General features: G+C 27.6%; 37 protein-coding genes, 5 tRNA genes and 1 pseudogene (2 of these 43 running past the window's edge). 10 read left to right on the top strand and 33 right to left on the bottom strand.

Features of this window, described 5'->3' with window-relative positions:
* The 3 genes from MBIO_RS01930 to MBIO_RS01920 form a co-directional block, all read right to left on the bottom strand.
* Positions 1–1,381, bottom strand: partial view of an ATP-binding cassette domain-containing protein gene (locus MBIO_RS01930; protein ID WP_013354555.1) — the 5' portion only. Its footprint begins 716 nt before the window's first position; 1,381 of the gene's 2,097 nt are visible here — the first part of the coding sequence; its start codon is at positions 1,379–1,381; the stop codon falls past the left edge of the window.
* Between the two features lie 43 nt (positions 1,382–1,424).
* Positions 1,425–2,603, bottom strand: coding sequence for a thermonuclease family protein (locus tag MBIO_RS01925; RefSeq protein ID WP_013354554.1), 1,179 nt, complete (start codon positions 2,601–2,603; stop codon positions 1,425–1,427).
* Between the two features lie 88 nt (positions 2,604–2,691).
* The gene (locus MBIO_RS01920) at positions 2,692–4,887 is read right to left on the bottom strand and encodes a P68 family surface lipoprotein (protein WP_041594208.1); all 2,196 of its coding nucleotides are present in this window, start codon (positions 4,885–4,887) and stop codon (positions 2,692–2,694) included.
* Positions 4,888–5,195: 308 nt separating this feature from the next.
* Here MBIO_RS01920 and MBIO_RS01915 point away from each other — a divergent pair, with 308 nt between their 5' ends.
* Positions 5,196–5,618, top strand: coding sequence for a hypothetical protein (locus MBIO_RS01915; protein ID WP_013354552.1), 423 nt, complete (start codon positions 5,196–5,198; stop codon positions 5,616–5,618).
* Between the two features lie 3 nt (positions 5,619–5,621).
* Here MBIO_RS01915 and MBIO_RS01910 read toward each other — a convergent pair whose 3' ends face one another.
* Positions 5,622–6,362 (bottom strand): hypothetical protein, encoded by a 741-nt coding sequence (locus MBIO_RS01910; protein ID WP_013354551.1) that lies wholly within the window; start codon positions 6,360–6,362, stop codon positions 5,622–5,624.
* 96 nt (positions 6,363–6,458) lie between these two features.
* Here MBIO_RS01910 and MBIO_RS01905 point away from each other — a divergent pair, with 96 nt between their 5' ends.
* Positions 6,459–6,674 (top strand): hypothetical protein, encoded by a 216-nt coding sequence (locus tag MBIO_RS01905; protein ID WP_013354550.1) that lies wholly within the window; start codon positions 6,459–6,461, stop codon positions 6,672–6,674.
* Positions 6,675–6,910: 236 nt separating this feature from the next.
* Here MBIO_RS01905 and MBIO_RS01900 read toward each other — a convergent pair whose 3' ends face one another.
* The 8 genes and pseudogenes from MBIO_RS01900 to ruvA all read right to left on the bottom strand — a co-directional run bounded on the left by MBIO_RS01900 (position 6,911) and on the right by ruvA (position 17,528).
* Positions 6,911–9,454, bottom strand: a complete 2,544-nt coding sequence (locus MBIO_RS01900; RefSeq protein WP_013526787.1) for an ATP-binding cassette domain-containing protein — start codon at positions 9,452–9,454, stop codon at positions 6,911–6,913.
* Between the two features lie 85 nt (positions 9,455–9,539).
* Positions 9,540–10,518, bottom strand: a pseudogene (locus MBIO_RS01895) (nucleotidyltransferase).
* 109 nt (positions 10,519–10,627) lie between these two features.
* On the bottom strand, positions 10,628–11,500 hold the full coding sequence (locus tag MBIO_RS01890) for an FAD synthase (protein WP_013354548.1): 873 nt from the start codon (positions 11,498–11,500) through the stop codon (positions 10,628–10,630).
* A 19-nt stretch (positions 11,501–11,519) separates the two neighbouring features.
* Positions 11,520–12,362 carry a YcsE-related riboflavin metabolism phosphatase gene (locus MBIO_RS01885; protein ID WP_013354547.1) on the bottom strand — a complete coding sequence of 281 codons (843 nt, stop codon included), beginning with the start codon at positions 12,360–12,362 and terminating at the stop codon, positions 11,520–11,522.
* A 2-nt stretch (positions 12,363–12,364) separates the two neighbouring features.
* Positions 12,365–13,216, bottom strand: a complete 852-nt coding sequence (gene truB / locus MBIO_RS01880) for a tRNA pseudouridine(55) synthase TruB (RefSeq protein ID WP_013526785.1) — start codon at positions 13,214–13,216, stop codon at positions 12,365–12,367.
* 104 nt (positions 13,217–13,320) lie between these two features.
* On the bottom strand, positions 13,321–15,924 hold the full coding sequence (gene secDF / locus MBIO_RS01875; RefSeq protein ID WP_013354545.1) for a protein translocase subunit SecDF: 2,604 nt from the start codon (positions 15,922–15,924) through the stop codon (positions 13,321–13,323).
* A 58-nt stretch (positions 15,925–15,982) separates the two neighbouring features.
* Complete coding sequence (gene ruvB / locus MBIO_RS01870) at positions 15,983–16,945, bottom strand: Holliday junction branch migration DNA helicase RuvB (protein WP_013526784.1); 963 nt, start codon at positions 16,943–16,945, stop codon at positions 15,983–15,985.
* The gene (ruvA, locus tag MBIO_RS01865; protein ID WP_013354521.1) at positions 16,926–17,528 is read right to left on the bottom strand and encodes a Holliday junction branch migration protein RuvA; all 603 of its coding nucleotides are present in this window, start codon (positions 17,526–17,528) and stop codon (positions 16,926–16,928) included. The genes ruvB and ruvA overlap by 20 nt, the downstream gene beginning before the upstream one ends.
* 148 nt (positions 17,529–17,676) lie before the next feature.
* Between ruvA and MBIO_RS04655 the strand changes: the two genes are divergently transcribed.
* Entirely contained in the window at positions 17,677–18,012 is a 336-nt protein-coding gene (locus MBIO_RS04655; RefSeq protein ID WP_081439129.1) for a hypothetical protein, read from the top strand.
* On the opposite strand, the gene MBIO_RS01860 is transcribed toward MBIO_RS04655, so the two are convergent.
* The 5 genes from MBIO_RS01860 to MBIO_RS01840 form a co-directional block, all read right to left on the bottom strand.
* Positions 17,976–18,060: transfer RNA gene (locus tag MBIO_RS01860), tRNA-Leu, on the bottom strand. The two genes, MBIO_RS04655 and MBIO_RS01860, sit on opposite strands and share 37 nt — an antisense overlap.
* 91 nt (positions 18,061–18,151) lie before the next feature.
* Positions 18,152–18,227, bottom strand: a tRNA-Thr gene (locus MBIO_RS01855).
* Between the two features lies 1 nt (position 18,228).
* A tRNA-Val gene (locus MBIO_RS01850) sits at positions 18,229–18,304 on the bottom strand.
* A 4-nt stretch (positions 18,305–18,308) separates the two neighbouring features.
* Positions 18,309–18,384: transfer RNA gene (locus MBIO_RS01845), tRNA-Glu, on the bottom strand.
* Positions 18,385–18,387: 3 nt separating this feature from the next.
* Positions 18,388–18,462 (bottom strand) — tRNA-Asn (locus tag MBIO_RS01840).
* A gap of 297 nt (positions 18,463–18,759) precedes the next feature.
* Here MBIO_RS01840 and MBIO_RS01835 point away from each other — a divergent pair.
* The 3 genes from MBIO_RS01835 to MBIO_RS01825 all read left to right on the top strand — a co-directional run bounded on the left by MBIO_RS01835 (position 18,760) and on the right by MBIO_RS01825 (position 22,936).
* A complete protein-coding gene (locus tag MBIO_RS01835; protein WP_013526783.1) occupies positions 18,760–19,992 on the top strand; it encodes a trigger factor-related chaperone in 1,233 nt (410 codons plus the stop codon).
* Between the two features lie 82 nt (positions 19,993–20,074).
* Positions 20,075–21,688 carry an ABC-F family ATP-binding cassette domain-containing protein gene (locus tag MBIO_RS01830; RefSeq protein WP_013526782.1) on the top strand — a complete coding sequence of 538 codons (1,614 nt, stop codon included), beginning with the start codon at positions 20,075–20,077 and terminating at the stop codon, positions 21,686–21,688.
* A 27-nt stretch (positions 21,689–21,715) separates the two neighbouring features.
* Positions 21,716–22,936 carry a trigger factor-related chaperone gene (locus MBIO_RS01825; RefSeq protein ID WP_041594207.1) on the top strand — a complete coding sequence of 407 codons (1,221 nt, stop codon included), beginning with the start codon at positions 21,716–21,718 and terminating at the stop codon, positions 22,934–22,936.
* Positions 22,937–22,960: 24 nt separating this feature from the next.
* Here the strand turns inward: MBIO_RS01825 and MBIO_RS01820 are convergent, their stop codons facing one another.
* From MBIO_RS01820 to rpsF, 4 genes are all read right to left on the bottom strand, one after another.
* Positions 22,961–23,416: a Sua5/YciO/YrdC/YwlC family protein gene (locus MBIO_RS01820; protein WP_013354517.1), complete on the bottom strand. Its 456-nt coding sequence runs from the start codon at positions 23,414–23,416 to the stop codon at positions 22,961–22,963.
* Between the two features lie 92 nt (positions 23,417–23,508).
* Positions 23,509–23,766, bottom strand: a complete 258-nt coding sequence (gene rpsR / locus MBIO_RS01815; protein ID WP_408634331.1) for a 30S ribosomal protein S18 — start codon at positions 23,764–23,766, stop codon at positions 23,509–23,511.
* A gap of 8 nt (positions 23,767–23,774) precedes the next feature.
* Positions 23,775–24,314: a single-stranded DNA-binding protein gene (locus MBIO_RS01810; protein ID WP_013354515.1), complete on the bottom strand. Its 540-nt coding sequence runs from the start codon at positions 24,312–24,314 to the stop codon at positions 23,775–23,777.
* A gap of 27 nt (positions 24,315–24,341) precedes the next feature.
* Positions 24,342–24,815 carry a 30S ribosomal protein S6 gene (rpsF, locus tag MBIO_RS01805; protein ID WP_013354514.1) on the bottom strand — a complete coding sequence of 158 codons (474 nt, stop codon included), beginning with the start codon at positions 24,813–24,815 and terminating at the stop codon, positions 24,342–24,344.
* 363 nt (positions 24,816–25,178) lie between these two features.
* On the opposite strand from rpsF, the gene topA reads away from it, so the two are divergent.
* Positions 25,179–27,059 (top strand): type I DNA topoisomerase, encoded by a 1,881-nt coding sequence (gene topA, locus MBIO_RS01800; RefSeq protein ID WP_041594206.1) that lies wholly within the window; start codon positions 25,179–25,181, stop codon positions 27,057–27,059.
* Positions 27,060–27,117: 58 nt separating this feature from the next.
* Here the strand turns inward: topA and MBIO_RS01795 are convergent, their stop codons facing one another.
* From MBIO_RS01795 to MBIO_RS01755, 9 genes are all read right to left on the bottom strand, one after another.
* Entirely contained in the window at positions 27,118–27,354 is a 237-nt protein-coding gene (locus tag MBIO_RS01795) for a YneF family protein (protein WP_013354512.1), read from the bottom strand.
* Between the two features lie 66 nt (positions 27,355–27,420).
* Positions 27,421–28,506, bottom strand: coding sequence for a zinc-binding metallopeptidase family protein (locus MBIO_RS01790; RefSeq protein ID WP_013354511.1), 1,086 nt, complete (start codon positions 28,504–28,506; stop codon positions 27,421–27,423).
* Between the two features lie 18 nt (positions 28,507–28,524).
* Positions 28,525–33,891: an SGNH/GDSL hydrolase family protein gene (locus MBIO_RS01785; protein ID WP_015510876.1), complete on the bottom strand. Its 5,367-nt coding sequence runs from the start codon at positions 33,889–33,891 to the stop codon at positions 28,525–28,527.
* A gap of 666 nt (positions 33,892–34,557) precedes the next feature.
* Positions 34,558–39,033, bottom strand: a complete 4,476-nt coding sequence (gene rpoC / locus MBIO_RS01780; protein WP_041594205.1) for a DNA-directed RNA polymerase subunit beta' — start codon at positions 39,031–39,033, stop codon at positions 34,558–34,560.
* Entirely contained in the window at positions 39,026–42,643 is a 3,618-nt protein-coding gene (rpoB, locus tag MBIO_RS01775) for a DNA-directed RNA polymerase subunit beta (RefSeq protein WP_041594204.1), read from the bottom strand. Before rpoB ends, rpoC begins: the two co-directional genes overlap by 8 nt.
* Positions 42,644–42,949: 306 nt before the next feature.
* Complete coding sequence (gene uvrA / locus MBIO_RS01770; RefSeq protein WP_013354507.1) at positions 42,950–45,772, bottom strand: excinuclease ABC subunit UvrA; 2,823 nt, start codon at positions 45,770–45,772, stop codon at positions 42,950–42,952.
* 15 nt (positions 45,773–45,787) lie between these two features.
* Positions 45,788–46,294: a hypothetical protein gene (locus tag MBIO_RS01765; RefSeq protein WP_013354506.1), complete on the bottom strand. Its 507-nt coding sequence runs from the start codon at positions 46,292–46,294 to the stop codon at positions 45,788–45,790.
* A 2-nt stretch (positions 46,295–46,296) separates the two neighbouring features.
* Positions 46,297–48,306, bottom strand: coding sequence for an excinuclease ABC subunit UvrB (gene uvrB, locus MBIO_RS01760; protein ID WP_013354505.1), 2,010 nt, complete (start codon positions 48,304–48,306; stop codon positions 46,297–46,299).
* Positions 48,307–48,461: 155 nt separating this feature from the next.
* The gene (locus tag MBIO_RS01755; protein ID WP_013526777.1) at positions 48,462–49,958 is read right to left on the bottom strand and encodes an endonuclease; all 1,497 of its coding nucleotides are present in this window, start codon (positions 49,956–49,958) and stop codon (positions 48,462–48,464) included.
* 284 nt (positions 49,959–50,242) lie between these two features.
* On the opposite strand from MBIO_RS01755, the gene MBIO_RS05025 reads away from it, so the two are divergent.
* The 3 genes from MBIO_RS05025 to MBIO_RS01745 all read left to right on the top strand — a co-directional run bounded on the left by MBIO_RS05025 (position 50,243) and on the right by MBIO_RS01745 (position 53,303).
* On the top strand, positions 50,243–51,931 hold the full coding sequence (locus MBIO_RS05025) for a lipoprotein 17-related variable surface protein (RefSeq protein ID WP_258408921.1): 1,689 nt from the start codon (positions 50,243–50,245) through the stop codon (positions 51,929–51,931).
* Between the two features lie 108 nt (positions 51,932–52,039).
* Entirely contained in the window at positions 52,040–52,918 is an 879-nt protein-coding gene (locus tag MBIO_RS05020; RefSeq protein WP_258408920.1) for a hypothetical protein, read from the top strand.
* 157 nt (positions 52,919–53,075) lie between these two features.
* A complete protein-coding gene (locus MBIO_RS01745; protein WP_013354501.1) occupies positions 53,076–53,303 on the top strand; it encodes a DUF2188 domain-containing protein in 228 nt (75 codons plus the stop codon).
* Between the two features lie 35 nt (positions 53,304–53,338).
* Here MBIO_RS01745 and MBIO_RS01740 read toward each other — a convergent pair whose 3' ends face one another.
* From MBIO_RS01740 to secA, 3 genes are all read right to left on the bottom strand, one after another.
* Entirely contained in the window at positions 53,339–54,574 is a 1,236-nt protein-coding gene (locus MBIO_RS01740) for a DUF2179 domain-containing protein (protein WP_013354500.1), read from the bottom strand.
* A 61-nt stretch (positions 54,575–54,635) separates the two neighbouring features.
* Positions 54,636–55,838 carry a YitT family protein gene (locus MBIO_RS01735; RefSeq protein ID WP_041594203.1) on the bottom strand — a complete coding sequence of 401 codons (1,203 nt, stop codon included), beginning with the start codon at positions 55,836–55,838 and terminating at the stop codon, positions 54,636–54,638.
* Positions 55,839–56,004: 166 nt separating this feature from the next.
* Positions 56,005–57,671, bottom strand: the 3' portion of a protein-coding gene (gene secA / locus MBIO_RS01730) for a preprotein translocase subunit SecA (protein WP_041594202.1). Its footprint extends 856 nt past the window's final position; only the last 1,667 of its 2,523 coding nucleotides appear in the window; its start codon lies beyond the right edge, outside the window; it ends in the stop codon at positions 56,005–56,007.

The raw sequence follows: 57,671 nt of genomic DNA, 5'->3' as shown, positions 1-57,671 counted from the left end.
CAACACGTTCAGCAACTTCAAGCACTTCTCTATGAATTGCTTTTTTAAGGCTAATTATATCTTTAGAATATTCAACAATTTGGTTTCTGTCTTCATCTGTTAAGTTCGCATTTTTTAATTTGTGATCTTCATCAATAATTTGCTTTAAGTTGTATTTTTGATAAATTTCATTTTGAATTTTTTCAAAATTAACTAATGCGTACATTTTCATAATTTTTTCATTGCGTACTAATCTTTTTAATTTTGAATTATTACGGACAGAATTTTTATATTCTTTTTTAACTTCTTTGTAAGTTTTTTTGTATTTATCAATTAATGGTTCATATTTAACAATAGCCTTTTTAAGGTTCATGTAATATTTGTAATAAATATTATTTTTCATTAATTGATTTTCAGTTTTAACAAGTTGTCTTTGAGTTTCATGAGAAAATTCACTACGGTTTTCTAAAACAACTTGTTCAATAAGTTTTTGAGTTTTGTCAAGTTCTTCTTGTACTTCTTCTATACTTTTTGGTTTGCTTCTTTTTAATAAGTTTTTATCAAAATCAGTTAAGAATTTTGATTGTTTATATTCTTCTTCAGCTTTTAGTCTATTGTTATTTTTAAGAAGATTGTATTCTTCGTTAATAGCATTAAGTTGATCATGTTTTGACTTTTTCAAGCTTTCAAAGCTTTTTAAAGCCAATTTAGAAGCTAAGCTTAAATCAGCTGTATAGTGAACTTTTGACATTTTATAATCAGTAAACGCTTTATCAAATTTTTCACGTAATTCAACACGATAATTAGCTAATTCTGATTGTGTTTCTCTATAAATTGATTTGTAAATTTTTCAAGCTTCATTAATTTGCTTAATTTCTAAATCACTAGCACCTAATGATTTAAGATAAATATTTCTAATATTAATGATAGCTTCTGTTTTTCTATCTAAAACTTTGTTTTGTCAATCTGCATCATTTTTAAGAGGGAATGCGATGTTGTCATAAACACTCATATGAGGATATAAGGCATAGTTTTGAAAAACGAAACCCAATTTCCTTTGTTGAGGTGTTAATCTTGTAACGTCTCTTCCTCTAAAAAACACCTTCCCACTTGTTATTGTTAATAACCCTGAGATAGCATTAAGAGTTGTTGTTTTACCTGATCCTGAAGGTCCTAAAAGAGTTACTAATGAACCTTCTGGAATTTTAAAACTAACATCATCTACAGCTAAAGTTTCACCAAAGTCGATAAAAACATTTTTTAATTCTATAGCAGAGTTACGATCAATATTTTTCTTTGATTCTATTTCTTGCTTTAGACGTAAAAATTCTGTTTCATCTTCTTTATTAAACTTGGTTGTTTTTTTCTTAAAAAGATTAATTAATCTATTAATAAATATCATATTTTTTCCTTTAATTTAATAATATTAATTTAATCTTAAAGCCCTAGTTTATAGGGTTTTTGTAAGCTTTATCTTTAAATTTAAATACATTTGAATTTGATTTCTTTTGAAAAATGGTGTATTTACCATTTCTTTTTGATAAATAAACATATCTTGATATGTCATCAGGATCACTTAAACATTTAAAGAATCCTGTCTTTTCAGCCATAGCAGCTTCAAAAGCTTCACCTATTTGTAAGAATGTATAATGTTGAGTTTTACCAGCATTAGTCATATTTATTAATTCTGTACCATCAGCATAAGGCAATGTAAATCCAAATCTAGTAATAGCAGCAGAATATTCATACACATACTTGTGTCCATTTTTTTCGCCTCAAAATAAATGAGCTACGATTCTTTTAAAAGCATCTTTATTAGAATAAATAAATCTAACTTTTGTACCAGCTGGTAAATTTACATTAGCAAATTCAGATGATTTTTCCGCGAATCTCTTTTCAAAAATTGGAGCAATTTCTTTGCCAACAGCTTTTTCAGGAGTATCAACTCCTTGAATTCTAATGGTTTCAACTACCATCTCTTTTTTCTTTGGATCATAATATTTGACTTTAGGAGTATCTCCATCATTTCAACTTACGATTTCGCCATCATAGTAATTTAAACCTTCTTTTGCCATTTGATCTCAATCATAAGCTGTAGCTTGTAATTTTGAATAATCAATTCTAGTATCCATTTTGTCAAAATTGTCAACTAAATTTAACTTAACGTCAAATTTCTTTGTCATTTTTGAAATGTCATACTTATCATATTCTTTTCATTTACCTTTAGGATTTTTTTTGAAAATTTTGTAAGTATATTCCCTTTGATTATTAATAAAGTTTGGATCTTTCAAGTTTTCACTAAAAGTTTTGTTTTTATCAAATGTTCTTGCAAGAGAAATTGTATCTATTTCAAGTTTATATTCTTCACCATCATAAGTAAATTCTCTTGAAATATTTGATAAATTATTCAAACTAGTTGTCAATTGATTTTCAATATTTTTGTCAACAATATCATATTTTCCAGTAGCTGGATTATAAGCTACATAATCGAACTTGATGTCTTCTTTAAAAGCTTCATTATAAATTTTGTCATCTTTACTTTGACATGAAGAACAAACTACAATAGCCATTGAAGGAACAATTGTATTCAAACAAAAATTTAAAGTATTATTTTTAAACTTCATAATAAGTCCTTTTTTAAAAATAAATTTTTAAGTTTATACAAATAAACTAGATATTTCTATCTAATTTATTGTGTTTTTTTAATTAAAATTAATTAAATAATTTGTTGTTTGAAGCAACTACAGCGTCAATTATTTGATCTTTATATTGTCCTGGGCTTTTGTTACCATAAACATTTCTTCATGCTGTTCCTAATGCACCTCTAAATGCATCACCATTTGGATCACCATATTCCTCATAGATAGCATTGTGTTCTGGATCTTCAATTGTTTTTTTAAACATTTCAAAACATTCACGTAAGTAAGGATTGGTTGTTGTCATTGGTGTTTTTTCAAAATCTTTAACAGCAAAAATATATGATGCTTGTTCTGAAAACATTAAAGAAGGTTTTATTACTTTTTTAATTACATTTCCAGTTTCTTGATCTTTATATTCTAATTCAGTTGCGCCTGATGTTACAAATCATTTAACAAACATTCTTGTTGCTTGATTCATTGCATTATCACTAGATCTAATTCCAAATAATGAAGGACCTTGTGCATAATAAACATTTTTAGCATCAGTGTCTTTTGTTTTTGAAGGAGTTGCAAATTTAAAGAATTCGTCTTTTTCAAGAAGAGAATCTAAACCTTTTTCAACAATTTTAAGTCCTGAAATACCAGCACCTTTACCAAAAGCAAGGTATAAAATAGCTTCTTTATTTTGATTATTAACAAATTCACCAACTTTTACAAGTTTTCCATCTGCTAAAGCTGCATCTAAAGTTTTAATATCATCTTTATTTTTGGTTTCAATCATGAAAGCATAAACATTTGTTCCACTTGGTGAACTAATTTTTTTAGTTCCAGTAGGAATTTGACTATAACCTGCTAATTTGTTGTAAATATCTGCGGTTTTTGCTTTTCATTCATAATTTTCAAGTTTTTCAGTGTCTTTTTTAATTTTATTTAAGTGACCACCAATACGATATGTTCCATCATCATGTTTTACAATTTGGGCAAATTTATTATTGTTTTCATTTCATCCAGAAGAGAATTTACCTTCACTATTTTTAATTTCAATAGATGTTTCGCTTTTTTTAGCAAAGTTATGAGTATATCCAGCTGTTGAACCAATATCAAACATAAAGTTATGTCTTATTTGTTCACTAGATGTATAAGCACCACTTTGTTGGAAAACAACAGATTGAGATTTCAATTTAGGAACAAACATATCATAAAGTTCTTTAAATTTACTATTAGCTTGTGATGTAGCTTCCACAAATGATTTGTAACTTATTTTTCTTTCGCCATCTTCTTCAACAACTGTTGTAATTCATGATTCAGGATCGGCTCCAACTGAAGCATATCCTAAAGTTTGAATAAATCCTGTAATATCATCAATACCTAAGGCATGTGGTCCTTCTAAAGTAGTCACTGCTGATGATTTTTCAAACATTTTTTGTGCTTTGTCACAAAATTCTAATAATGAGTAAATATTTGAGAATGTTGATTCTTTAATTGTTAACTCATTTAATTTTAATGCACTAACATCTGATTTAACAGCACCTCAGTTTTCAATAACGGCTGCTCTATCTTTTAAACCTGATTTTTTGATTTTATCTCATTTATCTTTTCAACTTGGATCAATTTTAGCCCCTTTTGCAAGCATACTTTCAATTACGTATGAAAGAACAGGACCATTAGCGCCTAAGTTAATTGAGCTTTTAGCAATAGGAATTAATCATGAACCACCATTATTAATTTTTGATGTTGTTCTATTTGCTCTTGAAAATGATTCTGCAAAATCACTATTAGAAATTGATTCTTTGCCCCCATTTTCTTTAGTTGTAAAGTTCAACAATACTCCACTTTCGGCAAGAGATGATGCTAAAGATGAATAGTTAAGAAGTAAGTTAGGCATTTGAGCTTCTTTGGCTGTTATTTTTTTTCTAACCACGTCAGCTTGACCGTCATAACCTGAACCTAAACTAACTTGTTCAACTTCTTTAAAACCAGGTTGATCTTTCATTAATCTGTTGTAATTTTTGATTATATCATTTAAAGCTTCATATTGAGCTCTACCTTTAGAGAAAGTTGTAGCAATTTGAACTTTGTCATTGGCTTTAATATTGTAACCTTTTTTATCGTTTGCATAAGCTGAGTTTTCATTTGATGGAGTACTTTCACCATTAATTGAATCTAGGTTGGAAGAACCTCCACCTCCACATCCAACACTTAATACAACTGGAGACAATGCTGCAAATGCTGTACCAAGAGAAATAATAAGCTTATTAGCTTTTTTCATTTTGACTTCCTTTCAAATAAAATGTATTTTAATGATAAAAAATATTGCTAAATAACAAATAAAACAAAAATAAATATAAGTAAAATAAATTTTAGAATGTATAGTTATGGATAACTATGGTATATTGAGCTATATTATTTATCACGAGAAAATTATATTTTATTAATATACAAATTTAAATGTTTAAGATAATTTTTGAAAAATTCTCATAAGTTTTTCACAACTCTTTTCATTATGTTGAAATTTGTTATAATATTATCTTAATAAATAATAAAAACACTTAATTTCGTAACAAAAAAAGGTTAGAAATGCAAAGAAAAAAAATCAAAAATATTTTAATTGTTTCTTCTTTTGCTATTCCAATTTCAATGACTATTTCAGCAAGTGGCTGCAATTTAAAAGCTATTGAAAATAAATTCAATAATGAGATAGTGAAATCAAAAGAATGTGTCAAAGAATTTGAAAATAAAAAAGATATTCAAGAAGAAAAATATGAAGAATTAAGAGAAAGTTTAGTGAATTTTTCTAAATATATTGTTCAAGTAGATACTTTAAAACCTGGTCCAGTATCACTAAGAAATAGAAAAATATATCAATATGCAACAAGATTACTTCAAAGTTTTCAACAATTGCATAAAAATTGATATGAATATATTTTAAAAAATGGTAATGATGAAAATTGTGATGACAAAATGACACAAGAATTGTGAGATTTTTATTTAAAAAAGTAAGGGCTAATTTAAATTTAAGAAAGCTCTTACTTTTTTAAATTTCTCTATAAAATCTTGCAATAGGGCAAAATATTGTATATTTTTGACCTTGGTTTTTTTAATAAAACAATGATCAGTATTAATCAATGAATAAAGGTAACATTCATTTTCTAAAAGTTGAATATGAAGTGTTTTTTTGTATATTTTTTGTAACTTTTTAAAGCTAATAAAATGTTTAACTTTTAAAGCCGGCAATAAATTATTTGATTCGACAACCATATATTTTGCACTATTTAAATCAAAATCAAAAAAATCGATTTGATATTCATATGCTTTATTATAAAAAGTAAATTCTTCTTCATATCCTTTATTTGATTCAATTCATTCTTGTAATCGAACTGTAGCATAAGAAAAAGCGTAATAAACAAAAGCAAAAATAGTTGAACAACTTAAAAAAACAATTATTAAAGGCAAATAAATATAATTATTTAAACTAACAAAAATTGGTAAAAAAACCAATAAAAAGGTAATTAACATTGAAACGATTGTTAATGAAACAAAGATTTTTCTATTTTTGTTGTTTTTAAAATAAAAAGATTCTAAAATGTCTTGCTTTATATTAACTTTTTTATTTAAAAAATTCTTAGCAAATGTGGAAATTATAGTGCTTAATGGCAAAAAGAATTTATATGTTAAAACAACAAAAATTGTTGATAAAAATATTGATGAAAAAAGTACTAATAATATTTGACCTCAAATTGGCATAATTCTCCTTATTGTGATTTATTAATTATAACAAGTATTTTTTGCATTTGATAATATCAAATTTCCCTTTATTATTATATTTGCTATGATAGAAGTATGAAGAGAATAAGAAAATTGATTTTAGATACAATTAGTTCACTTGCTTTATTAACTCCAGTTTTGGCTGCTAGTTGTAAGCCAATTTTAGTTGTTAAAGAAGAATATAACAAGGAAAAAAGTTATCTTAAAACATTTCTAAAAACTATTAATAGCAAAAGCGATCTAGAAAAAAATGAATTCAAAAAATTTAGAATTAATTTTCATACTTTTTAAAAATGAGCTAATTATTAATTTTTAGAAAATATAAACAAAATTGATATTATTAATCAAAAAAATGCAATGGTCATATTTTTATTTCATCAATATATCGTAAAGAATTTGAAAAATGGTATGAAGATATTCATAACAAAGTTCAAGATGTTGATAGTAAATACAAAGAATTTGCTAACGAGCAAAATTAAAAAAATTTGAAAGAAAATAATGCTGACTTGTAAAAAAAAGCTTAAGCATTATTTTTCCTTACTTTTTTTGTTTAAATCGAAAGTTGTTTTTGAAACTTTAATTTCAGAAGTGAACATACTAATATCCATAACTTGAGTGTAATCAACACCTTCAGGTATTTCATTAAGTCCATCAAAAGGTGAATCTTTTGTGTTTTTAGCTATCTTTTGATATTCTAATTCTTGAGCTAAAACCGGATTAACTAAATTATATTTTTCAATTCACTTGAGCACTTGATTTCTAGTTCCATATAAATAGTGATTTGGCTCAATTAGGTATAAATCAGTTGTATTAGAAAATTTTTGTTCTTCGAGATATTTAGCTTCAAAGTCTTGGTTGATAAATTTTTTATTAGCATTTTCAACTCTAGGAATTGAGGCAAATAAGTTTTGAGTATAAGGGTGCATTGGTTTTTTGTAGATAATATTGGTTTTACCGCCTTCAACAAATTTACCATGATGCATAATTTGCACTTCATCAGCTAAATATTCAATCATCGAAAGATCATGAGCTATAAAGATAACTCCAATGTTTCTTTTTTCGCATAGTTCTTTAAGCAAGTTAACTACTTGTGCTTGAATTGAAATGTCTAGTGAAGCAATAGGTTCATCAGCAATAATTATTTTAGGTTCAACAATTAAGGCTCTAGCTATTGCAACTCTTTGTAATTGACCACCTGAGAATTCATGTGGATAACGGTAAGCAAATTGTTTAAGTAATCCGACATCTTCTAAAGCTTTATAAATTATGTTTTTGCATAATAATTCTTTAACATTTCTTTTTATTTTTTGATTAGTAAAAAAGTCTTTGAAAACTCCAAAAAAACTTTTTGAGTTTTTATGACTTAATCCCATAAATTCTTTAACAGTTTTTAAGTCTTCTTGTAATTGGCTAATTTCTATATTTAATGCTTTTAAGGTTAAAATTTTATCTTTTAATTTATTTTGTAAATTATTTGCATAATTTGTATTTTCAACTTTTTCATTCTTATTACTTTTTGCAAGTCAATTAGCTAAAAAAGTATTGAAAAGTTTAAGTAATTTGATGTCTGAATAATTTTGATAAAAATTAGATTGCCTGATTTTTAAAACATTATTAATTTTTTCTTTTTCATCTAATTCAGTTTCAACTTGTTTCACTTTTTTAAGTGTTTCTTCTTTATGATTTACAAGTTTATCTTCAAATTCAAGATCAATTTTTTCTATTTTTGTTTTCAACTCATTTAAATATTCAATTGAATTTTTAACATCACCGGCATTTTTAGATAGAATCATTTGCTTAGAAATTAATTTTTTAATGTGGTCAATTTTTTCTTCATATTGAGTTAAATTCAAATTACTTCTGATTATGTATTTATTGAAATCAAATTCGTAATATGTTTCATAAGTTGATTGCATATTTTCTTTGATTTTTTTGTTAAATTCAAGTGGTTGGAAATACTTATTAAAAAAATCTAAATTATAGTTTTTTAAATCATAAATAAGTTCTTTAATATCTTTAACTAATAAGTTGTTAATTAGCTTCTTATTTTTATTTAATAAATCAATTTGCATTTTTGCTAAAAAAGCTTTTTTATAGTCAAATTTGTATAATTCTTCATCTAAAGTATTATTCATTTCAAATTCATAATTTTTGATTTCAGATTTGAATTCTTCTTGATAATTTTTAAGTAAAATTTCATTTTCTTTTTGATGATCTCAAAACTCTTTTTTAATGTTTTTCATTTCATTATTTAAGTTATCAATTAATTGCATTGATTCATAATTTTCTTTTGACATTTTAGTTAAAATTAAAGCTTTTTTTCTTTCGTTTTCTAATTCAATAAAGTCAAATATGCCAAAAGGAAAATTACCATTAGTATAGTCAATTTGTTTTTGTTCATAGAATTCTAACAATTGATTAATATCTTTATGTAAGTTATCAATTATTTGAATTTGTAAATCTTGTTTTTCTTCAAAATATGAATAAATATTTTTAAATAAATCAACAGGTAATAGCGAATCACTTGTTTCAAATCTTTTTTGATTTGTTTCTCATTCATTAATAAAATCTTGAGCTAAACAGTTTATAGAGTTAAGCCCTTCTTTTTGCAAAGTACGATATTTTAATAAAAAATCTGCATCAAATATTTCTTTGATGTTTTTTCAATTTTTAAAGATTTCTTTTGTTTTGATTTTTAAAATATTATTAGCTATCAACGATTCTTTTAAAATTGAATAAATACTTTTTTGTTCATCCAATGAGTTTTTAGGATTTTGAAAAATCATTTGAATATTTTTTCTTAAAAATTTACGATCACTTTCACTCATTTTTTTATTGTTAATTAATTTACCATCAACTAATAAAAGGCCTTGAAAATCATCATATAGTTTTGCTATTGATCTTCCAACAGTGGTTTTACCACTTCCACTTTCACCAATTAAACCTAAAATTTGGCCTTCATATAAATTGAAGCTAACATTATCAACTGCTTTATTGATTTTGTTGTTGTTAAAAAAATATTTTTTTAATCCTTGGACTTCAAGGATTTTTTTCTTATTTGTTGAGTCCATAAAACTCCTTCTACTTGAATATACTTTAATTTTATTAGAATTTCCTAATTAAAAAAATAAATGCAATAAAAAAGAAAAATTAATTTTATCTACTCTTTGATTCAATATTTTGTGTTTCTTCTTTTTTATGAATTTTAATAATTTTTTTAACTTTTCGATTTGAAGTTTTCTTTCACTTTCTATTTAAAATTCAAGCTATTATTCTTTGGATTCTTGAGCTGTATATCTTTTTGAAGTACATGCTTCACAAATGATTCATAAGTTGGATAAGTAATATTTTTCTTAAGTAAGTTTTCAATACCTTCTGAAATTAAAGGTATTCTTTTGATTTTCTTAAGTGAAGTATGATTCATTATTTTTTGAAATTTTCAATATAGTGAAGCTGTAGTTCTTGGTACTTTTTTAAAAGTCATTGGACTATAAGCTCTAATATCTTGACCTTGATAAATAAGTTTTCTTAAATATGAAGCTGAGGCAAATTCATCTACAACTTTATCCGAATGATAACCAACTTCTCTTCTTAATGTATAAATCTTAATTGGCAAATTATTATATACTATAACTTTTATGTATTCAAAACCTAAGATATCATTTGGCATTTCAAAACTTTCGCCAACTAATTCTTTCATAACTTCACTAACTGCTTTAGGATAACTTAAACCTGATTTTTTCATTTTTTGCAATAAAGCAAAAGAAAATTCATTATGTTTTTCTTTCATAACTTTAGCGCAATAAAGCATTGAATCTGGATTGTTACTTTCACTACCAAAAACAATTTTGTCAACTTTAGCTTTGTAAAGTTTCATTACAGCATTGTATGCAAAAATATGAGCTGCTTGCACAGTTTCTTCAAATTTCAATTTAATTACTTTATTGACACCATATTTTTTTGCATATTTTTTTCTAATACTAAAAGGAACAACTGTTAATTCTCCACGTTGGCTAAATTTATCACTCATAACAACAACAATTTTTTCACCTGGAAAATGTTCTTTAACTCAGTTTATTTGTTTAATATGTCCATTGTGAAATGGATTATATTCAGCAATAATTCCAACAGCCATAGTTCTCCTCTTAAATAAATATTTATTATTATAATAAATAAAAATAAAAAACCAAATATTTATTTTAGATGCAAAAAGTAATGCAAAATAAAAGTAATTTGTTTTTTTACTAATTATTATTAAGATCTAAAAGTATGCTTTTGGCATTTAATTTGTTTTGTTCATTAATTGATTCTAGTTCTTTATTTCTAAAGAATCTAATCGCTTTTAAAACTTTAATTCGAGCATCAATGTTTTGGTTTTCTTTGATTTTAAAATCTAAGAATTCAATGAAATATTTAGTGTCAAAATTAACTTGCATTAATGCATAATAATTGTAATTATTTAATTCAACTAAAACTGCATAAATACCTTGTCTTAGCGGAATTAAAAGTTCATGTTTTTTTAATTCAATTTTATTTTCAATAGTTGAAAATTTAGCACTAAAACTATAAGGAAACATGTTGATAGTGTTAAGTAAATCAATGTCTCCAAATTCAATTAATTCTTTTAAATATGAAGTTGAAATCTTTTGTTTGTTTTTTAATCTCACAACTTCTTGAGCAAAAACTTTATCTTTATTGTAATGATTTTCTAAGAATTGAACATTGCCTGAACGTTTAAAGCCAAATTTAAATTCTTCACCAATTACAAAAGAATAATCATCTTGATTTGCTATTAATTTATCAATAAAATCTTGGGCACTTAAATGACTAATTTGACTATAAAACAGGCTTATAGCAAAATTTATTTTTAAATTTGCAAACTCTTGAACGCGGTTTTTTGCATCTGAAAAAATTAAGTTTTTTGTTTTAGATAAATTCTCAATATCTTCAAAATAAACTAAAACAATGTCTCTTTCTTTTTCACTTTCTTTTGCTAATTCACGAGCTTTTTCTAAAAGTTTATAATGACCTAAATGGAATGATTCAAAAGAGCCTATTATGAAAATAGGTTTTTGAAATTTAGGAATATTATCAAATGTATAAACTTTTAAAGACATATTTCAATTATAAATTAAATTATTTAATTAAGTCTAATTCTTTTAGTTTAAAGTAAGCTCCATCAGATGTTGGATCAAGAGCTACATCATTAGCCACAGCTTTTAAGTATTCACTTGCTTTTTCCATAGTAACACCATAAGCTGCATCTCGAATCATTTCATAGTCATTTGAACTGTCGCCAAAAGCAATTAAATTCTTTTTAGAATCTAGTTTTAAATATTTAGCTAATCAATCTAAAGTGTGTGATTTGGTTATTCCTTTAGGACTAACAAAAACACCAGTTGCTCATTGTGAATTAACTTCTAAATCCATGTTGTATTTTTCAATTAATTCTTTTGCTTTTTTAGCACAATCATTTGTGCTTTTAATGTCTTTAGCTGTAATAGTTATGACATGAAGGTGGTCTTTTTCCACAGCATCATAATCAACTGGTTTCATTTTGGCTTGATGAGGTGATAAGAATCATGTATTAATATTCATTTTTGGTGAATATCAACCATAATTACGATCCATTATCGTGAATCCTTCACAGGTAATATATTTGTTAAAGAATTCATAAAGAATTTTGAAGTCTTCAAATTTAATTGTGCGTTCAAAAATTAAATCTTTGTGTTTGCAGTCATAAACAAAAGCACCATTAGCGCCAATAAAATAATCAAGGTTAGAAGCTTTGTTCATTAATTTACCAATAGTAACAAATTCCCTAGCTGTGGCTAGAGCTGATTTAATGTTTGATTCTTCTAGTTTTTTAAACATTAATTCAATATTATTGCTGAATTCTGGTTGAGCATAAGGTAAAATTGTGCCATCAATATCGAAAGCAGCTAATTTAATATTTTCTTTTAATTCTTCTTTTTTCATAATTACTCCTCTAATCGGTTGCCAAATAATTTAACAACTTTTAAATTGTTATTTTTTAATTCTAAAATTCCTAATATTAGGTTTTGATCTTTTGTTTTATTAATTAATAAATATTTATTGTCTTTTAATTTTTTGTTAGCGTTAATAACTTGACCTTTTTTAAGAGATTCAATTTCACTATCTGTTGCATTATAAAAGTCAAGATCAAATAAGTTATTTATTTCAATTTGCTCATATTCATTTTTGGTATTACTTAAAGCTAGTTTGCCTATTTTAATTCTTTCTAATTCTGACATGTAGGAATAAGTATTGAATGCTATTCCAACATCATTTGCTAAGGAACGAATATATGTTCCAAAAGAAACTTCTAACTCAATAGTTAACTCTTGTTTTTGATAATCAAAATTTAAAATTTTTGAGTTAAAAACTTCTATTTTTTGAGTGTTTAACTCAACCTTTTGGCCATTTCTAGCTAAATTATAACTACGAACACCATTTATCTTTTTTGCACTATAAATAGGAGGTATTTGGCTTTTTTGATTTAAAAATCATTTGTTGATTTTTTCTAAATCTTCTTCCTTAATTTTGACTTCTGAAGTGTTAGTAATTTCACCTTCAGAATCATATGTAGAAGTATGTTTACCAAAAATTATTTTACTGATATATGTTTTACTTTTATGGCTAATATAAGGTATTAATTTTGTGTCATCTTCACTAGCACATAACAATAAGCCAGAGGCTAAGGGATCAAGTGTTCCGCTGTGTCCTATTTTTTTAATATTCATTTTTTTAGCAAATGTTTTTATACAAGAAAATGATGAAATTCCTTTTGTTTTTTTAATTAAATAAAACATATTTCTCCTTATTGGTGTGCCTTATAATTTTATAAAAAAATTATAAAAATAAAAGCATTTTTTATAAGAAGGCAAATAAAAAACAGGCTTTAGCCTGTCTCTTTTTAAGCTGTAAAATCATTAATACCTTGGAATAATTGTTCTTCTGATCCAGATAAAACTCAGTAGCTATTATCTGCACGTTTTTTGATACAAAGTTGACGTTTAGTTTCAAGTTTAATTCAAAGTCATGTACAAATAAAGATTGAGCTATATGAACCAACAACAAGTCCAAATATCATAACAATATTGAATGATAAATCAGTAGCATTACCAAACATTAATAAAACAAGAATTGATACTACAGTGGTTAATGTTGTGTATAAACTACGTTTGAATGTATCTTTAATTGCGTTGTTTGCAATTTCTTTAATTAATGCTTTTGATAAGAAAACACCATGATATTGAGTATTAATTGTTTCTTTAATTCTTTCAAAAACAATAATAGTATCGTTTATTGAAAAGGCTGTAATTGATAATAATGCAGCAATCATAATTGGTGAAAGTTGCAATCTAGCTACAACAATAAATGCTATTGACATTAAAACATCATGTAATAAGCCAAATACTGCTGCAATTGAATAAGTTCATTTAAATCTAATAAAGGTATATACAATAACAACAAGGAATGCTCCAGCTATAGCAATCATTGAGTATTTAAGTAAGTCAAAAGCACGCGAAGTTGAAATTGCATATGCTATAAATCTAGGTTTGTTTCCTGAAGAAACGAATGTTGCAACATCACTTTCAATTTTACTTAAAACATTACTTAAGTCTTGAGAAGTTTCAATTTGAAGTTTGAAGTTCCCATTGCCTAAATCCATAGGCACTATTTGGAATGTAATTTTATTCGGATCAATTCCTCATTTATTCATATGAGCCATAAATTTGTTTTGAATGTCCAAAATATCACTATTAACATAAGCACTATTAGCACTTTCAATAGAAATTCTAACTCCGCCACCAAATTCCATAGATCTGTTGAATCCTGCTCAGAAATCTTTATTAATTCCAGCAAATACTGCAAAAACAATAATTCCTGCAACAATAAATATTAATGAACCAATTCCAAATCATTTTGAATTTTTAACAAAATCAAATTTGTTAAATTTATTTTCTTTTTTAGGGGCTAATATTTTCTTTTGTCTAATTCCAAGAAGTCACAGTTTTTTGTCGAATGCGCCTGTATTTACTAGCAATACACTTAAACCTCTAGTAAATATAAGCATAACAATTAAGATGAATGTAACTGAGAATACAAGTGAAATACTGAAGCCTTTAATAGTTGAAGTACCAAAGAAGAATAGAACAAATGAAATCAATAAAGTTAAGATATTTGCATCTAAAATTGAACCTAATGTCCTATGATTTGCATTCTTCATAGCCTTCTTCAGCCTATCACCTGCATAAACCTCATTTTTGAGCCGTTCGAAGGTAATAATATTTGAGTCGACACTAATTCCAATACCAATAATTAAAGCAGCAATTGTTACTGGTGAATATTCTCCACGTAAAACTGTGAACAATAATAAAGTTAAGAACATATATAAAGCAATTGATATTGTACTTAAAGCACCAAGTAATCCATAGTTAACAATCATAAAGACTGCAATAATACTAAAGACAACTGCTCCAGCTAACAATGCACTTCTAAATGAATTTGAGGTTTTGCTTGCTTCAATATAGTTAGAAGATAAAATTTTTAAATCGTAGTTTGCTGAACCAAAATTAATGTTAGCTGCTGTTTTTTTTGCTTGAGCTTCATTAAATCTACCTGAAATGAAAAATTGAGTACCTTTCAATGGTTCCCTAAGACCAGCTTCACTTAATAAGTAGTTTGTTCCTTTAAACTCATATTCTTTTAAAGCGTTTGGTTTTCCTTTATCATTTAACGCTTTATTACCAATATGAACAAAATTATATGGATTTTCTCCCGCTTCTTTTCAATCTGATGCATATTCAGTTTTTGCAAATTTAACTAAAGCATCTAGATTAAGTCACATCAATATTTTTCTTTTTTTTGGATCTTTATTATTTTTGGTAATATATTCAGTAGCCTTGTATCATTCGTCAGCGGCAGCGTTATTTCTTAAAGAAACATCTATACCATAATAGCCACTTCGACCTTTTTCACTTGGTGGAATAAATTTAAATTTTGCTCCATTTTCCTTAAGAGGTGGAATGTAATCTTCAATTCTTGAATAATCTATTTTTTCTCTAGATTCATTAAATTTTCCTCTAACAAATAAAGGAATCATATCGCCATCAGTAAGAATTAAATTTGGTTTTGAAGAAACAATTTTTTCTAATTCTTCTTTTTCTTTTGAACTTAATTTACCATTTTGAGTAATTTTTAAAATCCCATCACCTTCAACATTAACAGTAGTTCCATTAAATGCAATACCACCAGTTAAACGGTCATCCATAGTGTTAGCAATATTCTTGGCATATTTATCGTTAACTTTTTTGCCATTTTTTTGTGCTTGAACTAAGATTTCAACACCTCCACCATATTCAATTGACAAGTTTGGCTTCTTAGAAATATAGAAAAGACTTCCACAAACGATAGCAATGATTGTGGAAATTAATGTAATACTTAAAACAACTCATCTTTTTCAGTTGCTTCAACTAAAGATTTTTCTCATGAAAGGCTTAAGTTTATATCACATAACTTTTCAATTATATATCAAATATAAATTTTAATATTAATAAAATAAAATTAATTCACTAATAATGGATATCTAACTTATTTTTTAGCAAATAATCTATTCCTTTTGTTGTAATTTTTCGTCCTCTTGGCCCTTTGGCAATTAATTTTAAATAAAGCAAGAGTGGTTCTAATTCATAAATTAAAATATCTCGATCAATATTTAAAACACCAGCAATTGAATCTATTGCAGCAAATTTATTTTCAAATGTTTCGTTTAAAACTTTTAAATATTCAATGTGTTCTCGGCCTAAACCAAGATCATATAATTCTAGATGTTTAAATGTTGAGTAAGTTGTCTTTTTAGTTATTTCATCTTCTTTATTTTGAATTGAAAAATCTAATATTCTTTTTAATAAATGATTAGCAACTCTTGGTGTCCCTTTGGAATATTTTGCAATCAAAGGAATGACTCCTCTTTCACTTTTGATATTTAACACCATTTCACTGTTTTCTAATATTTTTGCTATTTCTTTTTCATTATATTGACTAAGTCTGGCGATAAAACCAAAACGATCTTTAAGTGGCTGAGTTAATAAGTTAATTTTAGTAGTTGCGCCAATTAAAGTAAAAGGTTTAAGATTCATTCTCATAACCTTACTATTTCCCTCAGGCCCTATAATTATGTCGATTTTGTAATCTTCCATAGCATTATAAATAATTTCTTCAACATTTTTATTCATGCTATGAATTTCATCTATAAAGATGATATCATTTTCTTTAACATTAGCAAAAACAGTTAAAATATCACTTTTCTTTTCTAAAAGAGCACCTTGTAAATAATGTATTTTGGTATCTAATTCATTAGCCAAAATACTAGCTAAAGAAGTTTTTCCTGTCCCTGGTGGACCATAAAAAAGAATATGATCAAGAGGCTCCTTTCGATACCTTGAACCCTCGATCATTGTCTTTAATGTATAGATTAATTTTTCTTGGCCAACAAATTCAAAAAAATTAGCTGGTCTAAGCATTAAGCTGTTCATTTTGAGCACCACTTTGAGAAATAAATTTAATTGCTTCTTCAATCATTGATTCAACATCTTGATTTAATTCAACTTTAGTTAATGCTGAATCAATTTGAGCTGCTTTAAAGCCTAACATTTTTAATGTTTCTTTAGCTTCACTTAATAAATTTGAATTTTTAACTTGTTTTTGTGCATCTTGAGTATTAGTTATTTTAGCTCATTTGTCTTGTAATTCGCCAACTACAATTCGAGCAATTCTTGGATTAATATAAGGAATTTCAATTAGGTGATCTACTTTACCTAAAGCAATTAAAGATGCAACTTTTTCTCATCCTTGGTTAAGGATGTTAAAAGCAACTCTTGGTCCAATTCCATTTAAATTAATTAAGTCCATAAATAATAAGCGTTCTTTGAAATCTTTAAATCCATATAAAGATCAAGTGTAATCGTTTCTTATTTCATATAGATACAACTTCATTTTTTGTTTAGCTTCAACTCTAGCATGATCTGGAAAGATTATTGAATAACCTACTCCTTGACTTTCAAAAATTAAATTTTGATTATTTTTATAAACAATTTCTCCGATTCGATATAAAACCATTTAATCTCCTTTCAAAATAACCTTTTTAATAGAAAATAAAAAACTTTATCTCTGGAAAAATTTGGTATTTTTGATCTCTTTTTCCTGAATTTTTCCAGTTTTTAGCATTTTTATAAACAAAAAAGATAAGTTAATAAAAAGGAGCAAAATGAAAAATAAGATAATTAATTTTAAAATGTTTGAAAATGCAGCAATTAGACACAACTTGAAAATTTTGCAAGTTGATTATTTTGAAAAAAATATAACAATTGATATTTTTTGTGGCAACAATTCTTATATTAAATGAAATATTAGTCCAGACAATAATATCAATTTCTATTTAATTGGAAGTCGTAAAGTTTTTGAAAGAGAGAATATAAGAAATTATTTAAAAGATATGGCTGAATTAATAAAAAAACACCAACCATTCAAAGTTGATGTTATTAAAAAGTTAAGTGCTAAAGCATTTGGTGCGCGGGGAGGGACTTGAACCCTCATGCCGTAAAGCACTAGAGCCTAAATCTAGCGTGTCTGCCAATTTCACCACTCGCGCAACTTTTTCTAGCTTTTTGGAAGGAATTGCACCTGCAAAAGTCATCTAAATAAAAAAAGAAAACTTTTCTAACTATAGCAAAGCATATAAATGGTGCCGTCTATAGGACTCGAACCTACGACCTACTGATTACAAGTCAGTTGCTCTACCAACTGAGCTAAGACGGCATGGTGGAGAATAAGGGGCTCGAACCCATGACCTCCGCCTTGTAAGGGCGATGCTCTCCCAACTGAGCTAATTCTCCAAAATGGTAGTCTGTACGGGAATCGAACCCGTGCATGCATGGATGAAAACCATGTGTGTTAACCGCTTCACCAACAGACCAAATGGCGCCGATTACAAGGATTGAACTTGTGACCAACTGGTTAACAGCCAGCTGCTCTACCGCTGAGCTAAATCGGCATTTGTTAAGTTATGCCTTATTATTATATATTAAAAAGTTTTTTTGTAAATAAAAATTTTAAATATTTTTTTAGCAATTTTTAAGCTTATAAATTAAGAAAAAAAGAAATATTTTAATTTTTATTTTTTTAATTCAAAAATACAAAAAACACTATAAAACAGGTTTTTTGGTAAAAAAATTATTTTAAAAAGAGATTTTTTATGTGGTTTATATATTATTTAATATTAAATTTTAATAAATAATTCAAAATATTATAAGAATGAAATATTAGGTTTTTTAAATGATTTGGAGGAAGAATGATCAATTATTTATTAAAAAGAGAAAATATTAAAATGAATAAAGATGAAATTGAGGCAATGATAAATAATACTGTTAGAGATTTAAAAATTGACAGAACTAAAATTGATTCAATGTCTTTATTAGAAAAATCTTTTGATTATAAATGCAAAAAAATATATAACTTAATTTCAAATGAAATTTTAAAAAGTGATGCTTTAGCCTATATTGCTAGTCCAGCAATTAGAAAAGATATTATTTCAAATAACACTATTAGTGCGGAAATTGTGGTTGCTTATTATCCTTTTGAAGAGCTTAAAAAAATTAACTATAAAAATACTCCAGTAAATTATATTTACAACTTTTTTGATGAAAATTCAATTGGTGCAATTTTTGAAAATACAATTAAAAATTACACATTTAAAAATTCAGTAAATGATTTTATTAAACAAAACGACTTAGTTAAGTTAAACATTAAATTATTTCAAAATAATATCTTAATGAAAGATGATAAAAATGTTCTTATAATAGCTAACCACACAAACAACTTTACTATTAATAATTCAATTCTTAATCATAGATATGGTGAAATTTTTAGCATCAATGATCCTTTAGGTAGAAAATGAGAAATGCAAGTAATTGAAATCAAAAGGACTGTTTCGATGCCACTAACCAATCAAAATATTTATTTTCTTAAAATACCTTATGTTACAAATCTAATTACTTTAAAAAACTTTTTCTTTTCAATGACTAAAAAACAAAATGCCATTAAAGAAGTTATGAGATATTTTGACAGCTTAATTAGTGAATTAGAAAATACTAATACAATTATTATTCCTGATGAATTTATAAATAGCAAAATATCAGATTATACTCATCAATATTTAGAAAAAGTAAATCCAAATAATCGAGCAGCTATTGAAAAAAGTATTCAAGAAAAAGATCAATATGGTAAACAAATAATAGATAATGCGATTAATAGTGCTAGAAGAGAAATTGTTGAAGACATTGTTAAAAAATTAGTTTACACATTAGAAAAAATAAAAGTCCATGACACAGAAGTAAATCAAGAATTAAATCTAAGCGAAAATATTTTATTTCAATCAAACAACTATTACAATAGAAATGAAAACAAAAATGTTAACACTGTAAAAGAAGATTTAATTAATATAAAAATAGCTTTAAAACTTTTACAACTAAATGCACCTCAATTATTTTTAGTAATTGCTAGAGATGCAGCTATTGCAGTATAGTTTGTAGCTTTTTTTATTAACTTTAAATTTAAAATTTATTTTAATTTATAATTGAAATAATTATTATGCTTTAGGAGGAAAAATGATAGAAGTAAATAATCTAAGTAAAATTTTTAGCGACAAAAAATTATTTGAAAATGTTAATTTAAAATTTACAGCTGGAAATACATATGGAATAATTGGAGCCAATGGAGCTGGCAAAAGTACATTTTTAAAAATTTTAGCTGGTGAAATAGAAGCTACCGGCGGCCAAATAATAATTGAAAAAAGCCGAAGACTTAGTGTTTTAAGCCAAGATCATAATGCTTATGACAATATGAATGTAACCGATGTTGTAGTTATGGGAAATACTGATTTATATAAAATCAAACAAGAAAAAGATGCTATTTATGCAAATCCTGAAGCAACAATGGAAGACTATACAAGGGCAGGAGAATTAGAAGAAAAATTCGGCGAATTAGGTGGTTGAACTGCTGAAAATGATGCTCAAGAATTATTGTCAGGTTTACAAATTCCAAAAAATAAATGAGAATCAAAAATGTCAGAATTAACTGCTAATCAAAAAATTAAAGTTTTATTAGCCAAAGCATTATTTGGTAATCCTGATATTTTAATCATGGACGAACCTACTAACAATCTTGACTTGCGTGCAATTAAATGATTAGAGAACTTTTTAGCAGATTATCAAAATGTTGTTATAGTAGTTAGCCACGACAGTGACTTTTTAGATAACATATGCACTCACATAGTTGACATTGATTACAATGAAGCAAAAATTTATACAGGTAATTACACTTTTTGAAAAGAAAGTAGTGAGTTAGCTAGAGAATTAATGAAACAATCAAATGCTAAAAAAGAAGTACAAATTGAAAAACTTAAAGCATTTATTGCTCGTTTTAGCGCCAACGCTTCTAAAAGTAAACAAGCAACCAGTAGAAAAAAATCTTTAGAAAAAATTACTCTTGATGAAATTAAACCTTCTAATCGTAAATATCCTTATATTAATTGAGACATTAACCGTGAACCTGGTAAAGACATTCTAACTGTTGAAGGTTTGACTTATGTTGATGAAAAAGGAAATACACTATTCCAAAATGTTTCATTCACTTTAGCTCGTGGTGAAAAAATGGTTTTAATTGGTGAAGATGATATTGCTAAAACTAGATTTTTAGAATGCTTAATTGGTAAGATAAAACCAACAAAAGGCACTATAAAATGGGGCCAAACAATAAAACACACTTATTATCCAAATGAAAATAAAGAATATTTTAAAGAAGATATAACAATTCTAGAATGAATTGCTAAATGACCTCCATACAACTCAACTGAAGAAACCAAAGATGTTAGTGATCAAAGAATGAGAGGCTTCTTAGGAAGAATGTTATTTTCAAATGATTCAGTATTTAAAAATGTTAAAGTAACTTCAGGTGGAGAAAAAGCGAGATTGATGTTTTCAAGAATGATGCTTTTAGAATCTAACTTCTTGATTCTAGATCAACCTTTAGATCACCTTGATGCTGAAAGCATTGACAGTGTCATTGCAGGATTAAAAGCTTATAAGGGTGGTGTTATTGTAACAACATATAATAGAGCTTTAGTTAACCAAGTAGCTAATGTTATTGTTGAAATTGCTCCTGATAAAAGTTTTATTTATCATGGAACACTAGATGAATATGAAAAAATCATGAACTATTAAATATAATAAATAAAGAAAAGAGGAAAAATGATTAAATATGTTTTAGAAACCAAAACCATTGAATTTAAAGACAAAGAATGAAAACAAATTCAAAATAATTTTTTAATGGAAAGCATTAAAGAAGGCAAGAAAATTTCACCTGACCAATTAATTGAAGAAGCTTTTAAATCAGATACAAATAAAATAGTTGAATCAATGGGTAAAGAATTAAAAGAAAAATATCTAAATTGTTTAGCTTTTTCGCCTATTGTTGTTGTCGAAGATATTACTAAAGATAAAGCTAAAGCTGTTGTTACAATTGTAATTTATCCAAAAGCTGAATTCGATAAAATTGACATAAATATTAAACCAGATGGTAAATATGAAATGGTGACAAAAGGTGCTATTGATGAAATTTACAAAAAATTTGTTGATGATTATCCTTTACTTAAAGAAGTTGAAGACCAATCAAAAGAAAATGATTATGTTAGATATAATATTTCAGTTTCTAAAGACAAAAAAGAAATATTGTCACGTAAAGATTTAGATAAAAAAATTGTAAAAGATGAAAATCCTAACTCAATTAATAGTCAATTAATGAATCGTAAAGTTAATGAATCATTTTCAGTAAATACACCAGAAAATGAAAACATTAAAATTACAGTTACTAAAGTTTTTCGTCCAATTAAAACTAAATTAACAAATGACAACATAAAAGAAATCAAAATTGAAGGCATTAATACTCTTGATGATCTTTATAATCAATTGTCAATGAATTTGAAAAATGAAATGGCTTCAAGTTATTTATTAGATTACATGAAAAAAGCAATTGAAACAGTTGGAAATAAATATGGTTTTGATTTACCACCTATTTTATTAGATACACAAGTAAATGATTTTATTAAAAGTAAATTAGCAATGTTACCTCCAGATAAAGCTAATCTATTAAGAAATGCAATAGAAAATAAACAAAAAGATGGTTATGAAATTTTTGATTTAGCAAAAACAAATGTTCGTAATTCTCTTTTAGACGCAATTATTGAATTTACTTTTTCATTGTTAATTAAAAACAAAATTACAGAAAAAGAAGCAGAAGAATTTTACAAATCAATTAAAGAAAAAACTTTAATTTCAACTGGCTCAAATGAATTAACAAAAGCTCAATCTGATGTTATTTTAGCTAAACAAAAAGCAGCTCTTAACTTGCTTTATCTTAATGATAAAGAAAGTTATGAAGCTGTTTCAAAAGATTTAGAATTAACTATTTAATTTAAACTGCCTTAGGCAGTTTTTTTATCGCAATCATTCATTACTTTGAGCATCAATAATATGACTAGCTACACCTTTGCCTTTTCCAAAGTTATAAACATTTTTAACTTCTGGAAAAACTTTATGAGCATCTTTAATATCAATCGGTTCTTGAGTTGAGACGTTAGCACTTGTTACATACATAGGTCCATTTTTTTCTAAAAATTCTAATAATTTTTTGTTATTTGGCATTCTGAAACCTTGGTTATTAGTAATAATAGAATAAGCTCCAGGTCAATATTTTAAGGCTAAATCATTTGCTTCTTTAGTTCATTCTTTAAAACTTTGAGCTTGTTTTAATGAGGCAACTAAAATCATTATTTTTTTACTTTTAGGTCTTTTTTTAAGATAATAAAGAGCATCTAAGGTTTCTTGGCAAATAGGTCCGCCAATGCCTGTTACTGTGTCTGTTGTGCAAATAAATATTTTTTCAAAATTCATAGTGTTTCAATTATATAACTTATTTTTTAAGTGAATAAGTAAAATAAAATCACCTAGTTAGGTGATTAAATTAATATTTATAAATAATTAAATTATTTAACTAAACGAACACGATCTTTTGAATAAGGAATAAGTGCCATAAAACGAGCTCTTTTGATTGCATTTGCAATTTTTCTTTGATCTTTTGCACATGCACCAGTAGCTGAGTGAGGTTTAATTTGACCTGTTGCTGTAATAAATTTGCTTAAGAATTCAACATCTTTGTAATCAACATAAGTTAATTTTTGATCACAAGTTTCACATCTACGACGTCTAAAGTTATTTTTCTTTTTGTTATTAAATACCATGATTCTCCTTACTAATTTTCATCAACATCAATTGAAAATGTATGATAGCTATCTTCATTTTCATCTTCGCCATCAAGTAAAAATCCACCAAATTGGTTTTCATTTTGTTTTGAATTATTTTTAGTTTGGCTTGATGCTGCTTTTTTAGTTGTATTTTGATTTTTAGATTGTTGATAATTTGCTTGATTAAATGAAGGAGTTGTTGCTGAATATTCTCCACTTTTGCCTGTTCTTTGTTCTCTTACTGAACGAGGTTCAAGTAATGAAATATTGTCAACTGTAACTTCATATGATCAAACTGTTCCATTTTGTCCTTCATATTGTGATGAAGTAAATGAACCTTCAATTGAAACAAGAGCTCCTTTTGAAGCATAGTTATTTAAAAATTCTGCTGAATTTCTTCATGCAACAATAGGAATAAAATCAGTAATTTTGTCATTTGAAGAACGACGATTTACTGCTATAGAAGTTCTAGCATATGAAATGCCACTATTTGTTCTGTACATTCTTATATCATTTGAAATACGACCTACAAGTAATACTTTGTTCATGCTTTCTCCTTACGAGAAGTTAATTAACTATTCAACTTTTTTAGCTTTACTTTGACGTGGTTTAACTTCTTTTTCTTGTGATTCTTTTTTAGCTGATCTAGGTTTTTTAGCAGCTTTTTCTTCAGCTACTTTTTCACCAGCTTCAGCTGATTTATTTGATTTTTTGAATTCTTTCTTTTCTTCATATTTTGCTCTATGGCTTTCTTTTTTAACTTTCCCATATCCTCTTTCAGAATCTAAGTTAATTGCTAAATGTCTTCAAATATCTTTTGAGATATTAACACGACGAGTTAATTCAGCAATTAAGTGACTTTCAGCTTCAATTTCAAAAAGTAAGTATTGAGCTTTTAATGATCCTTTGATTGGATATGCTAAGTCAGTTCTTTCAAGCTTTTCAGCTTTTTTAACATTTGATTTTTTGAAAATACTTTCAACTAAGTCAATGCTCTTCTTGGCATCTGCCTTAGGATCAAGTATCATCATAATTTCATATTTGTGCATTCTTTCTCCTTTTGGACTTCAGGGTCTTAAGTGACCAAGGAGTATTATTATCCTAATAAAATACTCTGTTATATTATATATATAATTTAATTACTAGCTAGTAAAAAAATAACTATTTTTCAATAAAAAGAATTATGTTAAATAAATTATATTTAAAAATATAAATTCGTAAATTTGAAGTTTTGACTAAAAGCACTATAAAATAGGCAAATTAAGTTAAATGCTCAATAGTGAAATTTTTGTGTAAATAAATTTTTAAATATTTTTGACTCTAATATTAATACTTTAATATTAAATATAATAAGGCAAAAAAATAGCTAAAAAAATGATAACAAGATTGCAAGATTGTGATAAATTAAAGTTATGAATAATTTAGTTATAGTGGAATCTCCAAACAAAGTTGAGACAATTAAAAAATATTTAGGAAGCGATTATGATGTGATTGCTTCTGTTGGTCATATCGCTATTATGAGTACTAGGAAAGGCGAACAAGGTTTAGGAATTGATTTAGAAAATTGAGAGCCTTTTTACTCATTAGACAATAGTAAAAAAAATGTTATTAAAAACCTTAAAGAAGCCATAGCAAAAGCCGATGTTATTTATATTGCAACTGACCCTGATAGAGAAGGAGAAGCAATTGGAGATCACATAGTTAACTTTTTAATTGAAAAAGATCGTAATAAAAATAAGAAAAAATACTACCGTATTAAATACAATGAAATAACAAAAGAAGCTATTCAAAAAGCAATTCAAAATCCAACAGAACTAGATCAAAATTTAATTAATTCACAAAAAGCAAGAAGAATGCTTGATAGAATTATTGGTTTCAAATTAAGCCAATTAATGCAAAAGAAAATTTCAAATAGTCCTCGTACTCCAAGTGCAGGACGTGTACAATCAATTGCTCTTAAATTAGTAGTTGATCGTGAAGATGAAATTAATGCATTTGTGCCTCGTGGTTATCACAAAGTTGAAGCTAAATTAAATGAAACATTAAGTGCTTCTATTTATATAGATAAACATCCAGCAGCAGAAAAAAACTGAGTTTATCCTGAAGAATTAGAAAAAGTTAAAGAACAAATTAGCATTGAACCAATTAATGTTTTAGAAGTAGAAGATATTAAAGAAGCAAGAAAAACTTTAGCTAAATATACGCCACTTAAACAAGCAGTTTTATATAAGAAAAGTCCGCTAACTTCTAAACAAACTCAAATTGCAGCTCAAAAACTTTATGAAGGTTATGGTGATGGTGGTTTGATTAGTTATCCTAGAACTGATAGTACTAGATTGAGTCAACATTTCTTAAATATTGCTAGAAGTTATATTAAAAATAAATTCGGTGAAGAATATATTCTTCAAGAAATCAAAGGCTTTGCAGGCGATCAAGATGCCCATGAAGCTATTAGACCAACTGATATAAACTTACTGCCTGAAGTTGCTAAAGCTAAATTTAATTTAGATAATAGTGAATACATTGTTTATAAGCTAATTTATGAACACACACTTATGTCTTTAATTAATCCACCAATTAAAGCTAATAAAACTTATACCTTTAAAAAAAATAAGTTAACTTTTAAAGCTAATGTAAGTAAAACCATATTCCCAGGTTACTATCTTGTTAAAAATGAAAATGAAGATATTGAAGATCCTAATTATCAAATACAACAAAAAGTGGATGTTTTAGAATATCAAATAACAAATCATGAAACTAAACCACCAGCTCGTTACACTGAAGGTTCATTAATTGAAGCTTTAGATAATATTAAAGTTGGACGTCCTTCAACTTTTGCAACTACTGTTGCAGTAAACTTGGAAAGAAAATATTTTGAAAATATTGATAAAAGTTTACATCATACAGAATTTGGCCGTTTAGTTTTAAGTAAATTATTAGATGGTTTTCCAGATATTATTAATGAAGGCTATACAGCTGAAGTTGAAGAACAATTAGACTTAATTGCTTCAAATAAAACTACTGTTCAACCTATTATGTATGATTTTTGAAAACGTTTTAATAAGACTTATGAAAATGCAACTGAAACATTAGAATTAATTGCTATTGCACTTGAATATTTAAATGAAAAATGTCCAGATGATGGCGGTGAATTAATTGTTCGTAATAATAAAAGAAATGATACAAAATTTGTTGGTTGTGCTAACTTCCCTAAATGTCACTATGCTCGTAGTGTTGAAGGAGAAGAAAACAAAAGACCAAAAAGAAGATGATTCTTTAAAAAGAAAAAATAAAATATTTGCTCACTAACTAGGGCAAATATTTTATTTTGCTTGCAAATTATTACAATTATTATTTTTCATCTTTAGCATTTGTCATTGAACGCATAACAGCTTTAATTTGTGATTCTGAAGCTTTTCTTCCCATTTGTAAGAACATAGCTCTAATCATTTTTTCAGTAATAGGAGGGTTTTCTTTAATTTGTTTTTCGAACATTTTCTTTGAAACGATAAAAGCAATAAAACCACCCATTAAAAAGAATAAGATTGCCATACCAATAACTAATCCGATTCATGAACCTGTACCCATATTAACCTCCTCATTTTTGTGATAACTTATTTAATATTATAAAGTAAAAGTTATTTAACACAAATATTAATGATATTTAATTTCTTGATCGTAAACTTTAGGATTAATTGCTTTAACTGTTTCAACAATTAAATCACCAGCTGCCATCAAGTCTTCTATGTCACAAACTCCAATTGGAGAATGAAGATATCTTTGAGCTAAAGAGATAGTTAAAGTGGCTGCTCCACCTTTAGCATATTGAAGCGCACTAGCATCAGTACCGCCACCCATAGCAACAAATTTGTAGTGTTTGATTTTTTCTTTTCTGCCTATTTTACACATTAATTCAACTAGTCTTGGATTAGCCATCATAGCTCCATCCATGATTCTAATGGCTGCGCCTTTACCTAGTGCGGTAGTACCCGCAATAGTACCAATAGTATCATGAGTGCTGGTTGTATCTAGTGCTATTGCAATTTGAGGATCAATAACAGTAACTGAGGTTTTAGCACCTCTAGTACCTACTTCTTCTTGAACTGTTCCAACTAAATATAAATCAACTGCTAAGTCTAAATCTTTTAATTGATGAGCTATATATTCTAGTGTTGTAACTCCAGCTCTATTGTCCATAGCTTTAGCTCCAACTAAGTTTTCATTGTCAAAATTGATTGTTTCACCCGACATTAAAACACGATCACCAATTTGAACATTTTTCTTTAATGCCTCTTCTTTGTTTTTAAAGCCAAAATCAGCATAAATTTCTTTATTTGTTACCGCTCTATTTCTAGCTTCTGCTTCCATAATGTGAACTGAAGTGTGTCCGAAAAGTCCGCTATATCTTTTATTGTCACTAGTAATTAAAGTTGCTTTAGTGCCTATTGCGACATTTGCTCAAATTCCACCAACTGAGCTTAAAAGAATTTGTCCATCTTCATGAATTTGACGTACTAAATAACCAACTTCATCCATATGAGCAGCTATCATAAATTTAGGAGCATCTTTAACTTTTGATTTTTTATGCAAAATTAAAGATCCAAAATTGTCATAGTTAACTTCAAAGTTTTTTGAATTTATATTTTTCACTAATGCATGAGCTACATTTTCTTCATATCTGCTCAATCCTTCCGTTTCGCAGTATTCAATTAATCTCTTTTTAAATTCTTTTTTATTCATAATATCTTCTTTCTATTTTTATTTATAAGGCATGTAACCTTGATGCATATATTCAATTAATGCTTGCTTGAATTTTTTGTTTGTAAATTTAGAATCTTTTTTGTCTTTGTAATAAATGTAAGTTAGAACATGATCACTACCATATCTAGAGTCATTTAAACTGTTTGAGCGACTATGAAGAGTTCCAGTTCAATAATTTACTGTTGTCATACCACTTAAGTAATAATCAAGAGGGTCAAAACTATTATTAAATCCTATTAAACTTTTATCACCATATTTTGCCAATAAGGCTGTTTTATAGTCTTTTACGTTATCTTTGAATGCTTTGACAAAACCATCCATTAAGTAAGCTTCAGCTGTCAAACTTGTTCCATTTCAAAACAATCCACTTGGTGTGTTTGAATACAATACTGAAGCTAAAAAGCTATAAAATCTTCATAAAGCTTGGAAGCCTGTATTAGTTTTTCTTAATGTATTATGATCACTATAATTTTGTTCACTTGCTTGTTTAAAGAATTCTTTAACAAGAGGTGAAGCAATAGCTGAAACTAAATCACCAACTTTACCTTTAAGAATATCGATAATTCCGCTTGCTCCAATACCAACTTCAAATTTAGATGTTCCTTTATCAGAATTAAACATCACTTTGAATAATCCTTCTGTATCATTTTTAGGAGTTGAACTAAATGCTAAGTTAAGAAAATCTGAAAATTCTTTTTGAGGTACTTTAGCAAGTAAATCTCTAATTAAAGGTATTTGGTCAAATATTTTTGATAATCTAACTTTGCCACCTTCGCTAATAAACTTAAGTGCTCCTTCTTTTGCAGCATCTCTTAAGTTATCAATTAATTTTTCAAAGCCATAGGTATTAATTCTCTTCAATCTTTCAAAAATGCTATCTACAATATCATCTAAAATATTTGTTTTAAGTAATCCAATACCAAATGAACGAATGAATTTTTGAATAATAATGTCATCATTTTCACTATTAGTTCAGTGTTCTTTTCTTCAACCATTAGCTATAAGTTTACCAATTGTAAAAGCTACTTCTTCATTCTTTTCAAATAATTCAGTTATGTATTGTTTAATTGTTCCTTTAATTATTAATGCGCTTGGTGAACTCATGAATTTGCTTATAGCTTCAAGTCATGAATTTAATTGAGCATATTCTAAGTTTTTGTCTAAAAGCTCTTTAACAAAGACATCTATTATAGTTTTTAAGTTTTGCGACTGAATAACTTGAGTTAAGAAATCACGTGCTTTTGTTTCACTTAGGCCCATATCTTTAATAGGTTTAATTAAATTAAAGTCATCGATAAATTTGTTAACTAAATTAATTTTTGAAGTGATACCTGCGATAACTTTGTTGATATCATCTCTAATTGATTCTTTGTGTTTATTAACAATATTATTTTTAAGAATTGTAGCCACAAATGAGTATTCTTTTAATTTAAGTCCATTGACTAAAATCGGTTCAATATTTTTAATAATTTCATTAAAGTTATTGTATTTTTTGAAGCTGTCAACCATTGAGTTAGCTAAGTTAGGCAATATTTTTAAATCAACAAAGAATGTATGCAAGTTTGCTAATAAATCATCAACTAAAGCTTTATTACCTGGGCTCTTAGGATCAATTCCATAAGGAGCAACATTTTCTTCAAATAGACCTCTTAATAATTTATGAAGAGCTTCATTTTTCAAGAATTCTTTTAGAACATCTTCTAAGTTTTTAGCTAAACGATCAGCACGATCTTGAGGCATTACATAAATTTTAAGAATGTCAATTAAGCTATTTGCATTTTGATATGAATCAATATCGCTAAATAATGAATCAAGAATGTTATCTATAATTCTTTGAAGACCTTCAGTGCGTTGGAATAAGTCAATAAACATATTGTTAAAGTCATTTTCATCAATGTGTTTATCAATTATTTTGTGTGCTTTTTCAGATAAGCTTTTAAATAGTTTTTTACCTAATGCTATATCTTCACTGACATAAACAAGAATATTTTTAACAAATTTTCTTAAAAATGCTTGATGCTTATTCATTGTTTTTTTAGTAATTGCAATTTTAATTAATTTAACTGTATTCTTTTCTCAATCATTCTTGTTAAATAATTTATTTTTAATACATTTAGCAAATTCGCTCATGACTTTTTTAAAGTCAATTGCTTTACCGGTTGCTTTTAATTCATTAAATATTTTGGTTAAGACATCTTTTATAAATCTAAATTCTTCATCTAAAGAAGGAATAATTGTTAAGAAGTCACCAATAAAGTTTTCCATTTCTTGTTGATCAATATCTTTAACTAAATTTCTTTCTTTAGATAATGCTTCATAAATTAATGAAGTTAGTATTCCTTTGATTGAACTTTGTTGTGAAACATCAAGAATAAATTTTGAAGCCTTAAGAACAATATAGTCAACACTTCCTTTATTAGCAAGTCATGATTTAATAATGTTATTTGCATCTTTTAATTTTTCAATTGTTATTGCATCGCCAAAAATACCTTTTACTAAAAAATCTTGCAAGATGTCTTTAAATTCGTTGTTATCTAGAACAAAACTTACTATATCAGCTACATCTCGGTCATTAAGATTTTTAGCTTCTTGAGCTGGTATTTTTGCCATTGCTTTTTTGAATAAGTCTTTAGCTTCAGGAAACTCAAATACCTTCTTAATTAAAGGTGAAATATAGTCATAAGCTGAAGTATTTACAAAGTTTTTAAAGATAACTTTTATAGCATCAAAAAAATTTGTTACATCCATCAATTGTGTTTGATTTGTTTTTAATAAATCACTCACAAGTTGTGAGATTAAATTGCTCAATTCTTCTGTTTTAAAGACCTTTTCGAATAAACTAGTAAGATTTTCTTTTGAGATATATTCTGATATTTTTGCTTGATTTTTGTCATAAAATAGATCAACAATTCTCTTAGCAAATGAGTTTTTAGTATTTAAGTAATTGAAGATATTTTTGATTAATTGTGAAATTGTTGATCGATTTTTGTATAGGTTAGATTTAGCAACAATTTTAATAATATTAAATGTTGATTCTTGTCAATTGTCTTTGTCAAATAATGTTTTAATTTCAGTTAATGTATTTTTAATTACATTATCAAATTTAAATTCTTTAATATTGGTTGTAGTTAACTCATTTAAAAGGCTGTTGACAAATTTCGTCACTAGCCCTAAAGCATTATTAATTTCACCACCAAGTGATAATGATTCATAAATTAAATTGGTTAAATTATTTTCATCTATATCTTTAAATAATTCTGGATATTGTTTAATTATTTTACTTGCAAGACGCGAAACAATTTGTTTAAATTCGTTTTGACTTAATAAGTCATTAACAATTGATTCAATGAATTTTTTAATGGTGTTTTGGTTATTTTTATTACTAATAAATACATTAAATAATTCATTGATGCTTTTACATTTTGCATATTCTGGAGCACTGTTAATTAATTCAACAACTAAATCACCAACAGCTGATTTAATTGATTTAGTATTTAAAACCAATTTCAATAAACTTGCTAAATCATTTTGTGAAATATATTTGCTGATATTTTCGTTGTAGAATGATTTAACTAATTTAAGCATGTCTTCATATTTAACTTCATATGCAACAATATTTGAAAAGATTTCTTCTAAAATGGTTTTTAATTCATCTTTTTGAGTTGTAATTACTGAACTTGAACAAAAACTTGTAATAAATTCAATAATTCTTTCTTCTTTTAAAGTTTGTGTTTTAATTGCTTCTAAAAGGTATTTAAATTGATAGTCTTTAGCTCCTGGTAAATTATCTTGATCTCAGTCTTGTTCAAATAATTGTTTTTGAACATCATATAAAAATTTAGCCATAAATTGACCATTAAAGAATCAGTCACGTAAAGATTTTTGGTTTGCATAGTCATCACGATGCATGAATTTTTCTAGTTTTCTATTTGGATCAATAGTTTCATAAATTTTTGATTTAAACATTGAGTTAATTAAATCAACAAATAAGAAATCAGCTAAACCATTATTGTTTAAAACTCTATTAATATAATTGCCTTCATTTAATTGATTTTCATAAGCTAAGAAGAAACTATCTTTTTCTTTTAAGTAACCATCATAATTATTTTTGAAAATAGTTTTGATTTTTTCAAATGGATTTTTAACTTCGATTTGGTATTCAAAAGAATCTTGGTCGCTTTGTAAGTATTTATTATCTCATTCAATTTTATTTTCATGGTATTTATTAATATCACGAGATGGATTAATTAATTTAACAAATACTTCCATGGCCATTTTTTTGTAGCCAAAACTTGAAGGGTGTATATCAAAAATATTTGGAGTTAATAACTTCAAATTTTGTTTTCAAAAGCTACTTTGATATGGATTTATGTAATATGTTTTTTGACTAATTGCAGTATATTTAAGCTTTTTATTTAATAAATCTAAAATAGTTTGACCAATACTTAAAGCATTATTTGTATCGCCTTTGTTAATCACTTTATCAATTAAATCCATTATAAAAGTTAATGGTAAAGGATAAGCAATGAAATTAATATTAACTTTATCATTTAGACTTTTAATAGTTTGAATAAATTGTTTTTGACGATTTTCAAGTTGTTCAAAAAGTGTTCTAAAAACTTGATCAAAATGTGAAACTAACATATTGTAGTCCAAATTTTTGTTTTTAATTTGCTTAATTAAATCCAAAATTGGCATGTTACTTACCATTTTAAATAATAAATCCTTTAAGAAATCATTAGCACCTAAAGTAACTGTTATTAAGTTTGCATTTTTAATTTTAGCAATTAAATCATTTTTAATATTTACTAAATCAGTTCCAAAATATTTGTTTAATTCTGCCAAATCTTTTGGGTCTAAAGGTTTATTTGGATCATAATTTAAAAGTAAATTTCATTGTTTAAAGGTTGTTCCAGAAACTGCTTTATTATCAAAACTTTCTAATTTTTTGTCTGCTAATTGTTGGAAAAATGAAGCTAAATAAGTTGGGAATGATAAACCTTCAATTTTTGAATTAACTAATTGTCCTGGATAATCTTTATCAAGTTGAGCATTAAATCCAGCTGAAATTGAGTCGCCTAAAGCTAAATATTTTATGCTATTTTCTTTAGTAATTGCATTTGCAGATTTAGGTCGATTTTTTAAAACTAATGTAGGTTTAGGGTTTTTGGTTGGAACGTTATTGCCAGGTAAATTTGGAATATTAGGGTCATTGTAATTTTTATGGTCATCATTGAAAGATTGTTTACCACGAGGAATTGTTTTGTCTTTTGTTGGTAAGAAACTAAGCCCAGTTGCTAGAGCAATTGTGCCAACTAAAGTGGTTGATAAAATAATCAAAGTTTGTTTTAGTTTAATTTTCATAAATGACTCCTAATTAAATTTAAGATACTTAAATTTATTTATAAGTAATAAATATACCTTATTATACTAAAAAAATAATAAAAGCGAAACAGGCCACGCCTGTTTCGCGTATTATTCATAATATAAATATAATATTAAAAGGAGGATAAAAAATGTATACCCGATAATAATATTAACAAAAAACAATATATATAAGAAATTTTAAAGATTTTCTTATTATGCAAAATTTCTATTTTAAAACAAAAAGAAATCCACAGAAAGGAGCATATTGATATGAATTTAAAATTCCCTAACAACACTTTAAAAAGAGTTTTTTAAACATTATGATTTAATAAACTACCAAATATAAATAAATGATATGTGAAAATGTAATTAATTGTAATTTAATAAAAGTTATAAAAATCGATAAAAATATTTTTCAATGAAATAAATGATAACAATAATTTTTTGCGCCTGAGTGAAGGGCGCCTAAATTCACCCGGCAATATTTTAAATATTACCGGACTTTAATTATATACCAAATTTAATTTGTTTTTTTAAATACTATAAAATAACTTGATTAGTCAAAAAGAGTATTTTTTACAAAAAAATAAAAATAAATAGCTAAATTTTACTAATAGTACTATAAAACAATATTTTTGGTAAAAGCTATTTATTTTTTATTTATTAATTGTTGTCATTATTTTCATCTAAATCTGAGTAGTAATCATCTTCATAAACTTCTTCGATTCCCATTTCTTCTTCTATTGCTAATTCTTCAGGATCAACACTGTTGAATTCATCTAATTGACTTTGTAAATTATTTAAGTTATCTTCAAAGTTTGGATTTGGAAAATCTGAGTTTTCTGCAAATTTACTTTGGAAATATGAACGTGGATCACGGATGTCATATTTACCTTTTTCTTCAAAATTACAGTTTGTACCAGCAGGAATTTTGTGACCTAAAATAATGTTTTCTTTAAGTCCTTCAAGTTTATCTGATTGAGCAGCAATAGATGCATTAACAAGAATTTTTGGAGTTTCTTGGTATGAAGCAGCAGCTAAGAATGAATCTGATAATAAAGGAGTTTGTTTTGCACCTTTGATTTTAACTTCACCAAAAGGAGGCTTTTTACCTTGTGAAATTAAACGTGCACTTTCACGTTGGTAAGCAAAGATATCAACTAAGTTACCACTAAAGAATTTACTATCTCCTGGATCAGTAATAACAATTTTTGAAAGCATTTGACGAATAATGATTTCAATATATTTATCACTAATTGTGATACCTTGAAGACGATAAAGTCTTTGTACTTCTTTCAATAAGTAGTTTTGAACTGAACGAGTGTCAGCAACTTTAAGTAATTCATTAAGGATAATAGGTCCTTCAACAATTTTTTGTCCAGGGATAACTTTATCACCTTTTTTAACTCTAAGACGACGATCTTTACGAGCAGCATAAATTTTGCTTTGTGTATTGCCTTCTTCATCTTCATATTCAAGAGTAATAGCTTGATAATCACTAGCATTACCTAAAGTATCTTTTTTATCTTCTATTTTTGTAATCTTGCCATAGTGTTCTGCAATAACAGCTGGTTTACCTCATGGTGAATCATAGGCATCGATTAATTCCATTAAACGACCAAAACCACCAGTAATATCTTCAACACCAGCAACACCACCAGTATGGAATGTACGCATGGTAAGCTGTGTACCAGGTTCACCAATTGATTGAGCTGCAACAACTCCGACAGCTTCACCAATGTTAACTACACGGTTAAGAGCTAAGTCTTTACCATAACATTTTTTACATACACCATTTTTAGTATAGCAAGAAAGTACTGAACGAATTTCAACTGATTTAATACCAGCTTTAACAATTTCTTCAGCAATTTGAGGAGTAATTAATTGATCTGCATCAAGAATCATTTCTTTAGTTCTTGGATGATAAATAGGAACGTTTGAAAAACGACCTTCAATTCTTTCACCAAGTGATTCAATAATTGTATTTGTTTTTGTATCAAGAATATCTTTAACTTCGAAACCATAGTCAGTTCCACAATCATCTTCACGAAGAACGATACCTTGAGCCACATCAACTAAACGACGAGTTAAGTAACCTGATTTAGCTGTGTTAAGAGCTGTATCGGTAAGACCTTTACGAGCACCGTGGGTTGATGAATAGAATTCATAAGCTGTAAGACCATCAAGGAATGATGATTTAACTGGAATTTCAACAGTTGAACGAACAACACGTTCATTTTCAGCGTCAGCTTTAAGAATTTTAGTGTTGTTATTCATAAGTCCACGCATACCAGCTAATTGAACAAAGTTTGATGAGTTACCACGAGCACCAGAAGTAAACATCATAAATAATGGGTTATCTGGATCAGTTTTTGTAACTTCTTTTAAGTCTTTTTCAATTGAGTCTTTAATTTCGGCTCATTTTTGAATTGTTAAAGCATATCTTTCATCATCAGTTAAAAGGCCTTGTTCAAAGTAGTCTCTTAATTGTTCGATATATTTGTCTCCTTCTTTAATTTTGTCTTTTGTTGAAGGTAAAGTAGTAACATCACTAATTGAAATAGTGGTACCTGAAATTGTTGAATAATGATATCCTAAAGCTTTAAGTTTGTCTAAAACATCAGCCACAAAGTTTGTATATCTAAATCATACTCTTTCAAGCATTTTTGTATAATCACTAACTCTTCAGCCAATTTCTTGATCAACTTTACGATATTCAATCATTAATTCTTCATTAATTTTTTCGTATTCTTCTTTTATTATACGTACTAAGTTTTCTGTATGTCATACAGGAATAGTGTTTTTGTTGTAATCAACTAAATTAGCACAATTATCAAATAAGTTGTTAATTGTTTCACTATTTAAGTCGCTAATAATAGCAGCTAAGTCTTCCATTGTAACAATAGCTACATAACGGTCAAAAATACGACGTACTATTTTAGCTATATCTTTTTTACCTAAAGGTAAGTTAAGTGGCATGTTTTTAATAATTTCAGGGAAATTCATACCATAAGGTAATAAGTAATTTTTAAGTTGATTTTTATCACCTGAAGTGTGTAATACTTCTTTTTCACTGATTACTTTTTTGCCATCCACTTCTTTAATATTTCTTTCAACATATTTTCCAAAGATAAATTCAAAGCTATCTGGGAAAATTGAGTTGAAGATAAATTTACCAACAGTTGAAACTATGTAACGGTCTTGACCATCAGCTGGAATAACTCTTTTATTGATTTCACTAATTGGTAAAACAACACGAGCATGAAGTGAAACAAGTTTATTTTCGTAAGCTGTCATCATTTCATCATATGATCCAAAATAACGACCTTCGCCAATTACTTTATCATCTGTAGCTTCTTGAGTTAAGTAATAAAGACCTAAAATAATATCTTGACCTGGGTTGATAATAGGTTCACCATCTTTAGGCCCAAGAATATTTCTTGAAGCGAGCATCAATTCTTTGGCTTCTCTAACTGCTTCATCACTAATAGGAACATGGACTGCCATTTGGTCACCATCAAAGTCAGCATTAAATGGAGTACATGAAAGTGGGTGAAGTTTAATAGCTTTACCACGAATTAAAACAGGTTCATAAGCTTGAATTGAAAGACGGTGCAATGTAGGTGCACGGTTAAGAAGCACTGGACGACCTTGAATTGCTTTTTCAACATAAGGTCAAATAATAGGATCTAAATTTTCAACAGCTTTTTTACCAGCTTTAATTGAGTTAATTTGGTTGTCACCTTTAATTAATTCTTTAATAATTCAAGGTTCAAATAATTTAGCAGCCATTTCACGAGGAATACCAACTTGGTGCATTTTTAATTCTGGTCCAACAACAATAACTGAACGACCTGAATAGTCAACACGTTTACCAAGTAAGTTTTGACGAAAACGACCTTTTTTACCTGTTAATGCGTCTGAAATTGATTTAAGAGGACGGCTATCTTTTGAAGTAACAGGATTTGGTTTTTTACGTGCATTATCAATTAATGAGTCAACCGCTTCTTGAATCATACGATATTCATTTTGCTTAATAAGCATAGGAGCATCGGTTTCTTCTCATTTTTTAAGACGATTGTTTCTAATAATAATACGACGATAAAGCTCATTAATATCACTAGTTGAGTGACGGCCACCATCTAATTGAACAAGTGGACGTAAGTCAGCTGGAATAACTGGAAGATCATAAATAAGCATGCTTTTTGGATCTTGACCTGAGTTAATGAAGGCATTAATTACAGCTAGACGTTTGTAAAGTTTTGAACGTTCTTGACCTCTTGTGCCTGTGTGATTTTTATCTTTAATTGAACGATTGATTTTCTTAATTTCATCTTCAATTAATTGAGCTTCTTTTTGTAAGTCAACATGTTCTAATAAGTATTCAATAGCTTTAGAACCTGTTGAGATAATAGCATCACTGTATTCGTGAATAATTTCATTGTATTCATAGAAGTCGATACCATAATCTTTACCCATTTTACTAGTTGCATATGATTCTAATTCTTCTAGTGATTCATTAATAATTTCATATTCTTCTGATTCTTCAGAATATTTGCTTCTAATTTCAAGTAAAGCATCACGATAAATAACTGCAGCTTCAGCAATATCAATAATTGCATTCTTTTGAAGAGCTTTAATGCCACCACTTTCTAAAACAATGTGGCTTTTGTAGTAAATAAGTTTTTCTAAATCTGTTTTTGAAACTGTTTTAGAACTTTTTGCAACTCTTAAACCAAGTAATTTAGAAATAATTGAGTGATCAATTTTGAAGAATCAAAAGTGAACAACAGGATTTTGTAAATGAATGTGACCCATACGGCTACGACGTGAAATTTTAGCTAAAATTGTAGCCTTTGATTTTTCACATAAAGGAGTTTTTGAACATTGAGTTCCTTCATCACTTCTTTTATATTTAGTACCACAAACAGGACATTTGTTGTCAGTTGTTGGTCCAAAAATTAATTCATCAAAAAGACCATCTCGTTCTGGTTTGTAACTTTTATAGTTAATTGTTTCTGGTTTAGTTACTTCACCATTTGATCATTGAAGAACGTCATCTTTAGTAGCTAAAGAAAGAGTAATTTTTTCAATTTCACGATCTTTATTTAACTTGTTTTTGTCTATAAAGTTACTCATTTGAATCTCCTCCTCTAATGTCGAAGTGTTGTTGGAAATCATTATCGTCTTGTTTTACTTTTTTAAGATCAAGTTTCATTCCCAATCCCTTTAATTCATAGCTTAATACGTTAAATGATTCAGGGACACCTGGTTTAGGTAATTCACGTCCTGAAGCTAATGCAGCATATAGTTGGTTACGTCCATTAATGTCATCTGATTTGTATGTCAAGATTTCTTGAAGAACATTTGTTGCACCATAAGATTCAATAGCTCATGTTTCCATTTCACCAAATCTTTGACCACCGTTTTGACTCTTACCTCCAAGAGGTTGTTGAGTAATAAGTGAGTAAGGTCCAACTGAACGTGAGTGCATCTTGTCATCAACCATGTGGTTAAGTTTAAGCATGTACATAACACCAACTGAAACTGGTTTATCTAATTTGTTACCTGTAATAGGATCAATTAATCATTGTTTTCCACTTAAAGGTAAACCAGCTTCTAAAGTAACATCTTGAATTTCTTCTTTTTTAACCCCATCAAAAGTAGGAGTTACAAATTTACATCCAAGTTTTTTAGCAGCCATACCTAAGTGAATTTCAAGAACTTGACCAATGTTCATACGTGAAGGAACACCTTGAGGGTTAAGCATAACATCAACTGGTGTACCATCTTCTAAATAAGGCATATCTTCTTCAGGTAATACGATTGAAACAACACCTTTGTTACCGTGACGCCCTGACATTTTGTCACCAACTTTGATTTTACGTTTAATAGCAATTGAAACCTTAACGATTTTTTCAATTCCATCTTCTAACGCATCACCATTTTCACGGCTTAAAACATCAACACCAATAACGGTACCATTGTGTCCATTTTTAACTTTTAATGAAGTATCTTTAACATTTAATTGTCTTTGTTGAAGCACAGCTGAAAGAAGTTTTTCTTCTTGAGATGGGTTGTCATCACCTTTAGGGCTTACACGACCAACTAAAACATCTCCAGGAACAACTTCTGATCCAATTCTTACAATTCCATGTTCATCTAAATGACGTGTTGCATATTTAGAAACGTTAGGAATATCTAAAGTTAATTCATCATCTCCAGCTTTTGAAGTTCTGAATTGAATTGTTTGTTCTTCAATATGAATTGAAGTAAAGACATCATCTTTAACTAAACGTTCATTAAGAATAACAGCATCCTCATAGTTGTATCCTTTATATGTTGTGAAGGCAACAACTACGTTTTTGCCTAATGCTAATTCACCATTTTTGAAACTTGAGCCATCAACAAGTAAATCACCTTTTTTGATTTCTTGGCCTTCTTTAACTAAAGGTCTTTGGTGCACAACTGTATCTTGGTTTGAACGTTGGAAGTTTTTAAGATAGTAAGTATCTAAAGTGCCTTTTTGATTTCTAACTTTGATTTTCTTACCATCAACATATTCAACAAGCCCATCATTTTTAGCAACGAAGTTACCTGATGAATATTTAGCAATATCAGATTCAATACCTGTGGCAACAAAAGGAGCTTCAGGAATTAAAAGAGGAACTGCTTGACGTTGCATGTTAGAACCCATAAGTGCACGGTTAGCATCGTCATTTTCTAAGAAAGGAATACATCCGGCAGCAACTGAAACCATTTGGTTTGGAGCTACTTCGATGTAGTCTACTTCTTTAGGTTTACCAATAATATAGTTGTAATTGTGACGCATTGTAAGTTGTTTATCAACTAATTTATTGTTTTCATCAACTTTAACAATTGATTGAGCAATATTAAATCCAATTTCTTCAGCAGCTGTTAAATAATGAACTTCTGAATAGTCAACTACACCATTTTCAACTTTATAGTAAGGAGTTTGCAAAAAACCATATTTATTAACTTGTGCATATGTTGCAAAGTTTAAGATAAGACCAATGTTAGGTCCTTCAGGAGTTTCAATAGGGCAAATTCTTCCATAGTGAGTTGCATGAACGTCACGAACTTCGAATTGAGCTGTATCACGGTTAAGACCACCAGGTCCTAGAGAAGTGATACGACGTTCATTTGAAATTTCAGCAAGTGGATTAATTTGATCCATAAATTGTGAAAGTTTTGATGAGTTAAAGAATGTTTTCATTTGTGTTGAAATGAGTTTATTGTTTGTAACATTTTTAGGTGTTACTTTGTCAGGTTCTTTAGCGCCCATTCTTTCACGTGTAGTTTTTTCAAGTTTTACTAAACCGACATTTAATTGGCTTTGTAATAATTCACCAACTGCAACAATACGTTTGTTTGTTAATGAGTCAGGATCATCATCTTGTCCAATGCCATCTAATAAGTTGAAGTAGTAACCTACAGCAGCAATAATATCTGATACTAATAAGTGTTGTTCAACTGATTTAGGGTCATTTCCAATAACTTTTACTGGAGTTAAACCTTTATCCATTCATTTTTTGGTTGGATAGATTTTTAAAATAATGATTTTGTTTCTGTTTTTAAGTGATTTGTTTTGTGCATCACTTAATAATTTAGCATATGCTACTTCAGGTCTTACACCTTCGATTTCAACAGAAGGTAATTTACCACTGTCAAAGTTGCTTTGAATTAATAAAGCAATTTTGTGTGTAATCAAAGTACCTTTTTTAATTTTTTCTTCATCACCATTTTTGTTAATAACAACTAAGTCTTCACCTAAAAATGTATCTGAAATACGGTCAACTAAGTTAAGTTTTTTGTTTAACATATAACGACCAGTTTCACTTAAGCTGTAACGTTTTCTGTGGAAAAGTAAGCTTGGAATCAAGTTAGCAATTGATTCATCTGTGATACGGTCACCACGACGAAGAACTCTAAATAATTCTTCTTGACAGTTTTTGATAACTGTGTCTTGGTCAAGCTCAGGATCAACTTTTTTGTCTTTTTTGATGGTTTCTTTTAAAACATCTGATTTACCAAAAAGATTCATAATCATTTGGCGATCTAAACCAAGTGAACCTAAGAAAGTTACTAAGTTAACATTTTTGTTTTTATCGATTTTAATTTTTACGCTATCTGGTGTTTTAGTTGTAACCTTGTGAGAGATTTCAACCCAAGAACCAATACGAGGTAAAATTTCTACCTTGTTGAAAAGGTCATCAGATTGTTTATTTCTAACGCCACGTCCAAAGTAAGCTCCAGGTGATCTAATTAATTGACTAACGATAACTTTTTCGCTACCATTGATGATAAAACTTCAACCTGAAGTCATAAGTGGAATTTCACCTAAAAGAACTTTGTCATCTTTAACGATACCTGTTTCAGTAGCTGTAGCTCTAAATTTAGCATAAAGTTTAGCAGCATAGTTTGTGCCTTTAACTCTAGCTTCACTAATAGCTTCATATTCTTTAGAAGGAATTTCCAAATCTGCAGAATTTGGAATATATTCTAATGAAACTTTTTTGTTTGTCGCTGTAATTGGGTAGTGTTCTCTTAAAGATTCTTCAATACCAGTTTTTTTGAATCATTCGAATGATTCTTTACTTGTAACTAAAAAGTCAGGAACGTTTCAAGTTATTTTAGTTACAGAGTAATCACGGCGTTCGGTAATAGGTCCATATTTACGAACTTTGTAAGGGTATTTATTTACATATTTTTTTGTTGCAACATCCATACAGTAATACTCCTTTTTTCTCATAATAAAATTTGCTTTTTTGTCAGCTTATACCATAAAAAGGTTTTTTGCATAATAAATATTTAATATTAAATAAAAAAGCAAATGTGTTTATATTTTACCAATAAAATCTAAAATACCAAGAAAAAAAATGTATTATTTTTTCAAAATTTTTCAAGCCTTCTTAAATTAAGAAAAATTAAAATTTATTTTTTGAATTTTAAGGCTTTTTTATAGGTTAATTGGTCAAAATTTAGCAAATTAGAAAAATAAAAAAAGCAGCTTGTGCTTCTTCAAAATTGTGATTTATAAAATCATTTTTAGGTATTGTCCTGTGTAACTATTTTCATTTTCTGCCACTTGTTCAGGAGTTCCAGTAGCCACAACTCGGCCACCATTTACCCCACCTTCAGGGCCAAGATCGATAATATAATCACAACATTTAATGACATCTAAATTGTGTTCAATAACAACAACTGTGTCACCATTATCAACAATTTTATTTAAAACTTTTAATAAGTTTGCAACATCATAAGAATGTAATCCTGTAGTAGGTTCATCCAATACATAAATGGTTTTTCCTGTCGCCTTCTTTTGTAAATAAGTAGCTAATTTTACCCGTTGAGCTTCGCCACCACTAAGTGTTGTTGATGATTGTCCAAGCTTAATATAACCTAATCCAACAGCAACTAAAGTTTCTAATTTAATTCTAATATTTGCTCTAGTACTAAAGAATTCAAGTGCTTCATCAGCAGTCATATCTAAGACTTGAGCTATATTTTTATTTTTGTATTTAATCTCTAAAGTTTCACGATTATATCTTTGACCATCGCACTCGTCACAAGGTACATAAACATCAGGTAAAAAGTGCATTTCAATTTTAATTGAACCATCTCCTTGACATTTTTCACAACGTCCGCCAGGCACATTGAAACTAAAACGAGAACGGCTATAAGCTCTAGCACGTGATTCTTCAACTGAGGCAAAAATTTCTCTAATATCATCAAAAACTGAGGTATAAGTTGCTGGATTAGAACGAGGAGTTCTGCCAATAGGGCTTTGGCTAATTGGCACAATTTTATCAATTTGATTTAGTCCACTAATACTCTTGAATTTTCCGATTTTGCCTGTTTTATGGCCTAATACGCTTTCGATACCTTTAACTAGGATTTCATTTACAAGACTACTTTTACCACTGCCACTTAAGCCTGTAACTCCTATAAATTTACCTAAAGGAAACTTGACATCAATATTTTTTAAGTTGTTTTCTGCAGCTTGAAAAATAGTAACTACTTTGCCATTTCCACTTCTTCTAACTCTTGGTACTTCGATTTTCATTTCACCACTTAAATATTTTCCAGTGATACTTTTTGGTTCTTTAATAATGTCTTCTAAAGTTCCTTGAGCAATAATTTCACCACCATGAATTCCTGCCTTAGGTCCAATATCAACAATATAATCTGCTGATCTAATTGTTTCTTCATCATGTTCAACAACAATTAAAGTATTACCTATTTCAACCATACTTTTAAGTGTTTTAATTAAACGGTCATTATCTTTTTGATGAAGCCCAATTGATGGTTCATCTAAAACATATAAAACACCAGTTAAATTAGAACCAATTTGAGTTGCTAATTTAATTCTTTGACTTTCACCACCACTTAAAGTTTCGGCATTTCTATTTAAAGTTAAATAGTTAAGTCCAACATTTTTAAGAAAACTTAAACGGTTAATTAATTCATTAATAATTAAAGTAGAAATCTTAGTCTCTTCTTCATTCAATTTTAAGTTTTCGATAGTAATCAAAGCATCTTCAACTGACATACGACTAAAGTCTTCTATGTTATAACCATTAATTCTAACTGCTAGTGCATATTCATTTAATCTACTTCCATGGCAAGTTGAACATTCAAAAGTACCCATGTATTTTTTAAGTCAGTCACGAATTCTTTCGCTAGTTGTTTCTATATAAAGTCTTTGGACTTTAGTCAAAATACCTTCGATAACTTTGTGTTTTCTTCATTTATTTCCACTTTCAGAAACAACAACAAAGTCGAGTTCTTCTTTTGATCCATATTTAATGATTTCTAAGTCTTTTTTACCTAAATCTTCAATTGGACAATTTTTATCAATTTTGTAATGATCTAATAAAACTTCAAATTCTTGTCACTCTAAATTTTGAGTATTGACTGTGTTTTCAAAATATTTAATTCCACCTTCAAATATACTTCTTCAAGGTTCTGGAGTTAGAGCATCAAAGTCAGCTTTTAAATCGACTCCAAGTCCTTTGCAATTTTGACACATACCATAAGGCGAGTTAAATGAGAAAAGTTTAGTTTCAATTTTAGGCATTTCAAAATCTTTATAAACACAAGAGTGTAATTTTGAAAATGTTTTAACTTCATCATCAGTAGTTTCAACTTTAACTATGCCTTTTCCATATTCCACAGCAACACTTAAAGCTTCAGAAATTCTGTTTCTATTTTCTTCATTTAAAACCACACGGTCAATTACTATATCAATAGTATGTCTAATATTTTTTTCTAATTTAATTTCATCTTCAAGGTTTTTTATTTCACCATCAACTTTAACTCTTAAGAATCCTTCTTTTTTAAGTTTTTCTAAAAGCGTTGCTCAGGTTCCTTTTTCACCATCAACAACAGGAGCTAAAATATAAAGTTTTGATCCATCTTTTAAATTGAAAACTGAATCAATAATATCTTTATTGGTTTGACTAGTTATTTCAATATTATGGTGAGGACAAAATGGTTTACCAATACGAGCAAAAAGTAATCTAAAATAGTCATAAATTTCAGTAACAGTACCAACAGTTGAACGAGGGTTATTATGTGTTGTTTTTTGTTCAATTGAAATAGAAGGACTAAGCCCATCAATACTATCAACATCAGGTTTACTTGTTCCACCTAAAAATAAACGAGCATAGTTACTTAAACTATCAACATATTTTCTTCTACCTTCTTCATAAATAGTATTGAATGCTAAAGAAGACTTTCCACTACCTGAAAGCCCTGTAAAAACTATGAGTTTATTTTTAGGTAAAGTTACTGAAACATTTTTTAAATTATGTTCTCTAGCACCTTTAACTATAATTTCTTCTTTGGCTGACATAAAAAACCTCCTTATTTACGAAATAATATTACATGCATCATATGGTAAAAGTTCAAATTCTGTGTTTGTTAAATTTACTAATAAACCTATAAAACAGATTAAATCGTAAATTATAATAATGTCTTTTACATTGCCATCTAAGTTAACAAATTTGAATATTTGACTTAATTTTTGTTTAATTAGTTTTTGATTTTTTTGAGTTAAAACTAAATCTAAAAAGCCTTCAATATCATTAACTTTATTTAATTCTAATTTTAAGTCTTTTATAAAATTTACCGCTCAATTAACTTTATATTTATTAGCTAAATAAACAATACAAATTGCATGTTTATAAAGCTCACTCGAATATTTATTAAACTCGGTTCCTAAATAATCTAAAGTTAAAAGTTCTTTTTCTTTAGCACTCAAATTTGGAATCATTTTTAATAGTTGTCTAATAGCTTTATTAATAGAATATAAGTTAATAGTTAAAGAAGAATAATACTTTAAGTTGTTAACTAAATCAAATAATGTCACTCTCATTTTTATTCCTCAACTTTCTTATCTTTACCAGCTTGTAATTCTAGGATAATATCGCGCAATTCAATAGCTCTTTCATAGTCCAATTCTTTAGCTGCTTGATTCATTTGTTCACGTAATCTTTTAATAAGTTCTTCTTTAGCTTTCTTGCCACTTTGAGTTTGATTTCGTTTTTCGTTTTTGAAAAAGAATTCAATTTCGCCTTCAATTCCTTCGCCATGAATTGGCTCAGCAATTGGTTTAATAATGGTTTTAGGTGTAATATTATGTTTCTTATTATAAGCAATCTGCATCTTTCTTTTAATTTCATTATCTTCAATACACTCTTGCATACTTTTAGTAGTTTTATCTGCATAGAAAATTACTCGACCATTAGCATTTCTAGCTGCCCGACCTGAAATTTGGATTAAGCTTTTAGTCGAACGCATAAAGCCTTCTTTATCAGCATCTAAAACCATAATTAAACTTACTTCAGGTAAATCAACACCTTCACGCAATAAGTTAATTCCAATAACAGTGTCGTAAACGCCTTTACGAAGTTTTCTTAAGATTTCATTCCGTTCAAAAGTATTATGTTCTGAGTGGATATAAGCAATTTTTTCATTTTTTTCTAAAAAGTATCTACTTAATTCTTCAGCTAAACGTTTAGTTGTAGTTAAAATCAAAGTTCTTTCATTTTTATCTTTTTGTCTTTGCAATTCATCATAAATATCTTCAATTTGGTTTTTAGAAAGTCTAATTTCAATTTTAGGATCTAAAAGACCAGTAGGACGAACAAATAATTTGGTTAATAAACCATGAGTTTTATCAAGTTCATAATCATCAGGGGTAGCTGAAATATAAACAGTTTGAAAATCAAATTCATTTTCAAATTCTTTAAAAAGCAGTGGTCTATTATCTAGTGCACTTGGTAATCTAAAACCATAATCAACTAAGTTTTTTTTACGTGAGTAGTCACCATGATACATTCCATTTAATTGTGGAATCATCATGTGACTCTCATCAATAAATAAAAGTGGTTTTTTGCCTTTAAAATAGTCTAATAAGGTATAAGGACGCTCGCCTGCTTCTCTTCTATCCATATATCTTGCATAGTTTTCAATACCAGGACACATACCAAATTCTCTTAAGCTATCGACATCTTTTTCAACTCTTTCTTGGATTCTTTGAGCTTCAATTAATTGGTTATTAGCTTTAAAATATTTAATTCTCTCATCTAATTCAACTAAGATTTTGTCACAAGCTTCATCAATAACACTTCTATCAACTGTATAAGCATCTCCGGGGAAAATTGTGTAATGACTAAAACGTTCTATTACTTCTTTAGTAATAGGATCGCAAGTTGCAATTGAATCAATTTCATCGCCAAAAAAATCGACTCGAATTTGATATTCATCACTATCAGCTGGTTGAATATAAACTGCATCACCTTTGGCGCTAAAAGTGCCTAATTCTAAATCAATTTGGTTTCTTTTATAGTTTCTTTGAACAAGTTTTTTAAAGAATTCTTGCCTTTTAATTTGCATACCTACTTCAATAGGAAAAACTGAAGCATAATATTCACTAGGATTAAGTGCACCATAAATTGCCGAAACTGAAGCAACAATAATAGTGTCATTTCTAGTTAAAACAGCATTCATAGCTGACATTCTCATAGCATCTAAATCTTTGTTATTTTGAGATTGTTTATCAATGTAAGTATCTGAAGAAGGAATATAAGCTTCGGGTCGATAGTAGTCAAAATATGAAACATAATACTCAACGCGATTATGAGGAAAGAAACCTTTCAACTCACTGTAAAGTTGAGAAGCTAAAGTTTTGTTGTGACTTAAAACTAAAACAGGGCGATCAAATTCTTTAATAACATTTGCAATAGTAAAAGTTTTACCACTACCAGTAACTCCTTTAAGCACTTGATGTTGCATATTGTCTTTAATATTTTCTACAAGTTCTTTAATTGCTTCAGGTTGATCACCTGCAGGTTTATAAGGTGAAATTAATTTAAAAATTGACATATTTTAATTATAAACTCAAATAGCAAGATTTAATTTAGTATTTTAATTAATTAAAATAAATTTTTTGTGTTATTACTCTAATCAACTATTTTATAGGCTTTTTAGATAAAAATAAAACAAGCAAATTATTTCTTGCTTGTTGAATTTATATTATTTTAAGGTGTTTTTACACTAACGATTACACCACGATTTTCAAATTTTTTAGTTGTATCATTGCCTCAAATTAATTCAATTAAATCAGGATAATCAATAAATGGATTTCTTAAACCACCGTAGATTTCATCTAATTTATTGTTTCTGTCAATTTCGATTAAGTCAACTTGATCATTTGTTGCTCATTTAGAATATACATCTAAATAGTGTTTTACAAAGAAAGGAAAAGTTGAAGTATATACTCTTTCACCTTTATTATGTGTTCCATTATGGTGTGTAACATTGAAATAGAAATATGCTCTTGCTATATCTCCTTTAAAGTAATCAATAGGTTCACAACCAACACCATCTTTCCCTTTAGTTCCATTTAAAGAAGTTCAAGATGGACTACTAATATTATCATGAGGATCATTACCTCTTCAAGCATTTACATTTTTATCTGTAGGTCAAACAAAATGAGCATCACATCTTGTTGCCTCATCTTTATTAAATCATGACTGAGGAATCATATGTTCTCGATTAAACATAGATCCTTCTCCATTACCATATGATTTTCCTGTTGATTTTCCGCCTCTTCCATCATATTCATCAACTTTAAAAACATAAGGGTCTTTTCCATTTGGATTTTCTGAATATACATCAAGAATAGTGTTGTCTTTTTCGAAATATTTATCTATAAATGCATTTCTATAAATTCTATTAACTAAATCTGCATAATTTGTAAGTTTGCTTCTTTTTTGTTTTTGTAAATTTAATAAAGCATTAAATAAATCAACTCCTCTTAAACCTTCTAAAGAAGAATAATAATTATTACTTTTATCATAAACATAGTCACCTGTTGTTGTTCCTCCGCCTCCAGAATTTTCAACTTTAATTTGTGCAGTAAAATGTTGTGATTTTGAAGTTTTGATATCTAATAAGTCAAATTCTAAGGTTAAAATTTGAGTTTTAGAATCATATTTTCCAATTAAATTAGTAACTCTTTCTTGACTTGATTTTCCATTAAAATCAAATCACTCAGTGCTTGGATTAGATAACTGATCAATTTTTTTGCTTAAATCAACACTTGCTTTAGCTTTGACTTCTATTTTTCTTGTTTCGCTTGTTGATGTACCTCCACCTACAGAATTTTCAACTTTAATTTGTGCAGTAAAATGTTGTGATTTTGAAGTTTTTGTATCTAATAACTCAAATTCTAAGGTTAAAATTTGAGTTTTAGAATCATATTTTCCAGTTAATTTAACAACTCTTTCTTGAATTGCTTTTCCATTAAAATCAAATCACTCAGTGCTTGGATTAGATAACTGATCAATTTTTTTGCTTAAATCAACACTCACTTTAGCTTTGACTTCTATTTTTCTTGTTTCACTTGTTGTTGTGCCTGAATTTGAATGATTACTATTATTTCTAGTTGGCGCTATTGCTAAAGCTGTTATTAGTCCAGCAGTAACAATAATATTTGTTCCAATTAAAATACCTATTTTAGTTTTTCTTGTCATTTGCACCTCTCTTATAAAATTTATTGCTATAGAATTATATTATTTTTGGTAACAAAAAAAGTAATTTTAACATAGTTATTCCACATAAAATTTTCACAATTTATACCGCTTTTATCCAATAATGCTGTTTTATAGTGTTTTTGGTAAATTCCTTTAAAAAATGAGAAATTTATTAATTTCATTAATTTTGAAAAATGTGGATATTTTTTCCATTTATTTAAAAAATAATAGGAATTTAAGATAATTTATTAGCATAAGAATTTATTCTTATGAAGGAGAAATATATGAAGAAGAAAATTAAATTAAGTCTTATTTTTTCAAGCGTAACAGCAGGTGTTTTACCTTTAATTTCATCTCAATGTCAAAACACAACAAAAGAAGAAATTAAAGCAGATGAAGACTTTAAACTTTTGTCTATTGCAGATATTAAGAATGCTGATTATGACTCTACAAACAAAGTATATAAGATTAGCACAACTACAAAAGAAGCTGATCAAATTAAAAAAGAAGATATTAAATTTGAAAGTACAACAAAGAAATATACATATATAATTGACAACTTAAAAGCAGATAAAGCTAAGGGTGAATTAGAAATTTTCCTTACTCAAAAAGAAGGAAATAAAGAAATTAAAAAATTCACAATTAAGGTTGTAGGATTTTATGTAGATACTGACAAATTTGACGAAAACATCAAATTTATAACTGGTTTGGACTTAGCAGAAAAAGACAAATACACAGTTAAAGAATACAAAAATCAATTTAATGATCTAGCTAAATTACAAGCTAAATTGTCAATAGCAACTTCAAATAGCAAAGATTTAGCTACTTTCTTAAAAGAATATGAAATATCAATTAAAAGCATAGAAATAGAAGAAGTAAGTGCTTCAAAAGGTGAAGCAAATATTAAAGCAACTTTTGAAAATAAAGCAAAAACTAAATCAAAAGAAATTACAATCAAATTAACTGGATTCAAAAAAGAAACTGAATCGTTACAAGCAACATTAGAAGGTATTTTTGATACTATTGATGTTTTAGAAAACAAAAAAGATTTCAATGTTTTCAACTATACAATTACAGATCTAAGATACTTCAAAAATAAAACACAAGTTGATGTAACAAAAGTATTTAATGAAAAAGGTATTGAAATTAAAAATAAAGAAGCTGATACCTCATCAGGTGAAACTGAACCTTATTCAGGATGATTATCAATTAATATTACTTTTGGTTGAAAAGACGCCACTAAAACTGAAACATATGTTTGAAGTCAAGTAGTTGCAGGCTTTAAAGAAATTAAAGTTAATAGTGAATTAGAAGCAGCATTTAATGTGGATTTAAAAGATAAATCAACTAAAACTGCACAAGAATATGTTGAAGAATTTAATGCACTAACTGATCAAGAAAAAGAAGAAAAAATTACATTCACAAATGCAGATTATCAAAATGATTTATCTGTATTTAAAAACATGGAAGGTTTAAATTACATTAAATATCAATTAGAAGTTGTTGACAATTTTGAAGGAAAAGTTAAATTAGTTGCAAAATGACAACAATGAAATCAACCAGAATATGCATACAACAAAGAAATAACTGGTTTTGTTACAAAAGAAACCATTCAACAAAAAATGGCTAAATTAACAAATGTTGACTTAAATGAAAAAGCAAGTAAAACAATTGAAGAATATATTGCAGCTCACACAAGTGATTTATTGGCTCAAGTTACAGCCACAACTCCAAGTGGTAAAACCTTAAGCGAATATCTAAGTGAAGAAAAGATTACAATTAATAAAACAGAATTAATTGTTGCTAATAATAATTTAGGTCAAGCAAAATTGAAATTAACTTTAAGTTTTGAAGATAAAAGTCAAGAAAATGTTGAAGTTGAATATGAAATTAATGATTTCAAAAAACCAGCTCCATATTCAGAAGACAAATTTGAAAACTTAATCGGTACTTTAAAAACTAAAATTAGTTAAAAGAACTATTATTCAGAAATTAAAGAAGAACAAAATTTAGTAAAACTTTACTACACTGATCCAGATACAAATGAAGAAAAAGAATTCAATAAAGAAAATCTTGAAAAATTGAATATTCAAGCCACAACAATTAATTTAAATAATTTAATGACATTAAATTTTGATGATGCAACACGTAAATTAACTATTACGGTTTCATACACAACTAAATCAACTCCAAAAGAAAAGAAATTTGAATTAACTTTTGCAGAAAAATCATTTGTAGAATTAAAAGATACATTTTTAGCTGAAATTAATCTTTCATTACCTAACCCTTGTGATGTTACAAAGGCTACAGATAATGACATCATCTATGAAAAAACTAAATTAAATGTACCTACAACAACAAATGACATTTTCACATTAACTGGCGTAACTGTTGATTGACCAAAAAATAATGCCGAAAAACTTGCTTTACAAAAAGCAGGAAAATTAAGAGTTAAAGTAACTTACAAAAATACAAACATTAATAAAGAATACTTTACTCATGTTGAATTACAAGGTAAAGTTCCAGCAAATCCTTATGAAGATTTAAGAAAGCTGGCAGAAGAAGGCAAAATATTCACCTATGACAAAACTGATCCTGGATATGCTACTCAATTAGCTAAAATTAAAGAATACATGAACAACAAAAACATGAGAATTGATATTAATCCAAAAAATTATACTTTTACTTTAAAAAAATTAGGTAATAATAAAAAGGAAAAACCAATTAATCTAACTTCGCTTAAATTAACAAAAGAAGCAATTGAAGCTTACAAAAAAACTGGATTGAAAAAACCATCTCAAGTTATAACACATCCTTCAAAACAAATTACAGGTAAAAATGCAGGTTCTCATGGATTTTTATATACAGTTCTTGATAAAAATGGCAAAGTCAACATTATATTTTCAATTAAAGAAAATAATGTAAAATCTAAAGACTTCTTAGCTAAAATTGAAGACTAGTTTAAAAAATTAGGTTTTATGTTCAAAAATAAATTGTGACTTATAGCTTTTTAAAATAGGCTTATTGGAAAAAATGCTCTTTAAAAAAATATTTTAAATTTGTTGTTTTTTTCTTTATAATATTAATACACTTAATAAAAACAATGAAAGGAAAATTATGGCAGAAACAAAAAACAAAGAAGCAACAGTATACCACGTAACTCCTAAAGGCTTAGGTTGACAAGTTAAAGGTGTTGGGAACTCAAGACCTACAAAAATTGTTAAAACTCAAAAAGAAGCTGTTGAATTAGCAAATGAAATTGCTAAAAAACGTGGTGGTTCTGTATTGATTCACAAAACAACAGGCCGTGTTAGAGATGCTATTAGCCACAAAGGCAAAAAATAATAAAATTTAATAATAAAAATCGGGGTTCCCGATTTTTAATTTTGCTTTTGTTGATCATTAATTTCGTCACGTTTTTTATGTTTAAATAAATGATTTTGATGTTCGTGAGTTGTATAAATATAACCATCTGCTTTTTTAAGATCCATAACTGTAAATAAGGCATTTTGGTCAATTCCACGAACTGTTTCTAATAATTTAGCTGCATCAATATATAAGCAAGTTGTCAAAAGAATTTTTTGTTCTTTATGACTGTAACCACCAATAACAGTTAAGGTACTTGTAGCATAACGACGGTCTTTTAAAGTATTCAATTTTTGTTGAATCATTTCAACTTGATTTGAAATAATTTCAACTTTAACCATTTTAAATTTAGGAAATAAAACATTTAAAACAATACCATTAACTACAACCATAATAAATCCGGCGACAAATGAAGGGTTGAAAAAGTTTTCTAATTCATATCTATTACCTGGATGTTTTGAAAAAGAAGCTGCAATAGGATCTTCAACTGCAAAAGGAATATAACTACCAATTAAATTACATGCAAATAAAAATAACAAGTGAACAAGTATAAAACTTGCACCAATATCCTTGAATTTTTTGTGTGATCAATAAACTCCTAGAATATCAGCTCCTCCTGTACAACAACCAATAATTAATAAAGCTGAAGCAAATACTCCTTGTAAAAATGCTCATAGTATTGCATATAAGAAAATTGAAAAATCTTTAAATTTACCTGTTTCTCAAGTTAAATTAGCTGAATCAATTTTTGAAATCATAAATCATTGCTCAGAGGTTGGAATTAAACCAATACAAAAACCTGTAATACAAGCTACAACTAAGAAAATAATAGATAAGAAACCAAATTTTTTGCTAATTTTTTTATATGCTAAAACAAATAAAGGAATATTAGCTACTAATATTAACAGCCAGAATAACACATTATAAATCACTAAAACTCAGAAGGACTCAATCAGTTTGTCACTATCTTTTCATACTAAACTTGTTCATCTTAAAAAGTGTCTAACTATCCGAGCAATTGACTGACAAAGTCCGTCTAAACCCATATTATAAAGTCCTGTTATTGAAATAAGTAAATGTTGAACTATACCAAAAAGAACTCCAATAATAATGGTGTAAATTATTTGTTTTTTAAAACTTCTAACCCTATATAAAGTACCAAAATGCAAAAACGACTGTTTAATTTTTGAACGTTGAATCTCTATTTCGTTTTGGTTTGTTAATTCATTTTGATTATTTTTATTTTCCATAATAAAAAATTATAATTTAAAAAAATAATTGTAATACTAAAATTTAAAAAATAAAAGACAACTATTTTTTCGAGTTATCTTCTACATTTTCTTTAGTTTTCTTTTGTTCTTTATTTTCAATTTTTTTATTAAATAAACTCTTGTGATTTTCTACTGAAACATAGAAATATCCATCTACCTTTTTAAGGTCTGTAACTGTAAATAAGGCATTTTCATCAAATTCTCGAACAATTTCAAGAAGATGTGCTGCATCTAAATATAAACACATTGTAACTAAAACTTCTTGTTCTTGACCTGAGTAGCCACCTTTAACACTTAAGTGGCTTGTTGCAAATCTCACATCTTTTAAAGTATTAATTTTTTCTTGAATTTCAGGAATTTTAGATGAATAAATTTCAACTTTAACAATTTTATATTTAGGGAATAGAACATTTAACACAACCCCATTAATTAAAACCATAACAATACCAGCAATAAATGAAGGATTAAAGAAATATTCTGGTTTATAAGCGCCTTCTCTAAAAGATCCTTTTGGCGTAATTAAAGGAATATAAGTTCCTATTAAATTAGCAACTGTTAAAAATGCTAAGTGAACAAAAATGAAACTTGCACCAACATCTTTAAATTTTTTGTGTGATCAATAAACTCCTAAGACATCACTTCCGCCTGTACTTGAGTTAATTATTAATAAAGCCGCTGCTATTCCTGCTTGTAAAAATGCTCAAACTAATGCATAAACAAAGATTGTTAAATTGCCGCCTTTTGCCTCATCTCATGTTAATTCTTCTGCTTTAATTTTTGTAAAAATAAATCAATTTTCACTACCTGTTATGAAACCAATTATCAACCCAAAAATAGTAGCAGTAGTCATAAAAATTATTGTTAAAAACCCAAAACGCTTATTAACTTTTTTATAACCTAATATAAATAAAGGAATATTAGCTAATAAGTTAACTGTTCAGAATAAAAGGTTATATATATTATTTTTTCAGTTATCATCAGTAATAAAGTGTTTTGCAATCCGAGCAACTGATTGACAGAAAGCATCTAAACCTAAGTTATAAAGTCCTGTTATTTGGACTAAAAGGAATTGTCCTAAACCAAAAATTAAGCCAATTAAAACACTTAAAAGAACTTGTCATCTTAATTTTTTAACACGATAAAGTGAGCCAAAATGCAAAAATGATTGTTTCACTTTTGATCTTTTTATTTCTACTTGTACTCTTTTATCTTCATGATTTTTGTTGTCTTGAGGTGTATTCATATTTTTATTATACTTTATAACATTATCTATTCTTGAAAAAAGTTATAAAAAGCTTATTTTTAGCCAATTTTTGGCATTTTTGGTCTAAATAACAATAAAAAAAAGTCCTTTTTAGGACTTCACCATTAAAGTTTTAACCTCAATGTCGGCTCATGATTATTATACATTAATTTTCTTTTTGTTGTTCAATTTGTCCTTTAATGCTGTTGTACATTTCAAGTAATTGTTGTTCACGTTCTTCTTGAGTTAAAGAATCATCAAAAATAATTGTATTTTTAATTTGTTTAAATAAATCATCTTGTTGAACTTCATAAGGAATAATTGAAGGAATACCTATACGATCATCAAAGATTTTTTTAGTTACATCATAGGCAATGTTTTCAAGCATTTGGTCAAATTTCTTGCTACCTTCATCTGTATAAACTTGGTATGGATTCTTTTGAGAATATTGAACTAAGTTAACATTTGAACGCAATTTATCCATTGTGTCAATATGGTTTTGTCAATAAATATCAACAATTTCAAGCACTAAATCTTTTTCATATCAATTGATATAATCAGTATCATCATTGCTATTTCGAATAGCTTGTTCTCTTCATTTTTTATAGAAATTTACTAATTTTTCAATTAAGAAATCTTTAATTTCTGAGTCATAAATTTTTTTAACTTCTTCATAGTCCAAGCGTTCTTTTGTACCATGACCAAGAAAAACATCATTAATGTAATCAGTGAATACTTGGTGTTTAAACAAACCATTCTTTTCTTTAAAAATTGGATAGTTACTTAACATAGTTGCAGTTTTACGAACCATTCTTTCAACGATGAATGAGATATCTTCATTGATTAAAATTAAATCGCGTTGGGCATAGAATAAATCACGTTGTTGACGGATAACATCATCATAGTGTAAAACACTTTTACGACTATCATAGTTGAACCCTTCAATTTTCTTTTGAGCCTGTTCAAAACCATGTAACAACGATTTTGAAGTTATTTCTTTGTCGCCTTCTAAAGCATAAGATTCTTTGAATTCTTCATAGTTTGAGAAACGTCTCATAAGTTGGTCGTCAAGTGAAATAAAGAATTTTGAAATCCCTGGATCACCTTGACGTCCACTACGTCCACGTAGCTGGTTGTCAATTCTACGGCTTTCTGCTCTATCTGTTCCAATAACATAAAGTCCACCTAATTCTAAAGCTTCAGGACTTGGTTTAATATCAGTACCACGACCTGCCATGTTGGTTGCAATTGTAACTGCTTTAACTTGACCGGCTTTAGAAACAATTTCAGCTTCTGAAGCATTTTGCTTAGCATTTAAAACAGTATGTGGAATATTAGCTTTGTATAAATATTGGTGCAAGATTTCACTATCTTCAATTTGAGCAGTACCAACTAAAACAGGTTGTCCTATTTCATATAACTCTTTAATTTTTTCTGTAACAGCTTTTCATTTTGCATCATATGAAGCATAAATAGAATCACTTAAATCTTTACGAATTACTGGTCTATTTGTAGGAACAACATTTACACGCATGTTGTAAATGTCAATGAATTCTTGTTCTTCAGTTTTAGCAGTACCAGTCATTCCACAAAGCTTATCAAACATACGGAAAAAGTTTTGATAAGTAATTGTTGCAAAGGTTCTAGTTTCATATTCTATTTCAACTATTTCTTTAGCTTGTAGTGCTTGTTGAAGACCTTCTGAATAGGCACGGCCTTCCATAACACGTCCAGTAAAAGCATCAACTAATTCAATTTTTCCTTCACGAACAATGTACTCAACATTGTTCTTCATAATCTTGTGAGCTCTTAAAGCATTTTGAACTCTATGAA

The sequence above is a fragment of the Mycoplasmopsis fermentans PG18 genome (assembly GCF_000209735.1).
In the GTDB taxonomy this organism is placed as follows: Bacteria; Bacillota_I; Bacilli_A; order Mycoplasmatales; family Metamycoplasmataceae; genus Mycoplasmopsis; species Mycoplasmopsis fermentans.
The sequence above is the reverse complement of the archived record's forward strand: the minus strand, read 5'-3'. Positions and strand labels throughout refer to the sequence as shown.